This is a genomic window from Arthrobacter sp. Y3221114, assembly GCF_059092625.1.
In genome coordinates this window covers 1-57,671 of record NZ_JBNHHW010000006.1, presented here as the reverse complement: position 1 = coordinate 57,671, position 57,671 = coordinate 1, and the positions used below count along the sequence as shown (strand labels likewise).

The window sequence follows — 57,671 nt, the reverse complement described above, 5'->3', positions numbered from 1 at the left end:
GGCAGCTGCCGGCGGTGGTGTCGGTTCCGGCCGCGGTGGGGTCGGACGCGAGGGCGGGGGCGAAGTCGGCCAGCACGCGGGCGATGGCGGCGTCCTTGTCTTCGACCTGGGAGTTCAGTTCGCCGGTTGCATGGTACGGGTCGTATTCGGCGGCCAGAGCGGACAGCGGCGACTCCTGCTCGCCGAGGGCGGCGAGCACGTGCATGGCGGCGAGCATGCCGGTGTCGGCGTTGTAGAAGTCGCGGAAGTAGTAGTGGGCGGAGTGTTCGCCGCCGAACACGGCCTTCTCCTCGGCCATGTGCGCCTTGATGAATGAGTGCCCCACCCTGGTGCGCACCGGGCGTCCGCCGGCGGCGGTGATGGTTTCGGGCACCGCGCGGGAGGTGATCAGGTTGTGGATCACCGCCGGGATTTCTTCGCCGGCGGCGCGGGCGCGGGCGATTTCCCGCCGGGCGACCAGGGCAGTGATCGCCGATGGGGAGACCACCGCCCCGGTGTCATCGATCACGAAGCACCGGTCGGCGTCGCCGTCGAAGGCCAGGCCGATGTCCGCCCCGTGCTCGAGGACCGCGGCCTGCAGGTCCACCAGGTTTTCCGGTTCCAAGGGGTTGGCCGGATGGTTGGGGAAGGTTCCGTCCAGCTCAAAATACAGCGGCACGATCTTCAGCGGCAGCGCCGGCAGCAGGGTGTCGCCCAGCACGGCGGGGGTGGTCATGCCGGCCATGCCGTTCCCGGCGTCCACCACTACCTTCAGCGGACGGATGCCGGCCAGGTTTACCAGGGAGCGCAGGTAGGAGGCGTAACCGGCCAGCACGTTGGTTTCGCTGATGGTCCCGGGTTCGGTGCCGTCGGGGATGCCGGTCTCGAGGTACTTCTGCGCCAGGTCGCGGATGTCGAACATGCCGGTATCCGAGGAGACCGGAACCGCCCCGGGCTTGGCCATCTTCAGGCCGTTGTACTGCGCGGGATTGTGGCTGGCGGTGAACACCACCCCTGCGGCGTCCAGGGATCCGCAGGCGTAGTAGAGCTCGTCGGTGGAGATCAGCCCCAGCATGCGGATATTGGCCCCGCGGCCGGCCGCACCGTGGGCGAACGCGGCGGCGAACTCCGGCGAGGACGGACGCATGTCGCCACCCACCAGCACGGTCTGCCCGGCCAGGGACAACACGTCCACGAACGCGGCACCGGTTGCCTCGACGGTCACCGCCGTAATGGTTTCGCCCACGATCCCGCGGACGTCGTAGGCCTTGAAGGACAGGCCGAGATCTACTCCGGCAGTATCAGGTGCAGTGACCACTTTGTTCTCCAAGGATCGGGGCTCGTGCGTGAACGCGTCGGAAAACGGCCCTAGCCGGGTCAGCTGCCCTGCCCTGGCACTTTTTTGTGGCAATTTCCAGCGGGCTTTTTACCCGCGGATAGTGCCGAGGTTGTCTCGGTACCAGGCGACGGTGTTATTGATACCGTCTTCCAAACCGATCTGAGCGGTCCAGCCGGCTTCGGCGAGTTTTGACACATCGAGCAGTTTTTGCGGTGTACCGTCCGGTTTCGAAGTGTCCCATTCCATAGCGCCTGTGAACCCGACAGCATCGGCCACCAATTGAGCGAGTTCCTTGATGGTGACATCAGTGCCGGTCCCGACGTTGACCTGATCGGGGCCGTCGTAGTGCTCGAGCAGGTGGAGGCAGGCTGCGGCCATGTCATCCACGTGCAGGAACTCCCGCCGTGGCGATCCTGTACCCCAGTTCGTTACCGTGTCTGCGCCCGTCTTGACGGCGTGGTCGTAGCGGCGGACCAGTGCTGGTAGCACGTGCGAACCGGTCGGGGAGAAATTGTCCCCGGGTCCGTACAGGTTCGTCGGCATCGCCGAAATCCACGGCAACCCATACTGCCGGCGAACCGCCTGAATCTGCATGATCCCCGCGATTTTCGCGATGGCGTAGGCGTCGTTGGTCGGTTCCAGATGCCCGGTCAGCAGCGAGTCCTCACGGATCGGCTGTTCAGCAAACTTCGGGTAGATGCATGATGACCCCAGGAACAGAACACGTTCCGCCCCGTGTTCCCGGGCAGCGTCTAGGACGTTCACCTGAATGCGCAGATTGTCGCTGATGAAGTCGACCGGATAGGTGTTGTTCGCCATGATGCCGCCGACCTTCGCCGCGGCAAGCACCACGTACCGGGGTCGGTTGTCGGCGAAGAACGCGAACACCCGTTCCCGGTCCTTTAAATCGAGTTCTGTAGAAGTGCTGCCGATCAGGTTCGTGAAGCCGTTTGCTTCCAGGTTTCTCCAGATCGCTGAGCCGACTAGCCCGCGGTGTCCTGCTACGTAGAACCCAGCTTCCCGGTCCAGCGGACCCGGCGTGAAAGCAACATTGTCGCCGGCACTGACCGCACTGGGATTGCTCACGGCCACGCTTACTGCCCCCAACTCTCAAGCGCAATCTTGTCGATCCAGTGGCTGCCAGCGCACTTGAGAGCTTCAATGTCGGCGTCGACCATGATTCGGGCGAGCTCCGGTGTCTCAACCGTAGCTTTCCAACCCAGCTTCGCGTGTGCCTTGGAGGCGTCGCCGATCAGCGCGTCGACCTCGGTAGGACGCAAGTACCGCTCGTCAAACTTCACATGGTCTTCCCAATGCAAGCCCGCATGTTCGAAGGACACCTGCAAGAAGTCGCGGACGGTGTAACCGACACCGGTGGCCAGCACGAAGTCTTCGGGCTCGTCAGCTTGCAACATCCGCCACATGCCCTCCACATACTCGGCCGCGTAGCCCCAGTCACGCACTGCATCAAGATTGCCCATGTATAGATGTTCCTGCTGTCCGGCCTTAATGGCGGCAACGGCGCGGGTGATCTTGCGCGTCACGAAAGTCTCACCACGCCGAGGGGACTCATGGTTGAACAGGATCCCGTTGACCGCGTACATCCCATACGCCTCACGGTAATTTTTCGTCACCCAATAGCTGTAGACCTTCGCCGCACCATATGGGGACCGCGGATAAAACGGCGTCTCCTCATCCTGCGGAGGCGGCGTCGCCCCAAACATTTCGGAAGACGAAGCCTGGTAGAACCGTGTGTCGATTCCCGCCATTCGAACAGCTTCCAGCAGGCGGATCGACCCCATACCCGTGGTATTTCCGGTGTTCTCGGGCTCCTCAAAGGAAACACGCACATGCGATTGTGCCGCTAGGTTGTATACCTCATCGGGCCTGATTTCAGCAAGCAACGTCACGAGACGGGCACCATCGGAAAGGTCACCGTAATGGAGAAACAGTTTGGCTGTTGGATCATGAGGATCTGTGTAGAGGTGATTAATGCGGGCGGTATTGAACGTCGAAGCACGACGCATCAGTCCATGCACTTCATAACCCTTAGCTAAGAGTAGCTCAGCGAGATAGGACCCGTCCTGCCCCGTTATCCCAGTGATGAAAGCACGCTTTGTCATTTTTCCCCGATGTTATTGAGGTTGCTAATATTTGCCCTGAAACAGAGGCCAGTGCCCACCATACTATCGTCATTGAGCCTCGTCATGGTGTCGAACCTCTAGAGTCCTCCGAGCGACGCGTTCGAGAAGACGTAGAGTATGAGATAAAATAAGGCCAGTCGTACGCCATGTGTGTAAGAAAAGGCCTTCGAAGTTGGACCAGCTCGTCGCACGCTCAGCAGTCCACCCGGCCAAGTAACGTGAGCCAGTCCCGTAGGAGATACCAGACAAATGACACCTACCAGTGTAATCGGGCCACTCAAGCATACGCACACCGTAGGCGGCCTGTCCTTTATCGCCGCAGATGCGGAGAATGCTGCGAAGGCCATCGTTGGGAGAGCGTTACAGCCCCAGGGCCGTGGAATTCATATCCATCTAGCAAACGCCTACACGATTGCCCTCGGTGAAAAGTCTCCTGAATATCACTCTTTGGTCGAGAGCGGCGTCGTGCTGCCTGATGGTAGACCAATAAGCTGGGCTTCGAAATTGCGGGGTCACATCCCGCGCCTTCGGCAAGTCGCCGGGCCTCAATTATTCGAAGATGTAATGGAATTAGGAAAAGATCTCGGCCTTCGACACTTTCTCTTAGGAGCAACCCCATCAGTTCTCGAAAGATTGGAAAGGGAACTTCTGAGGAAGTTTCCAGGAGTCCACATTGTCGGAACGATCAGTCCGCCGTTTCGCACACTTTCTGAGGAAGAACTTTGTGATCAAGACGACATCATACGCGCGGCGCGTCCCGATATCGTATGGGTCGGATTGGGGACCCCTAAGCAGGACATTGAGGTGAGAAGACTCGCCATGACCATGCCAGTGACGGCTATAGCAGTTGGCGCCGCCTTCGACTTCTCCGCCGGAACTATCCGACGCGCGCCGGAATGGATGTCGACTCTCGGCCTGGAATGGTTGTATCGGCTGATGACCGAACCCAGACGACTTTGGAAGCGCTATTTGCTTGGTAACGCTCGGTTCATATGGTCCGTCTTTATCAAGGGGCGCTAACGGTACGCAGCCTGACTTCCGCGTTCCTGCAGAAAACGCGGTTTAGCCAAAGACTTGACCAAGCTTGATCGAGGATTGAAGGCAAATGGTAATTCAAACGCAAGCTATTCTACGGGCTGATGCCCTCCGCCTCGGAGTAAGGCTTCAAGGAATAGCGCATACTTTGAGACTGGCCGTTACATCGCCATCATTTTGCGCGGTCTTCCTCCATCGCGTAGCTGCGAGTATCCATTGTAGAAATGAGAGGTTGGCGAGGACAGTTGCGGCAGTGAACCTTCGCCTTCACGGGGCAGATATAGATCCGAGAGCGAAAGTGGGTAGTGGCTTCCTGTTGCAGCACCCTGTTGGCGTCGTTATCGGAGGTGGTGTACGGCTTGGCCGTGAATGTACTCTCATGAGTGGCGTTGTACTGGGGAGGCGGGACATCACTAATGGTTCTGATGAGCAACAGTATCCACAAGTAGGTCATCGAGTCCTGATCGGAACATCGGCAACGCTACTAGGTCGCATATCTATTGGTGATGATGCAGTAATAGGTGCTCGCAGTCTTGTGCTGTCAGACGTGGAACAATACTCCGTCGCACTAGGCGCCCCGGCCATGACGCGGTCGCGCAATGTCGATCGCTAGCAGGAGGTACGACGTCAGCACAGTTGACAGGCTTCCAAAAGCCATTGCCCACACAAAGGCATTCAGAGACATTTGCATGGCGACCGCGCAAAGAGCCAAAGTAATGAGGGTACCAGTTACCTGCCCAAGTAAACTTATTCGCCCAAGCCGCAGAACTCGTATTATTGCTCCCCCCGGTTGGCCGAGGACAGCCGCTCCCAGCATTATGCTGATAGGAAGACGTATCTCGTCGATGGTCTCCCTATAACCCTGCGGAACGAGTGTGACTGCGAATAGCTCAATTGCTAAATGCATGACGCTCACCATCAATAAGGCAAGAACAGTAGCGGCGATTATCGACCATATGAAAACGCGCCCTAAACCTCGTTCCTGATTCATTCTCGCCATACGCATAATCAGCGACGGCTGAAAAGCAGTGGAGACAAGGGTTATAGGTGAGAATAGGCTCTGCGTCAGCCGAATTGCCCCTAAAGCTATCGTTCCAAAGGCGCCCATAGCCAAAAACGGTGCAGCCTGACTAAGTCCTGAACCAACGGCGAATTGTACAGAAAGGAGTTTTTCAAAGCTTCCTTTGGTTCGCAGAAAGAGCGCGATTCTGCGGAATCTGGGAAGTCGAGGTTTTAACAATCTAAGAAAAACCCAAATCCCTCCAGAGACACAAATGAGTGTAGCATTCACAAGCGGTGGCCAGCCGAGTGCGACCCCGGCCAATGCAGTTAAGGCGAGAGTTAACCGGATTACGTCGACGGGGAACAACCCACTGCCACGTTTTCCAGGAAGAAACGGTGCCCCCGCTATTACGTAGTACCTGAGCGCATCTGAGCCGACGAAGAGGCAAATGTAAATAACTCCTGGGACAATTTCGTGTTGCCCTAGGCCCAAAGCCGCTAGCACCGACACGAGTAGGCCCAGACCGATCCAAGCGCCAACAAAGTCAATGTAGCCGCGGGAAGTAGCGTGTTCTATCCCTTGAGCAATCAATTGTTCCCCAAAAACTGATCTGTGCCACGACATGAAAAGCATCCATATGAGCCAAAAGCCTGTGAGAACCCCAAAACTGTCTGGTGCTAATAGGTGCGCAAAGACTAAAGTGGCGAGCAGGCTTATTGCGGACTGGGATAGTTGTGAAAAAGGGGCAGCAACTGCTCTTATGAGACTACACAGGCGGCACAAGTGCGATCTATCCTAAAACTATTTCTCTGAACTTTTTAGCAGTCGCGATGGACGTAGAATTCAACGCGTAATCTAGCCCTGGTTTGTGGTCATGATCGCATGATGCTGCCTCTCGAATTTTTTGGGCAAGCTCTTCTTCGTTTGGATACGAAAAAGTCTTTCCCAACGAGTGTTGACGAGTGCGCCAGCCTATTAGACCATGGTCGCTGGCCACTACCGGAGTAGCTGAGGCGGCAGCCCTGACCAGGACCCCTGACGACGATGTGAATGGGGTGTGGTAGGGGAGCAGAACTACATCCAACGCTGAGAAAACCGAAGCCAACATGTCGTCTGATAGATATTCAGAGAAATGAATGAGGCGGTTTGAATACTGCTCGGCTAGCTGTTTAAAGCTGTCTTCCATGTTTTCGTCAACTTTACCAACAATAACCACATGATAGCTGTTTTGCGTGTCAACCTTGACCAATGAGGTAAGCGCTGCGGCCGCGACATCAAAGCCCTTGCGTTCATCTTGTCGCCCGATCATTCCTATGTAGATCGCCGCATCCTCCCAACCGAGGCGCATTCTATTCCTCCTCCTATTTCCGCTCGCGAACGGACCTTGCCAAGGGTCTGGGATCACTGCTATAGACTCGGTCGGTGTGATTCTTTCGTCCAGGACGATGGTCTTAGGTCGCAGAATGAAGGAGATAGCGCGGAAGTACACCCCCTTAACCTTGTCCTTGAATGACACATCCGATTCAGATTGTAAATCTCCTACGCGGTAACGGACTAGCATAAAGCGTGACGAATTGAAGAGCATCCGAACAACCGGAACGAACCACCACAGCTTAGAGATGTAATCGTCAGGTGATGTCAGAACGATCGTAGATTCGGAAAACCTGCTTGACGTTCGCTTCATTTGGAAGAGAAGTCGCAGCAGACTTTCGCTGCCGATTTTGCCATGCAGCACGTGCTCTTGCCGGGTTGGGACTGCTGCGATACGAGTTCTGGTGGATAACTGGCTGAGCAACTTATCAAGATCGGACGCTTTATCGCGCATGGGCATGATAATATGCGCTTCGAGCCCGGCCATCTCAGCCCCGTCCACCAATGGACTCAAGACATCTAGTCGTGAGGCAAACGGGTTCGCTTCTAAAAAAAGGATCCCAGGACGTGGATTCTCTGACGACATCATTTGACTACTTTGCTGACGAAACTCATTCGATATTATCGACAGTACTGATCAACGACTGTTTCCAATGTGCAATATTGTCACTTGGAATCTTAAGGGACAGGGCGCTGCGGTCGTCGACAATTGACCAGTCCTTTTCATCTAGTTGATCGGATATTACAGCCAGCCCTGTCGTCGAGGACAGCTCTTTAGCGCGGTTATCGATCGTCAAGATTGTCGCCTTCACACCCATCTGCAAGGCCCGCACTCCGGCGTGTAGGCGTGTGCCCACATAGTCAAACTCCATGGACTCTAGCGCTTCTGTGAAATCCTGCAAATTGGATCCCAGCAGCTGGACGTCACGGTCCAGCGAAGAAATATATGCGCCATCTTTCATACCTTGAGGCCATGCGATCACATCGTCATATCGATCTTTTAGTCCTCGAATCATCCTCGAGTCGCGGATTGGGTCTCTATTATAGTCGGTAACAGTCATCAACACTCGCGCTGGTCGGTCGGGCCGGTAGGCAATTTCGGCAGGCAGGTCCCACATTGTTGGACAAGCCGTGTCAATCGACGCAATGCCCAGCGATGAAAGTTTTCCTGCAGTGTACTCGTCTCTCACGCTGTGAAGGTTATTTCTGAGCAAATTCTGCCAAACCAACCGACTGATATAGTTCGGCTTGCCCTGATACTGCCACCAACCAACACCCATCAAAGCGATTGAACCAGAATATTTTGCATATGAATGTGGGTCGAGCTTCCATTGTAGATATTGTGGAATGTTGCCATTAAGGAGGTTTGTTCCTCCCACAATAAAGAATTTACACGCGTCCGCTAGGGCACGCTCTTTTTTCGTCAAGAACGTCTGGGTTGGCAGGCGTAGAATCACGTCGTTCGGGAACATATCTTTGAGTGCTTTACTGACAGCATCGGCTATTATTTGATCCCCGGTATTTTTGCTATTTAGGCTTGGATCGAGCCATCCTATGGCCTTTTCGGAACTCACGTTATCCTTTCGTTGCGAGCACAGGCTAGTGCTGGATCCCATGATGTGGCTAAACGGGTTCATGGAGCGTATGCTCAGGTTCATGCTATAGGAAGTGCCCTTGAGGTGCTGAATTGGAGTGAAAGCTCTGGCGCAGAGTTGGCGCAACATTCGGCGTCAAGGGTGCGACAAGCACAGAGTTTTCCAACGCGACCGGAGGGCAAGCTGTGCGTTCGACGACTGCTACTGAGGTAGACTTAGAAGGTCGTCGGATACATGATAAACGGAGCGTATTGCATGAACGGGCGTCTGCTAAGCAACAAGGATTTCCGTGTGGCTCTGGTTCATAGCTTCTATTCTTCAAGGAATCCCAGCGGTGAGAATGGAGTCGTTCAGCAGCAGCTGGAGGCGCTGCGAAGAGCAGGTTGTACAGTTGAACTTTTCGCTCAACATACAGATGAGAGGGAAGCATCCAGGCTGTACAAGCTTGAGGCGGCTTTGGGGGTAGCGACGGGGATCGGACGTGCGCCCAACCTGCGTGATTTCAGACCCGATGTTGTCCACGTACACAACCTCTTTCCGAACTATGGAAAGCAATGGCTAAAAAATGTGTCGGCGCCTGTTGTCGCAACTTTGCACAACTATCGACCACTATGCAGCGCTGGTATATTCTTCCGCAATGGGTCCGTATGTACGGATTGTCTGGACCAACACTCCAGTGTTCCGGCCATTCAACACGGCTGCTATAGGGGGCGAATACAGTCGGTTCCAGTTGCGATCGGCCAGCGGTTTGAGAAAGATGCTGTTCTGAGCGAAGCTTCAATGATCATCTCCCTGACTGACCAAATGCGAGAAATGTATGTGAGAGCTGGTTTGCCACAGGAAAAGCTGGCCGTCCTTCCTAATTTTCTTCCGTCGAGTCTTGATGCGGGTATGGGGAAGGGAGGGGAGTACTGGTTATATGTGGGGAGACTTTCAGCAGAAAAAGGAATCCTCAGTCTCGTTTCTGACTGGCCCCAAGATCAAAGATTGTTGGTGGTCGGTTCGGGCGACGATGAGGAGGAGATACGTCGCATCGCACCTAGGAGCGTAGAGCTCTTGGGGCAGACGAGCCGCGAGGTGCTGATGAAGTTAATGCGGGGGGCATTGGGGCTGGTTTTTCCGTCTAAGTGGTTCGAAGGTCTTCCGATGGTGTATGTAGAAGCGCTCGCCTCCGGCACTCCAATTCTGGCCTGGGAACCATCTGTAGTGTCCTCGTTGGTTAGGTCAGAAGGAACAGGGATGGTGTGCGGAACGGGTAAGTTATCGCATAGCTTGGCAGCAGCACAGCAAATCTTTCCGTCGATGCGGCAACAATGCCGCGAAGTCTACGAATCTATGTATGCAGAGAAGGGCTGGATTCGGCAACTAGAGGATTTGTATTCTTCGGTAATCGATTAAGTGCGCTTCGTGTCGTTTTTGAATCGCCATGTAACGTGTTCGGTCAGCGGTGCACGAAGGTTCTTTTTCGTGTTGCCACGCTGTCCGACTATTTTTAATAGTAGGTGACGAATCGACGTCCTGCCCGTCGAGCCAGATTGCGTTTTACGCGTTTCGAATGGTTCTTGGACGCCGACAGGTAGCACTGCCAGCCGAGTTGCTTGCCTGATCACTTCCCCGCACGATTCGAAGACCCATCAATTTGTTGGCTGCCGGCAACGGTGCCGCACAGGAGCAGCGTGTAAAAGGGTAAGGCAGTCGAAAGGCTCTCAAGGAGAGGGTTCATGAGCATGGCGAGGACAGCAGCTACAACTGGAGGTGCCCAGATGGCCGCCCACGTTTTCGCGTTACCTTCGGCGCTAAGCGCCCGGTAGAGCAGTAACAGGATCCCGGCAGCAAAGAGCCCGACGGCAATTAGCCCCCCGAAAACAGCCAATGCCAGTAGCGAATTGTGAAACGGTACGGGCTGTATGATGCCACGAATGTTTGCCAATCCGGTTATCGGCGCGCTTCCGAAAGATCCGAAGGGGATATTATCCGTCCATGTCGCGAGGGCTTGTTCCCATAGGGTCTTTCGCGTTCCAGAATTATCGACGCGCCCAAAACGGAGATAAAATTTCTCGAGAAGTACATCCATTCGAGGAAGTAAAAATATGGACGATATAAGAATCACGATTGTGGCCGTAAGTCCAGCGGCACGACGCCGCAGGCGGAGGCAGGCGTACACTGCAATACTCGCAATTAAAATAACAACTGTGGTGGCTGAAGCATAGTGAAGATTGGAAAGCACCAAAACCCCAGAAATCAAAATCTTCGACACTTTGGAAAGTGGGTGCCGGGGAAAACACAGAACAAGAACTGCTATAAAGGTCGTTTCATGATTGAAGAATCGAGGTGGCTCGCCCGTAGGCGCAGCCGACACGTCCAAAAGACCCAAGACTCCAAAAACAAGCGACATGATGTAGGGCACATGCTGAGCCCTGTTTCTGGAAGAGGATGCTTTCGGGCCAAAGGCTGCATAAGCCATCGGCCCCAAAAGAATGGGGGCGGTAGACGCAGCCAATACGACTGCGCCAGCGTCCATTCTTCCAGTACTAGACGCAGCGAGAGAAATAAGCATCGTGTAGGTGCTGAAAGCCATCAAGACGAACAGCGGTGCATAGCTATTGATGCGAGGTCTTGGAGCTTTCCAGCCATCAAGTGCAACACATGATAGTACGAGTAGTGAAGCCACTAAGTAGCGTGTTGGATGACCTGCACTAACGACTCCCCAATAATCCAAAGAAGCAATCCCGATTAGGGAACTAAGAGTAAGAGGGAGTGGCAGTGGCCGACCGCTGTTTCGTTCTTCCAGTTGTCGACGGATTAGGACGCTTCTGCCGTCCGCCTGGTTAGTGGGGTCCAAATGCATTCTCCTGGATGTCTCATTGCGGATTTGAAGATCTAAACGCCCCACTTTTCATGCAAAGCACTTACAAAAGTTTCAGTTCGAATGCATCGTTCTAGGGTTTGGTTCTTGCGATGGCACTCAAAGGTTGCGACATCAGCCCACACATTGTAGTTTTCCTTCGCTACCATAGCTAAGGAATCCGAACGTAATACGCATCATAAACACCCGGGTTATGTGCCTCTCTTCTTTGCTTCTCGCTTCTTGCCGGGGAACGAGAGCGTTCGGGGGTCAAAATCTGAGGCCTCCGGCATGCTTCCGCTTGCCACGGGGGCAGTGCCTACACATGTGGGTCCGGTCGAAGGCCAGTAGACTACCAAAGCAGTTGGCGGGAATTGAATTATCCGGCCAAACCACGCAGCCCGATGACAGCGGTCGCGGTACCGAGAATCATCGACGTGGTCAATTGCATGAACTGAAGGGTGAAGGAGCGGGTGAGGTTGCCGGCGTCGTCCTTGGACTTCGGGTCGCGCCAAGCGCGGACAAGGAGCGATCCGCCAAGGACAAGGCTCCAGACACCGGCCACAACCAGAATCCAGGCGAGGGCCGCGGGGATGACCATGATGCGACTACTTGGCCCGGCCGGAAATCCAGCCCTCCGCCTCGGAAGCCTGCAGCTTCAGCGCCTTGCCAAGCATCGGCTCGGCAGCAGCGGCGATCTTGCCGCCAAGGAACGGAATGCTGGAGGTCACGTCGCCGGCCAGGTCCACGCGGGTGGAGCCGTCATCCGCCACCAACTTCTGCACGGCTTTCACGTCCACTGGGGCGCCCGCCACCTTCACAGCTACGTCGGCCGTTCGGGAACCGTCCGCGTCCGGAGCTTGCCACTGCTCAGTCTGCGTGACGGTGAGGGTCTCGCCCAGCATTTTCTTGGCGATCTCCGGCAGCCGGGTGGTGGGGATCTTGCGCACCACGGTCAGCGTGAACGCGCCGTCCACGGAGCCTTTCACCGTCGCTGACTCCAAGCTGCCGCCAACCAGTTGACTGGTGTGGCGCAGGAACGCCTCCTCGGTAAAGGTCTCCGTAACTAGGGCGACGGAGTAGGGCAGGGTGGTGGAAGCGCTGAGCGCCATGTAATCTCCCGGTGGTATAGAGAACAATCGTCCGGCACCCATCATACTTGTGTGCCTGCTGCAGATTACAGCCGTGTAACGTTCGTTGCGGTCTGTTCGCGCAGCGTCTATCGCTAGTACGTTGGCTGCAGGGAAAACAGTGCCAGGGGAACGCGGCGCCGGCACCACGACAGGCTGGGGAACTGCCTGATGTTACGGGATCTTCGTCGCAAGTGGAATCGGCTCACGCCTGCCCTGCAGCGCCGGGTCGCGAACATTGTGGTTGCGGTACTGGCTGGCTGTATTGGTTTACGCCGCACTGCGCTAGGGCCCGCATCGCGGTAAAGTTGAACGGTCGCCCCGGGGTTCTGCCGAACTTCGGGTATTCGTGTTGCACGCTGACCGGGAGAATTAACCACCATGAGCTTGAACGGACTGCTGGCCGCCCTCGCCGAGGACTCATCGTTCGCCAAGGTGCGGCTGCATTCGGCCCGGCCCGTGGAAGAGCGCAGGGAGGACTTGCAGATCGGTGCGCCGCCCGGATTGCGTGCGGCGTTGCTGGCAGAGATGGTGCAGGGGCTGGAGACGGATCTCCACGCGGCCGCGGACGGCCTTGGTCGATCACCGGATGGAGGGTCTCCACGCGGCGCTGGCGCGCCTTCGTCGACCACCGGTGCAGTCGTGCTAGCGGTGACCGCAACCGGGCGGGAGACGGAAGATCTGGCCGCGGCGCTGCGGAGCTACCTGCCGGATGATTCCCTCGAGGAATTTCCCAGTTGGGAGACTTTGCCGCACGAGCGGCTGTCGCCGCGATCGGATACCGTAGGGCGCCGGCTTTCAGTTCTGCGCCGCTTGAAGCACGACGACGGCGCTGCGCCGCTGCGCGTGGTCGTCGCGCCGGTGCGGGCGGTACTTCAGCCGCTGGTCCAAGGGCTGGGAGAGTTGCAGCCGGTTGCGTTGGCGGTCGGCGACGAGGTGGCCTTCACCGATGTGGTTCGCCGGTTGTCCGAAGCCGCCTACGCCCGGGTGGACATGGTCAGCCGGCGCGGCGAGTTCGCCGTGCGCGGCGGGATTCTGGATATCTTTTCGCCTACCGATGACCATCCGGTGCGCATCGAATTCTTCGGCGACGAGGTCGAATCGATGCGCTGGTTTGCCGTGGCGGACCAGCGGTCCTTGGCCGGCGAGCACGTCAAGCACCCCACCTGCCTGTACGCCCCGCCGTGCCGGGAGCTGCTGATCACCCCGTCGGTGATGAGCCGTGCGGCAAAGCTCAAGGACCAGATGCCCGCCGCGGCGGACATGCTGGAGAAGATCGCCGGAGGCATCGCGGTCGAAGGGATGGAATCGCTGTCGCCGGTGCTGGTGGACGCCATGGTGCCGTTCGTTGGCGAGCTGCCGCCCGGATCTATCGCCGTCGTTATTGAGCCGGAAAAGGTGCGCACCCGCGCCCACGACCTGGAGACCACGAACGACGAGTTCCTGGCCGCCGCTTGGGCCACGGCGTCCGAGGGCGGGGACGCACCGCTGGACCTGGCGCTGCAGGGGGATCTGGAGCAAGCCGGCTTCCGCTCCCTGGCAGACACGCGCGCGGCGGCCGGAGAGCATCAGGTGTCCTGGTGGTCCATCACCTCATTCAATCCGGACGATGAAACCGTGCTGGACATCGACACCTTAACCATCGCGGCCCGGGAACCAAGGGGCTACCAGGGCGACGTGGCCGAGATGATGGAGTTCATTGGTTCCCGCGTGCGCGACCAATGGCGCGTGGTGGTGGCCACCGAAGGTCCCGGCCCCGCCTCGCGCATGGCCGAACTCTTCCACGACGCACAGATCCCGGCCACGCGGGTGGAATCGCTGGAGAACGAGCCGCAGCCCGGGATCATCGAAATCACCACGGCCAGCACCGGCAAGGGGTTCGTCTTCGACGGGCTGAAGCTCGGCTTGCTGACCGAAGCCGACCTGCTGGGCCGGGTCTCCGCCCGCTCCACCCGGGACATGCGGAAGATGCCGTCTCGCCGGCGCAACACCGTGGATCCGCTGCAACTGACCGAGGGCGACTACGTGGTGCACGAGCAGCACGGCGTGGGCAGGTTCATTGAACTGGTGCAGCGCTCCACCGGCACCGGACCCACCAAGGCCATGCGTGAGTACCTGGTGCTGGAATACGCAGCCTCCAAGCGCGGCGCACCCGGGGACCGGCTGTTCGTGCCCACGGACCAGCTGGACCAGGTCACCCGGTACGTGGGTGGCGAAACCCCGGTCCTATCCAAGATGGGCGGCTCCGATTGGGCGAAGACCAAGAGCCAGGCCCGCAAGGCGGTCAAGGAGATTGCCGGCGAGCTGATCCGGCTGTATTCGGCCCGTATGGCGTCCCGCGGGCACGCCTTCGGACCGGACACCCCATGGCAGCGCGAGCTGGAAGAAGCCTTCCCCTACATCGAAACGCCGGACCAGCTGACCACCATCAACGAGGTCAAGGCGGACATGGAGCGTGAAGTGCCGATGGACCGCCTGGTCTCCGGCGACGTCGGCTACGGCAAGACCGAGATTGCGGTGCGCGCCGCCTTCAAGGCGGTCCAGGACGGCAAGCAGGCGGCGGTCCTGGTGCCGACCACGCTGTTGTCCCAGCAGCACTTCGAGACCTTCAGCGAACGCTTCTCCGGGTTCCCGGTCAGGGTGAAGGCGTTGTCCCGCTTCCAAACGTCCAAGGAAGCCAAGGACACCATGGAAGGCATCAAGAACGGCAGCATCGACGTGGTCATAGGGACGCACCGGCTGCTCTCCAAAGAGGTCCAGTTCAAGGACCTGGGCCTGGTCATTGTGGACGAGGAACAGCGGTTCGGCGTCGAACACAAAGAGTCGCTGAAGAAGATGCGTACCAACGTGGACGTGCTGGCCATGTCTGCGACGCCGATCCCGCGGACCCTGGAGATGTCGCTGACCGGCATCCGCGAGACGTCCACACTGGCGACGCCGCCGGAGGAGCGGCACCCGGTGCTGACGTACGTTGGCCCGTACACGGACCAGCAGACGACGGCGGCGATCCGGCGCGAGCTGATGCGCGAGGGACAGGTCTTCTTCGTGCACAACCGCGTCTCGTCCATCGAGCGGCAGGCTGCGCGGATACGGGAACTGGTTCCCGAGGCGCGGGTGGAGGTGGCACACGGGCAGATGAGCGAGTCGCGGCTAGAACAGATCATCGTCGATTTTTGGGAGAAGCGGTTCGACGTCCTGGTCTGCACCACCATCATCGAAACCGGACTGGACATTTCCAACGCCAACACGCTGATTGTTGACCGCGCGGACCGGTACGGGCTATCCCAGCTGCACCAGCTGCGCGGCCGGGTGGGCCGCGGCCGGGAGCGGGCGTACGCCTACTTCTTGTTCGACGCCGAGAAACCCCTGGGCGAAGTGGCGCTGGAGCGGCTTAAGGCGGTGGCGGCGCACAACGAACTGGGCGCCGGCATGCAGCTGGCGCTGAAGGACCTGGAAATTCGCGGCGCAGGCAATCTGCTCGGCGGGGAACAGTCCGGGCACATTGCCGGCGTGGGTTTTGATTTGTACATCCGGCTGGTCGGCGAGGCCGTGGCGGACTTCCGCGGCGAAACCGAGCAGAAGGTCGCCGAGATGAAGATCGAACTGCCCGTCAACGCGCACCTGCCGCACGACTATGTTCCGGGGGAACGCCTGCGCCTGGAGGCCTACCGGAAGCTCGCCCAGGCAACCACAATCGAAGCCATCGACGAAGTAGTGGCCGAGCTCACCGACCGCTACGGCGAGCTGCCTGAGCCCGTCCGGAATCTCGTGGCGGTGGCGCGCTTCCGGGTCGAGGCCCGCGCCGCCGGGCTGACCGATGTGGCGGTGCAAGGCAACTTCATCAAGTTCGCGCCCGCGGCGCTGCCGGAGTCCAAGGTGATGCGGCTGAACCGGATGTACCCCGGATCTCAGGTGAAACCGGCGCTGGACTTCATCCTCGTCCCCAAGCCCAAGACCGCCCGCATCGGTGGCAAGGACCTGGCCGACCTGGCCATCCTTGAATGGGCTCAGGGCGTCATCGACGCGGTGTTTAGGGACTAAACGATTTGAGGTAGCCAGGTTTGGGCTGGTAACTCCTTTTTGTGGTCCGGGACCGGTTGGCAGGATGGTTACAGGCTGCCCGGCTCCGAAGATGTGACTCATACAATCATTGACATTGATTGTCTTGCTGCGTCACACGGCCGGGTTGGTAACGAGGCGGCTTTCGCTTCTCTGGCAGGCGTAAACGCTTCCCAGCCTCTTCTGGGAACACCGTCAGGCATCGGCTGAACCGGGTGGCGACAGGGCGCTGAACAGCGCACTGCACATGGTGGCGGTGAGGCGGATGATTCGCGATGCAAAAACCCATTAGAACGTGGAAAAACGACGCGCCGAAGGCCGTCCCGACAAAGAAATCCGCCGCTACATCAAACGCCACGTGGCCCGCCGCATCTACCGAACGCTTACCTCGTCCGACGGGATGAATGCGGCTTGACAGACATAGAAAAGTCCACCGCGGACACACCTCGCTCAAAGGTCAGCCACCGGCCAGCCGCGTACCTAACCTCTCAGGACAGTACAACGAGGCAGGCACTCGCTCCTGTCCTCTGCCGACCGTGAACTCAGTTGTCTACAGGCAGTGTTTGCCAGTATTCTCGATAGCGCGGCTGCCCATATCCGCTGTAATCTTCTTACTGGCTGCTCGTGATTGTTTTTCTTGCCCATATGGAAGGGCGGACTAGACAATCCTATGATTCCGCACTGGTGTCAAAGAGTTCTCGACCGTCTGTTTCACTCTTGAGTTTCTGTGGCTCGTAGCGGCGCCCCGGTCGTAGAGCACGGTCGCGATACATTTTTAGATACAGTCAGCAACGTAGTAGTCTTCAAACTCTGCTGAGCACCATGGTCGCACTCTCCGGTCGGCAATAACCCTGCGGCATTGGATGCACATGTTTTTGAACTTGCGCCAACTCAATTTGAGTCCTCCTCCGCGACAGACTTGAGACCGCTACTGCTCCTACCCTTGCGCTTTCGCGGTAGCGAAGAGATAAGTCGCGGCCACCTGCCAGCCCAAGAGTTTTTGAGAATGTCCAGTAGGACAATTCACAAGTCGAGTAACCGGCACCGGAGGGCGGACGACGCGACCGGCCCTGAAGGACCTGGAACTCCGCGGCGCGGGCGATCTGCTGGGTGGTGAACAGTCCGGGCACCCTGCCAGCGTCGGCTTAGATCTGTACATGCGGCTGGTCGGCGAGGCGGTGGCGGATTTCCGCGGCGAACGAGCAGAAGGTCGCAGAGATGACAATCGAACTGCCCGTCAACGCCCACCCGCCGCACGTCGGATGAAACCGGCGCTGAACTTTACCCTCATCCACAAACCCAAAACAGCCCGGGTTCGTGGTAAGGACCTTGCCATCCTTGAAATGGGCGCACAACGTTATTTACGCGTTCTTCGGGAGTAGCGGCGCCTCCACCGTAATCATGCCGGGATTTGATCCTTTCTTAAGGGTGAGGGGGAGCTTTTGCCGTGATGAAAGGATAAACTTCGGAATATGGTTCAGATTCTCGCTGTGTGTACCGGAAACGTGTGCCGGTCGCCGATGGCGGAACGACTGCTCCAAACCGGGTTGGATGCCGTCCGGCCCGGCGTGTTTTACGTTCATAGCGCGGGCATCCAGGCCATGGCCGGCCGGCCGATGGATGCCAGGGCGGCCGGTTTGCTGCATGTCTTCGGCGGAAATTCAGTCGGGTTCGTGGCCAGCCAGCTAACAGATGCGCACCTTCGTGCTCCATCCCTCGTATTGGCGATGTCCATCGAGCACCGAGACCGCATCCTGAACCTCGCGCCCAGGTTGCTGAAGCGGACCTTCACGGTCCGTGAAATGGAACGCATGCTGCGGGCAGTCCGCGAAGATCCTGCGCTAGAAATTCCGGGCGGAACCAGCCCGGAAGACGTCGAGCTTCGATGGAAACGTTTGCCGCACCTTCTCGCTTTAAAGCGATACGAAACCCGGGCGGATCATCCCCTCGATGACGATGTCGTTGACCCTTACCGGCGTGACGATGCGGTATACCAGCAGATGGGTCGGGAGCTGCTGCCGGCCATCAACGCGATCGTGGAGTTCGAAGAGACGTTTAGTCCATAAGGTGTGGTAACGGCGAAAGTCTATGCGGGTTTCCGCTGAGCAGCGGAAATGGGAATGGAGGAAACCGGGGGATGACAGTAAAGGAGGATCTGCTTTGGGGCAACGCTCGTATGCCATCGCAGGGCGGCGTGCAGGAGACGTTGACTGTCCCAGCAGCCGAAACCGCTGACGCACAGCCGCAAGCCCGCCGACGGTCCTGGGGTAAGCGACTTCGCTTGTACCTGGTCGCGACGGATTTCGTGGTTGTGGTGGTGTCTCTCCTGATCGCGCAGACGCTTCGGTTTGGCGTGAGCGAAGAGAGTCTCCTCCTTCTCGGAATCCCCGGCGCGTACTGGGTTGTCTCGTCGGTATTGGCTGTCCTCTGGCTGACCGCTCTCGCCATGACGCGGAGCCGCGCTCTCCCGGCCCTCGGGACCGGAACGGACGAATACCGTCGGGTGATTAACGCGACCATTGGAACCTTCGGTGTATTCGCCATCGGAATGGTGTTGGCGAACGTCCCTGTCGCCCGCGGCTATCTTGCTCTCGCTCTGCCGGTTGGCTTGATTTTTCTGCTCCTGACACGTCACCTGTGGCGATTGTGGCTACTGCGCAAGCGGAGGCAAGGGCAGTTCATGGACCGTGCGCTCATAGTCGGGGATATTTCCGCCGTCACATATGTGGCACGAAAAGTGGCCAGTTCCCCGCACCCCGGATACCTATTGACCGGGGCTGGCGTACGATCGGCTGTCGATCGGGAAATTGCCGTAGCAGAGGGTGTTACTGTTCCAATCGTAGGTTCCTATGAGGACGTACCGCGACTGGTTGCCGAACACGATTTCGACGTGGTGATCGTCGCCGGTTCTCCGGCTGGTGCGCACCTGTATGTGAAGGAACTTGGCTGGCAGTTGGAGGGCACAGAGACGGCTTTGGTAGTGGCGAGCAAGCTCGTGGACGTGGCCGGACCGCGCATCCACTGGCGGCCGGTAGAAGGGCTGCCCCTCATGAGCGTGGAGTTGCCCCAGTACTCGGGTTCCAAGTTTGCGTGGAAGCGGCTAATGGACGTCATCACGGCGGTGCTGGCCCTCCTGATACTGTCGCCTTTTTTCGCTCTTATTGCATTGGCGGTGAAACTGGACAGCCCTGGACCGGTCCTCTTCCGGCAGGAGCGCGTAGGCACCCAAGGCAAGCGGTTCCGCATGATCAAGTTCCGGTCGATGATTCCTGATGCCGAGCAGAGGCTGGCCGAACTCGCTGCCCGCAACGAGGGCAACGGCACCTTGTTCAAATTAAGGAACGATCCTCGAGTCACACGAATCGGGGCGTTCCTACGCCGGTATTCGCTGGATGAGCTGCCGCAATTGTGGAACGTTCTCGTGGGGGACATGTCTCTTGTTGGACCCCGCCCACCGTTGCCCAGCGAAGTGGATGGTTATGAAGAGCACACGCATCGAAGGCTGTTGGTACGGCCCGGCTTGACCGGCTTATGGCAGGTCAGCGGGCGTTCCGACCTGTCCTGGGAAGAGAGTGTCCGCCTAGACCTGTACTACGTGGAAAACTGGTCAATAGCCGGTGACCTGGCGATCCTTCTGAAGACGGCCAAAGCAGTCGTCGGCAAAGACGGAGCTTACTAACCGCCCTGAACTGACTTGGGCCCGTATAGAGCGCTCGGGCCGAGGTAGCGTTTTGGGCAGCCGAATTGAGGGGACCATGCGCACTTAGTGCCAGGGGAATTCAATGGTGGGCTGCACTGGTGCCGACCTAGTGACGGAAAAAATATCGGCCTTGCTGCCCACGGGATTGCGGGCAGCAAGGCCGGAAAAGGTCGCTGAGCGAACCTTACGCTCGTCGCCTTGGCTGAACGTCTCCGGCAAGCACGGATGCAAACTCGTCCTCGGCGGGCGACATGCGGACCCGCCGTGCTGGCACCGCTCTAGATTTTCCTGGGCGCTTCCACCGGGGGCCGCTCGGGAGGGCCTCATCCTCTTGGTAGTACTGGCCGTAATAACCGTACTGCGCGGCATCCGCACCTTCTGTTGGAACACGGTTCAGGATGACTCCCAAGATATGGGCGTTCACTCGTCGAAGGTTGCCCAGCGCCTTCCCCAGCTCATCATCGGTAGTCTTGCCGGCCCTAACCACTACCAAGGTACCGTCCGCAATCTTGGACAAGACGGCCGCGTCGGTAACCGGGAGGAGCGGCGGCGCATCGATGAGGACAACTGCATGGTCAGCCAGCGCTTGGAGCATGTCAATCATGGCTTGAGAGCCCAGCAGCTCTGTGGGGTTGGGCGGAACCCGCCCGGCGCCCAGGACGGCAAGATTCGGTGCCGGACCCCACAATTGAAGGACGTCCTCAAGGGCGGCGCTGCCGTTCAAAACGTCTGTGACGCCCGCACCTGGAACCAAACCATACATGCCCGTGACGACGGGACGACGTAAATCGCCATCTACCACCACAACACGCTGGCCATTGGCAGCGATCGTGACGGCGAGATTCGCGGTCACGCTCGACTTTCCTTCAGCCGGTACCGAACTCGTTACGACCATGACCCGGGGCGGATTGTCTACATCAACAAAGGTGAGGTTCGTCCGTAATTCCCGAAGGGCCTCAGACAGCCCGTGCGCTGCCCGGTCGGCAGCGATGGAGCCAGTTTCCACTACCATCCTGCTGTCTGCCAACCTTTTGTCTTCGGGCAGGGTGCCGATGACCGCCACACCGAAGTCGCGCTCCAGCCTCTCGGCGGAGCGGATGCGGCGGTCTAAATGGTTACGTATGAGGGCGTACGCAATGCCTGCCATCAGTCCCATCACCAGGCCTATAGCCAGAATCAGCTTCACGTTGGGAGAAGCGGGAGCGTCCGGCAAACCAGCCTCGGCAAGCGGCACAATGCGCAATCCGGTGCCGGCTTCCCTGCCTTCAGCCCCGCCTTCAAGTTTGTCTACTTGCTGGGCGATGGCTCCCACCCAGGCGTCGGCGAGAGCGCGTGCTTCCACGGGGGTGCCTGCAGAAGCAGTAATTCTCAGTTCTGCTGTATCCAGCGGTGTTTCCACATCGACGCTGTCCATGAGGGTTTCCGGGTCCGAGGCCAAGCCCAGTTGGTCAATAACCTTTTCTGCGACGGGCCTGGAGACGGCCACGCTGGCGTAGCTTGTCGCTTTGGATTTGGCCAGATTGTCGGCGCTCAGGGCATTGATGTTCTCGTCGGCCGGCACCACCACCATTCCCGTTGACTGGGCTTCATACACAGGCACCTGGACCATGGCCCAGCCGAACGACAGGAGAGTGACCGCCAGCGTAATTGCAGTAATGCCCCGCCAATAGGTGTGCAAGACGCGGAGATAGTCGCGGAGTTCCAGCCCCTGCGGTTGTTCTTCGATGTGATTGCTATCCACGAGACTGGTGCAGTCCTTCCCCTGACGAAACGTGCCTCAAAACCCTGCAAGTCTAGCCGAGATTCAATGTATTTCTGCTCCGCCCTGAGCCGCGACGAAGCATGACTGTTTGCTCTTACATAAATGTGTTGGGCCGGAACCAATTGGTTCCGGCCCAACACATTTATGTCTTCAGGCTATTTTAGGCATTCTGCTTGCGGCGGGAAACGACCAGCGCCGTGGCGCCTGCTCCCAACGCGAGTACGCCTGCACCGCCGACCAGCAACAACGCATTGTTGTCCAGTCCGGTGTCAGCCAGACCGCCATCGGCGGCTGCGTCTTCGCCCACCGCACCGGCACCCGCACCCGCATCGGCCGGAGCCGCGGCGACGGTTACCGTGCTTACAAGCTGGTGACCGGACTCCAGTCCGGTGGCAGTGATGGTGTAAGTGCCGGTTTCGTTGAGCGTGACGTCGTAGGAGAACTCGCCGTTGTCATTTGCCCGAATCGTCTGAGCGATGGTCTCGGCAGGAATCATCACGATGCCCGTCGAAACGCCGCCCGGGCCTGCGCCACCGCCCAGCAGCGCCTGCGGCTCATCGTTGGTGATCTCAAGCTGGATTTCTTCGCCCGGAGTGAAGCCGCTTCCGGCAATAGTGATTGTATCTCCGGGCTGTACTGCCCCGTCCGTGGCTATTTGCAGCTGAACTTCTTCGGCCGGGTAGTCCATGGTGTTTGCTTGTGCCGCGCTGGCGCCAAAGAAGGCCAGCGATCCGGCTAGAGTCAAAGCGGCGAGCGGTTTTTTCACGTGATGTCTCCCTGATCGTGGTGCGAGTTCTTCTTGCCCGTTGGCCAGGCTTCTGATCGAACGTTTTATCTTATTCAAACATAACAGCAGTGTCTGGTATCCCACAATCCGCCGGGCACTCTGCGTGCCATAGTTAACCGGATGTTGCACAACTGTTGTCAATCGTCGTCGGCTTTAATACTTCGTCAAGGGGCTGGACCGTCGGAGTGATAGTCAGATTGAACTTATCTCGCGGTCCTACGTTGAGGAATTCAATGGCAACAGTGGTGGATTCCCCCGGGGCCAGTTCGACGGTGACGGTACCGACCGGGCGCTTGGAATGTAAATGGGATCCAACTGGAGCGCTGGCGCCGTCAATTGTTGCCGTGCCGAGCACCGCACCGCTGGGACCGTATGCCAAGACGTTGGTTTTTACGTTTCCTGCCGTAACACCGAAAGCTTCGCTACCGGTTACATAGGCCGGGAGGGCTTCAGCGGCGTTCTCAGGAGCGGCGTTCGTTAGCGTTACTTCCACCGCATCGCTCGTGCCCCCGCCGGCATCGCAGTGTTGCACAAGACGTGCTGTACGCCGGACGTGATAGTCCATCTTGGCGCCCGTTCCGTCATTGAAATAGAGCCCGAAACCAGCAGCTGCGCCCGCAGGCCCTTCCACCGCACCGGCCAAGGTCGTCTGCTCGAGGGTGCTTTGTTCCTGTTCATGGCCCGACCAAATACGCAAGCGGTTTTCGTCGACGCTCTCCTTCAGCGCCTGAATCAGCGGTTCGGTATCGGCGCCGCCCTCTGTCAAGGCCGCAAACACCTGACCGGCAACTGCAGCGAAATACTCGTCTTGCAGGTCCGGTTCTTCGATTGCCGCATAGACGTCTGAGAGGAGAGTCTTCACCACATTGTCGCTAGTCAAAGTCACCGGAAGCGATACATCGCCGGTAACCGCTGAACCGGCATGGGGGAGATCCACCGGACCGGTTGCTTTCAGGAGGTTAGCTAGTACGACCGGATCCAAGGCAATCACACCGTCGATGCCGGCTTTGTCATTGCGTTTTTCCCACATACTTTTGGCGGTGGTTGCAGCAGTGGGGAAGTCGGGAGTGAGATTGACGCTCTGCATAAAGGTGCCCATCCGCGCCGTGTATATTCGCTCCTGCTCCGGGTCCACATCGATGGCAGGAGAGAAACGGCCCAACTCTGATGCGCTTGCCTGTTCTTCCATTTTCAGTTTGCCGTCGGTTGCTGTGATGACAGCCAAAGCCCCGGGAATTCCGCCAGTGGCGCGCACCTCGGCATTATTTTGGACCAGCAGCAGGTAGCTGCGGTCTCCTTCCGCACCCAGCATGGGGGGAAGGATGGCTGTGGCTTTTGCGGCAGCGTCTAATACGTCTTGTAGTTGTTTGAACTGATCGGTGGCCGCTGCCACCGGACCGGACACTTGCGGTAGCAGGTGAGACCGGTCGATTTGCGCCACTTGCTCGTGGGAGAGCCGGGCAGTGGTTGCAGCTCGTTCCAAGCTTGGGGAGATGTTCTTGAGCGCATCGATGTCGACGCGGCCGTCCTTGGGTGCAAGCATCTCCGGATCAAAGTTCCCAAGTAAAGGCGCCGCGCTCTGAACAATGCTGTCCACCGCGACGGCTATCCCAGATACAGCAGAAAAGTTCGTGCCGACGAACGGAATTACTTCCCCTGCCCGCCACAAAGGAGTCGTGCTTTCTGCGCGGGCTGCACCGCTATGCTGCTTCAACTCCTCCAGCGTGTTGCTTGCCGCTTCTGTCTCACCCTCTGTAAGTTGCCCCTTCAACTTCGTAACCGCCTCGAGGCTGGCTTCCAAATGGCCTTTGACCTGGAGTGCCGAGTAAGTGAGCCAACCTGCTCCGGCCGCGAGCAAACCTAGCATTCCGAGGGTCAGTCCAGCCCCGATAAGAATTCGGCGGCGATTTCGCCGGGAGCCGCGCCGGCGTCGCTTTTTGGGCATGCTGCGTTCATGTAAAGCTGATGAGTGGCTGTGCAACAGATAGTCCTCGGGGTCTAAGATCAACAGCGGGCAGACCTGCTAATGCTACCGAAGTTGTGTTGGGCGTCCGCCCGGGGGTCTAGGCCTTGCTTTTGTTGTTACTTAGGCAGCCAAGGCTGCGTAGCGTCCGTCAGCGTCGAGCAGCGTTTCGTGGGTGCCGAGCTCCACGATGCGCCCGGCCTCGAGGACGGCGATCTGGTCCGCGTTGCGGACGGTAGAAAGCCGGTGCGCGATGGTGATGGTGGTGCGTCCGGCGGCCAGCCGGTCGAACGCCTGCTGCACCGCGTGCTCGGTCTGGGTGTCCAAGGCGCTCGTGGCCTCGTCTAGAACCAAAACCGGGGGGTTGCGCAGCAGGGTGCGGGCAATGGCAATGCGTTGCTTCTCGCCGCCGGAGAACCGGTGTCCGCGGGAGCCGACGACGGTGTCGTAACCGTCGGGCAGTGCCGCGATATGGTCGTGGATCTGGGCATCCCGGGCGGCCTGCTCGATCTCGGCATCGCTGGCCTCCGGCTTGGCGTAGCGCAGGTTTTCTCGCACGGTAGTGTGCAGCAGGTAGGTGTCCTGGCTGACGACTCCCACGATGGCGGCCAGATCGGCCAGCCGCAGGGAGCGGATGTCCACGCCGTCGATCGTGACGCGCCCCGCCGTGGGATCCTGCAAGCGGGCCACCAAAGACGCCAGCGTGCTTTTTCCGGATCCGGTGGGCCCTATCAAGGCCAGGGTAGAGCCGGCAGGGACCGACAGGTCCACGCGCTCCACGGCCGGCTTTTGGCCGTCCGGATACCGGAAGGAAACGTCCTCGAAGCGCACATGCCCCGCGATCCTGGCAGGATCCACCTCGACGGGTGAGGCGGGTTCGGCGATTTCCACCGGCAGGTCCAGGTACTCGAAAATCCGGCCGAAGAGCGCCAGCGAACTGGTCACGGTAATGGTTACGTTCATCAGTCCGAGCAGCGGGCGGAAGAGCCCGCCCTGCAGGGCGGTGAAGGCGACCACCGTGCCGATGCTGATGTTTCCCGCGGCACCGGGCAGGCCGGCGGCGAAGTAGATGACGGCAGGCACGGCGGCGAAGATGATGCTCATGGTGGCCATCCGCCAGCGGCCGGCCAGTTCCGAACGCAGTTCGAGGTCGGTCAGCCGCTCGGAAGAGGCCGAGAACCGGCCGGCAAGGTCGTCTCCGGTTCCCAGGGTTTTGCTCAGCTGGATGCCGCTGACCGAGAGCGACTCCTCAACGGTGACGTTCATGTCGGCCAGCTCCCGCTGGCGGCGGGCGGTCAGCTCCCGCCGCACCTTGGCCACCTTGCGGGTCAGCACAACTGCCGGCGGCATCACCAGCAGCGAGATCAGCGATAGCTGCCAGGACAACGCCGCCATGGCTGCCGCGGTAGCCACCACGGTGGTCAGGTTGGTGGCAATGCCGGTGGCGGTGGACGTGACGACCGACTGCATGCCGCCGATGTCGTTCGTGATGCGGGATTGGATTTCACCACTTCGGGTGCGGGTGAAAAAGCCAACGGACTGCCGCTGCAAATGGGCGAAGACTTCGGTGCGCAGTCTGTGCATCACTTGCTGGCCCACCCGGGTGGCAATCCACGTCTGCAGGACGCCGAAGAGCGCCGTGACGGCGGCCACTGCCAGCATGCCAGCCGTCAGCCACGCCAGCAGCGGCAGCTGTTGCCGGGGCAGGGCCGTGTCGATGACGGCCCGCAGCAGGAACGGCGAGGCCATGGCTGCGGCGGAGGACGCGATGATAATGCCGGTAACGAGGGCCAGCTGCCGCCGATACGGACGGAACAAGGCGGCGATCCGCTTGAGCGGCACCTGCCTGGCTTGTTCTTTTTCCGCTGCCGTCGGTTCCTTGACGGGACCGCGGCCTGGGTTTAGTCCGAATGTTTCCGTCGGAACCACCTCGATTCATGATGGTGGAAGCAGCCTACACCGCGCCGCACGTATTACTGAGGTAACCTCACTATGAGGCTACAGCAGGAAAACTTGATAGCCTATTCGGGTGGCCGATGAAAACCTGCTGGATGCATTCTGGGCCGTGTCGCGCCAAATGCGGCACGCCACGCGGGAGGGGATGGCCCCGTTGGGCGTGGCGCCGTCGCAGGCCCGGGCGCTGCGCATGCTGAGCCACCATGGGCAACTGCGCCTGGGTGAACTCTCCGAGCGGCTACGCATAGCGCCACGGTCGGCCACGGACATTGTGGATGGGCTTCAAGAGCGCGGCTGGTGCCGGCGCGAGCCTGATCCGGTGGACCGCAGGGCCACGGTGGTGGTGCTGACCGATGGAGGGCGGGACATCGGCCGCTCCATCCGGAAAATCCAAGTGCAGCATGCGGAAAAGTACTTCGCCGTACTGTCAGCGGCGGAACGCTCCCAGCTCGCCGCGCTCCTGGCCAAGCTCACCTCGGCCGGAGAATGAATGGCGGTTAGCGGACGACCAGAAACCAAAACGCCGAGGCGGCCGCGGCCAGTACCACGATGGTGCTCACAGCCCAGGCGGTTCCGCGGCCCTTGCGCGGTGTGGCCTGCGGGCCGGTCCTGTCTTCCGTGCGCACATACATTGAGCCGCCCGGCTGGCCCGCGGCCGGCGGAACCACCTGGATAAGACCGGTTCGGAGTTCACGCCGGGCCGGCAAAGGCGTTCCGGACGGGGCGGAGACCAGCGGGACCACCGGGATCATTCCGGTGGCAGGTGCGGGGTCTGCGGCGCCGGTTCGGACGTCGCGGCGGCGCGGGAAGGGCGTGCCGTCGGGGGTGGGGCTCATTAACTCGACTTTCAACCGGTATCCGTCAGTGGATGGACATTTCTGGCACGGGAACACAGGGGTGCCGTCAACTCATCCTATGTCCACTCGGCCGCGGACCCGGGGGCGCGGCACGCAGGGGGAACATCTCAATGCCGCATCATTTGCGGCTGCTGATGCGGTTTTGCCAGAGGGGAGTGATCGTGATGCTTCCGCCCTGTATGTTGCCCGGGGGCACGCGTATCCTGACCCTAAGGAACGAAATCGAGGAAAAAGCCATCGTTCCGTCGTGATCGAAGGGGTGCTTTCATCATGGTAGATATGGGCTTGGCATGGCTGTTCGGGCTGCTGTTGTTGGCGATTGTGGCGTTGCTGGCGGTCCTGGTGATACGTGCGTTCATGGGGTTAAGACCGCGCGAAGTCGAAGATGCTTTGGCAGCAGCAGCCGGACAAATACAGCAGTCGCACCGGCGGAGCACGGCCAGACAGATCCTTGACCAGAGGTTCGCGCGCGGCGAGCTGACGGCAGATGCCTACCGCGAAGGCCTGCGGGTCCTCGGCGAAGACCGCTAACCGCCCGCCCGCAGAGTCCGGACGTATTGCTCCAGGGAATCTGTCTGCAGGGCCGCGGCGATGGCGGAGATTGCCGTGTCGTCGCGCAGCACAATCGACTGCCCGTCGTCGGTCGTGCCGATCCCAGCGGTGGGCAGGGTGAACGTGCTGATGCCACCGGGCCGAAGGTTGCGCAGTTCCAGTGCGAGCCCGGCGATGCCCGCTGCATTCAGTCCCTCGTCGACGGCTACATAGGGCGCGGTCCGGGACACAACGTCGCTGATCCGTGCCGGGTTGGCCAGTGTTCCCACCGTCATGAACTTGGCCAGCACAGAGTGGATGAATTCCTGCTGGTTGCGCACCCGCTGGTAGTCGCCGTCCGCAAAGGCGTAGCGTTCGCGCACGAAAGCCAGCGCCTCTTTACCGTTCATCAGCTGCCGGCCCGCGTCGAAATGCCGGCCCGGCAGATGGCGGGGGTTGAAGGGCTGCGCCACGGTGATTTCGACGCCGCCGAGGGCCTCGGTCAGCGAGCCGAACCCCTCAAAATCCACGATTGCAACATGGTCGATCCGCACGCCGAACATGTCTTCGAACACGCGGACGGTCAACGGCGTCCCGCCGCTGGCGTAGGCCGCACTGATTTTCGCTTCTCCCAAGCCCGGGATGTCCGTCCACAAATCGCGCATCACGGACATGAGGAACACTCGCTGCCGATCGGCAGGAAGGTGTACCAGCATCAAGGTGTCCGTCCGTCTGCTTTTCGGACCGGCGGCACGTGGAGCGCCGCTGTCTGCGCCCTTGTCGGTTCCCAGCAGCAGGATGTTGACCGGAGCCGGCTGGCCGGGGTCGGCGGGCACAGGTTCGGGGCGCAGCGATGGTTCGGGGAAGGCGTTCGGTATGGTCATCATGCGCGAATCAAGCGTCTGACCAAGGTTGGCAAGATAGGCCACCGATGCCATTCCTCCGGCCGCGACCACCAGCACCGCCGCCAGCAGCAGGGCAGCTGCCCGTCTTCGAAACATGCGTCCCCCTCGCTGTTTCTCAGAGTGTTCCCGGTTTGCCTTTCGTCGCGACGTAGGCCTCGAAGATGCCTGAGATGTCCTTGCCGGATACGTGTTCGGTGAGTTTCCGGAAATCGCCGGGATCGCCTGAGCCGTCGCGGACCCATTGCTTGAGAACTGTGAAGAACGCCTTGTCGCCCACTTCTTGCCGGATGGCATGCAACGCCATCGAACCGCGGATTTGAAGGCTGCTGGAGAACAGATGCTCGGGGCCCGGGTCGGACAGCCGGACCTGCCAAAAATCTTCGTCGGCGTCGATGCCGGCGTAGAACTCGAAGCTGTCCTGCGCGCCGCCGCGGTCCTGGTCTTCGTTCCACAACCATTGGGCGTAGGTCGCCAGGCCCTGGTTGAGCCAGCTGTCCTGCCAGCGCGCCAGTGGCAGCCGGCTGGCGAGCCACTGGTGGGCCATGTTCCGGGCTATCAGCGCTTCACCGCTGGCCTCGTCGTAAAAGTTCTCCGTCGGATAGATCGGGCGGCCCTGGGCCTCGAGGGCGAAACCGATATTCTCCACGTTGTCCACGATGCCGCCGGCGCTCTTGAGCGGGTACTTGCCGAACACGGTGGACAGGAATTTCATGACGTGGGGCTGCTTGTCCAGCGACTGCTGGATCTTGTAGGCCTGCGAAGGAGGAGCGGCGGACCCGGCCGTCCAGCCGTTCGCGTTCTCCGGACTGCCGTCCGGTGCACGCCGCGCTTCCCAGCCGTCCCAGCGGTCGCCGTCGCTGTCAAAGGACGTGGACCCTTCCCCGCCCGGCACCTGGATATCCTCGACGAAGACGCCGTCGTTCTGCCCCGTGATGTCGCTGGCGTAGGTAATGGACAGCTCCACGTCTTCGCCGGCGTAGTCTGCCAGGTCGAACTCCCAGTGCTCCCAGCCGTCACTGGCACCGGTGGCCGCCCACCATTGACCGGTGGTGCCTCCTGCACTGCAGGAACCACCGCCGTCGTCCGTCTGGTAGTGCTTCAGGAAGGGGTGCACGTGATGCCACGCCGGGCAGGAATTGCCCGTTTCGTCGTCCGCGAGTCCGGTGTCGTCCTTCAGCGTGGTCCAATCGTTGCCGCCCGGCGTGCGCGCCTCCACGAAGGCATAGTCCCAACCGGGCTCCGTGTCCCGCAGCATCCAAAACGAGAGCTCACCGCCGGAGGGGGGGACACTGACCGTGCGCGTGAGCCGCTTGTAGCTGGCATTGTCGTTCTGCGACCAGGCAAGCCCGTCACCATTGCGCGGGACCACCGCCTCCTTCAGCGCCGGATCCATCGCGTCCACGTAGCTGATGCCGTCCTCGGTGTGCTCCGCCAGGTCAAAGTGCCCGACGGCGATGGTCGCCAAATGCGGCGACAGCGGCTCGTCGGCCTTCCAGGTGTAGACGGTGCGGCCGGACTCGGCTGCCCTGCCGTCCGGAAAGCCGTTGGCCACCGCCTGCCAGCCGTCGGGCACCGAGATGTTGAAGGTGTAGCCGGCACGGTCGCCGGGATGGTTGTTCACCGGAAACCAGGTTGGCGCACTCTCCGGATGGCCGGTGACCAGAGCGCCGTCGTCGGTATGGATGAACCCGGCGGGGCCGGGCAGGGAGAGGGTTTGGGGGATACCGGAGTACGCCACGACCACGGTGAAGCGGCTGCCGGCCGGTACACCGCGGGTGGGGGTGACGGCTAGCTTGGTTCCGGTCCTGGCAAAGCGGGCGTCCCGCCCGTCGACGCTGACGGAATCGACGTCCAGACCATCCAGGTCCAAGCTGAATTCCGAAAGGTTTTGCTTGGCCTGCGCCGTGATCGTAGCGGTGCCGTCCAGCCGGTCGGTGGGCGGGCCATACAGCAAGTCCAGTCGATAGTGGGCCACCTGGTAGCCGCCGTTGCCGGCGTCAGGGAAATACTCGTCATGCAGGGTGGCGGACCCGGGCTCGAAGACGTGCCGGCCGGGATCGGGGGCTGCGGCCGCCGGAGCGACAGGCAGCGCCAGGCCGGACACGCTCATGAGCGCGGCCGCAGCCAAGGCAAGACCCCTCCGAGCCATCATGCAACGTCCCCCCATCGGCCAACGCTGCACGGACCCGTGGATTAGCGGGATCGGCGGCTTCAAGCGTTGGCCATCTACATAACATGCTCCTGTTTGGGACCACTGTCAACGGATACGACCATGGGCCCGCACAGCTTGGCTGTACGGGCCCATTCTGGAAGGCCAAACTTGGGAAAAGCTAGGGGCGGCCGATGCCCTTGAAGGTCCAGCCCGCCTGGCGCCACGCTGCCGGGTCCAGCACATTGCGTCCGTCCAATATGTTTTTTTCGTCCACCAGGTTTCCGACGACGACCGGATCCAACTCGCGGTATTCATTCCACTCGGTCACCAGCACCAGCGCATGGGCGCGGGCGATAGCCGTCTTGGCATCCGGTTCATAGCTGAGTTCCGGGAAACGCTGCTTGGCGTTGGCCAGGGCCTCCGGATCGGTGACGGTGACCGTGGCACCCTGCAGCTGCAGTTGGGCGGCAACGGACAACGCGGGAGAATCACGGACGTCGTCGGACTGCGGTTTGAACGCGGCACCGAGCACGGTAATGCGCTTACCGATCAGTGACCCGCCGCAGAGCTCTCGGGTCAGTTCCACCACGCGCGTGCGGCGGCGCATGTTGATGGCATCCACCTCACGCAGGAAGGTCAGGGCCTGGTCCGCCCCGAGTTCGCCCGCCCGGGCCATGAAGGCGCGGATGTCCTTTGGCAGGCAGCCGCCGCCGAAGCCGACGCCGGCGTTGAGGAACTTGCGCCCGATCCGTTCGTCCATGCCGATGGCGTCAGCCAGGGCGGTGACATCGGCCCCGGCGGCTTCGCAAACTTCCGCCATGGCGTTGATGAAGGAGATCTTCGTGGCCAGGAACGAGTTCGCCGCGGCTTTGACCAGTTCGGCGGTGGCATAGTCGACCACTAGCCGCGGTGTGCCGGCGGCCAGCGGCGTCGCGTAGGCCTGATCCAGGGCGGCCGTGGCGGCTTCACCGGGAGCACCCGAAGGTACGCCGTAGACAAACCGGTCCGGGGTCAGCGTGTCCTTGACGGCGTGGCCTTCGCGCAGGAATTCCGGGTTCCACGCCAGGATGGCCGCCGGGGCGACATCCCGGATTTCCTCTGCGAGCCGTGACGCCGTTCCCACCGGCACGGTGGACTTGCCGACCACCACGTCACCGGGGCGCAGGTGCACGGCCAGGGACGTGAAGGCAGCATCGACATAGCGCAGGTCGGCGGCGTTCTCGCCCTTGCGCTGCGGGGTACCCACGCACACGAAGTGCACGGCGGCTCCGGCCGCGTCGGCCATCTCGGTGCTGAACGTCAGCCGGCCGGTCTGCTGGACCTCGGCTAGCAGTTCCGGCAGGCCGGGTTCGAAGAACGGGGCACGGCCGGCCTGCAGCTCGGCGACCTTGCGTTCGTCCACGTCGATACCGACCACGTCATGCCCAAGCTTGGCCATGGCCGCTGCATGGACGGCCCCCAAATAGCCGCAGCCGATGACGGAAATTCGCATAGTGGTCCTTTACACGTGCCTTGAGTAGAGACTACTTCGACTTTAGCGCGTTACCGGTGCCGGTTTTGCCGGTTTTCCAGCCACGCATAGGCCAATACCGTGCCGAGGGCCGCGCCCAGGGTGTTTGTCCAGACGTCCTGGAGCGAGGCATAGCGGTCGGGCAGGAACGCCTGCTGCGCCCACTCGATGGCGCCGGAGAGCAAGAGGGCTCCGGCCGGTGTCAACCAGCGCAGACCGGCTGGCATGAGGAGCGCGGCCAGCAGGCCCAGCGGCACGAACATCAAAACGTTGGCCCCGGATTCGACCAGGTTGTAGTCGATCCAGCGTGGCGCGCCGGCTTCATGCAGAGCCGCGAGAACTGCCTGGATGGTGCTGTTCGCGCCGGCATCCACAGGAGTGGGCCACAGCACGGCGACGGCGACCAGGAGGGCGTAGCCGGCCAACAGACAAAAATGCAGCAGGCGGGCCCGCTCCCGGGACGTGCGAAGCGGCATTGATCTTCCTCTCGAGTGTGGCGGCCGCGCGCCGATGCGAAGACGACCGAATGCCATGGTACCGGTGCGCCACCAAGCTCGGGCGCCCAGCGGCGCCAGCCGGGCGGTGTGGGGCTTGCAGCGATCCGGAGACCGGTTTGCAAGGCTGAAATGGTTCTTTCAGGTGTTTGTGAGGGGTATCACGGCCTGGCTATGTCGCTTTCCGGTGCCATGGGGTAGCTTCCGGGCAGGATCCTGCTGCGGGGACAGCGGGATCCTTTCATCCACACCTCATGGAGGAACCAGCATGAAGACCCACAGTTTCAGGCGGGGTGCGGCCATCGCTGCCGCCACCGCATTGGCGTTCGGAACCGGGTTGCCCGCTCAAGCCGCTAAGGGGACAGACACCAGCACCCTGCGGGAAGCGGTCACGGCCGAGAACATCGTTAGCCACTTGCAGGCCCTGCAGGACGCTGCCAATGCCAACGGCGGCAACCGCGCGGCGGGTACGTCCGGCTACGAGGCATCGGCCCAATACATCGAGGCCCAGTTGTCGGCCGCCGGCTACACGCCCGTTCGGCAGGTGTTCTCCTACGAACGGTTCGTGCTCCACGGCCAAGAGTTCGAGCAGGTCGCCCCGAAGCCGACGGTCTACACGGCAGGGGAGGAGTTCCTGGCCATGGATTACTCCGCCTCCGGCGACGTCATGGCACCGGTAACCGCGGTGGATATCAACCTTGCAGGCGACAGGGCATCCACCAGCGGCTGCGAGGCGAGCGACTTCGCAAGCTTCCCCGCCGGAAACATCGCCTTGATTCAGCGCGGTACGTGCGATTTCGCCACGAAGGTTTCGAATGCCGCGGCAGCAGGCGCCGTCGGCGTGGTCATCTTCAATCAGGGCAACGGAGGCACGCCGGACCGGCTTGACCTGTTCGGCGGCACGCTGGGAACGCCGCAGGCCATCCCGGCCGTCAGCACCAGCTTCGACCTGGGGGAGGAGCTGGCCGGGACCACCGGGGTGGAACTGCGGATCGCGGTGGACGCCGAGATCGTCGTGACGGAGACGTTCAACATCCTCGCCGACACGGCCGGGCGCGCGGACCGCACCGTCGTGGTCGGCGCCCACCTGGATTCGGTATCCGAGGGCCCGGGCATCAACGACAATGGGTCCGGCAGCGCGGCGATCCTGGAAACGGCGCTCCAGATGGCCGCATCCGGTGACGCACCGGAAAACCGGGTGCGGTTCGCTTTCTGGGGCGGTGAAGAGGACGGGCTGCTCGGCTCTGACTACTACGTGTCCCAGTTGAGCAAGCGTGAGATCAAGCAGCATGCGCTCAACCTGAATTTCGATATGGTCGGTTCGCCCAATGCCGTGCGCTTCGTGTATGACGGCGACGGCGACGCGTTTGGGCTGACCGGGCCGAAGGGGTCGGATACCATCGAGCGCGTCTTCGAGGACTACTTCGCTTCGCAGGGACTCGCCACGGAACCGACGGCGTTCGACGGGCGCTCGGACTACTTCGGCTTCATCAACAACGGCATTCCCGCCGGCGGCCTGTTCACCGGTGCCGAGGAGATCAAGACCGCAGAGCAGGCAGCAATCTACGGGGGCACCGCGGGCGTGGCCTACGATCCCTGCTACCACGAGGCATGCGACACGCTTGCCAACGTGGACCTAGTGGTACTCGATCAGATGGCTGATGCGATTGCGCATGCCACGCTGACCTTCGCCGAAACGACCTCAGCGGTCAACGGCACGGCCAAGGGCAAGGGAACGGGCAGCACCAAGATGCTGTTCAAGGGGCCGCAGGCCGTTCGCTAACCCCGTCGGTCCGGCGCTGTCCTTAAGGGAGCAGCTGGCCCAGGGAGGCCGTCCCCGGACGGCCTTCCTGTTCGCTGCGCCGCGGAACCGAGACGCTGAATGTCGTGCCCGCTCCCAGGGCGCTCGTGAAGGTCAGTGTGCCGCCGTGCGCTTCCACGATCGACTTGCTGATGGCCAGCCCCAACCCCAGCCCGGGGATGGCCGCCTGCCGGACGGAACTGGTCCGGAAGAACTTGGTGAAGACTTCGGCCTGATCGGCTTCCGACATGCCCATGCCGGTGTCGCTGACCTCCAGTAGGACGGCGCCGTCGGCCGCCAGAGTCCGCACCGTGACCCGGCCGCCGTCGGGCGAATACTTGATGGCATTGGATAGCAAGTTGTCCAGCACCTGGCCCATCCGGTTGGGATCGATCTCCGCTTCCAGCCCGTCGGCGGCGTCGATAACCAGGTCCACGCCCGCGTGTTCTGCCCTCGGCATGGCCGACGCAACGCTGGTGGCGACGACGTCGGCCAACACGGTGCGGCGCGGCTCGACGCTCAGCGTTCCGGAGGCGGTGAAGAGCAGGTCTTCCACCAGTTGCAGGAGGCGTTCTGAATTGCGCATGGCGATGCCGAGGGAAGCGGCGACGTGTTCCGGCAGTTGGTCGGTGTCTTCGAGCGCGAGGTCCAGGTAGCCCATGATGGACGTCAGGGGGGTGCGGAGCTCGTGCGAGACGCTGGCGACGAACTCTTCCTTCACCGTCAGCGCATTGACCAGGTCGGTGACGTCGCTGAAGGCCATCACGGTGCCGTCGAACTGGCCGAGGTCATTCTGCATGGGGCGTGCCGTGCACAACATGGCGCGTTGCCTTTCTCCGTCGCCGATCCACACCAGTCGGTCTGAAAAGGACTCACCCTGGACGGCCCGGCGAATGGGGCGCTCTTCGGGGACTACCGGGGTGACCCGGTCCGCTTCGAAGACCAGCAAATCGGCCTCGTCCGGATTGTCGATGCCTTGGGGCATGGCCACCAAGCGGTCCCGATCCTGTTGCACGTTGCTCAGGATGTCACGGCCCTCGGCGTCGGTGACAAGCACCCCTACCGCGACGGCGTTCAGGACGGTGTCCAGCCGGCGCACATGGACTTTGCTTTCCTCCAGCAAGGTCCGCAGCTCGCGGTCTTTGCGGGTCAGGGCTTGCTGCTGTGCCGTCATGCTCAACGAGAAAACGGATGCGGTGATGGAGACTGCAAGGGTCACGATGGGGACCAGGATCGGGCCAAACAGGGTTTTCGGCGTTACCGGCTCCGGGCCGGTGAACACCGGAATCCAGACGATGAGCAGCGGTGCGGCGAAGCTGACGATGCGCGCGGCGGCGGGGGCAATCTCCGACCAGGCCATCCAGAACACCGGGAAGACCGCCAACAGGCCGACGCCGGAGAGTACTGTCCCGCCGCCGTGGTGAAGGGCCCCGATGGCGACGAAGTCCAGCAGCGGGATAACCCAGTACGACGGATAAGGCAGCCGGTCCCAGGGGATGGCGGCGCCGAGGATCCACAACACGGCAATGCCGATGAGTCCGCCGGTGAATTGCGCGTTGGCCAGCAGTTCCGGGAAGAATACCGCGGCTATCACCGCGGTCAGCGTCACGGAAACGCAGAGCGGCAGATGGCTCAGGAACACGCGTGCGCGCAGGGGCAGCTCATGGAACTGCCGGCGTCCGGTCAGCCACGACAACAGCGGGCTTGGTGCGGCAGACATGATCGAAGGTCCCCCTACTCCGGGCAGCCCTCGTTGTCGGTTGCGTTGCCGGAGCCGGGCTGGCCATGACTGGTTCAGTATGGCACGCGTGTTGCCCAGCACCGTGGAACGATGCGGTCTGTGACGCGAGTCGCAGGAAGGGAGTGTTAGGGTGCTGCGGCCGGTTGGCGGGTCAGTCCGCTGCGTGCCGGTCCTGCTGGTACACGTCGGGAATGCCGTCTTGGTCGGCATCCGCGGTTTCCAGCTCTTCGACTGAGCGGTAATGCCGGTTGCGGGCGCGCAGGATGACGGCCGCCAGCAGCGCCGAGGCCAGTGAACCGGCCAGGACGGCTACTTTCGCATGGTCGTGGTGGTCGGATCCGAGCGGGAAGCTCAGATCGTTGACCAGCAGTGAAACGGTGAAACCCACGCCGGCCAGTACGGCCACGCCAAACACGTCGATCCACTTCAGCGACGGGTCCAGGCTGGCCTTGGTGGACTTGGTCAGCAGCCAGGTGGTGAGCATGATGCCCAGCGGCTTGCCGATCACCAAGGCGGCGACAATGCCAATCGCTACCGTGTCGGTAAAGGTCCGGCTGATGCCCTCCCAGCCCCCGAGGGCGACGCCGGCGGCGAAGAACGCGAAGACCGGGACCGCAAACCCCGTGGAGAGCGGACGGAAACGGTGCTCCAACTGCTCGGCCAGTCCGGGGCCGGCGTCGGGGCCGCCGTCCTTCTTGCTGCGCAGCACGGGGACCAGGAAGCCCAGCAGCACGCCGGCCACAGTTGCGTGTACGCCGGAGGAATGCATCAGCCCCCACGCGATGATGCCCAGCGGGAGCAGAATGACCCAGGCCGCCAGGTGATGCCGGGCGAAGAACCTGGCGAATGTGTGCGTCAGGAATGCGAAAACAGCCAGCGGCAGCAGCATCCACAGAAGGTATGGCACTTGCACGTCGGAGGAGTAGAAGAACGCAATGATGGCGATGGCGATCAAGTCGTCCATCACGGCCAGGGTCAGGATAAAAATGCGCAGTGCGCCAGGCAAGTGCGAACTGATCACGGCCAAGACGGCCACCGCGAAGGCAATGTCCGTGGCCGTCGGGATGGCCCAGCCGCGCAGCGCTTCCGGTCCTGCACCCAGGTTGATGAAAACAAAGATCAGGGCGGGTACCGCGACGCCGCCGAAGGCGGCGGCGATCGGGACGATGGCCCGGGCCGGGGAGCGCAGGTCGCCTGCCACGAACTCGCGCTTGAGCTCCAGACCGGTCAGGAAGAAGAAGATGGCCAGCAGGCCGTCAGATGCCCAGTGGCCGATGCTGAGGTTGAGATTGAGTGACTCGAAGCCGACCGTGAAGTCGCGGATGGCGAAGTAGGTGTCGGCGGCGGGCGAGTTGGCCCAGGCCAGTGCTGCGACGGTGGCGATCAGCAGCAAGATGCCGCCGACGGTCTCTTTGCGCATCAATTCGCTGATGCGGACGAATTCCGGATAGCTGCCCCGGCCGAGGATGGTGTTTTTGTCCCGGGGAGAGGGGGCGGCCATGCAGACTCCTGACGGTTGCTAAGCCCTGTGGGCTCGATGAATCAATCGACGACCAGGCTTCCCGTCACACCGTGTGCCAGTGTACACGCCCGTGCGGTGCCGCCCGGAAAGGGGCCGTCCCGGGGACGAGGGGGCCTAGGGCGGGCCGTCGGCCCTCAAAAACGCCGGGCACCCAGCAAAGGGAAACAGGACCTGCCTGCCCCCTGGCTGAGCGCCCGGGAAAGCCCGCGAAAACGTCAGGCGTTGTGGTGGGTGTCGGAACGGCCCAGGAACTGCTTGGGAATGAAGAACGCCAGCGTGAAGAGGCCGAGCCCGATGGCGAAGGCCGGGATGGCGCCGATGACCGGCTCCAGGCTGAAGGCGTACAGGGAACCGAAGAACATCAGCATGATGACCGCGAAGGTGATCAAATTGCCGACCAGGTGTCCCTCGCCCGAATGGGTGCGCTGCTTGGGGTGGGCCATGGGGTGTTTCTCCTCAATAGTGCGATGCGGCGTCAGTAGCCGCCGGCGGCTTGCTCACCTTTAACAATAGCCACTGATGAGCTGGCGCCAATTCGTGTTGCGCCGGCCCGGAGCATGGCGCGCGCGTCGTCGACGGAGCGCACGCCGCCGGAGGCCTTTACTCCCAGGCGCGTCCCGACGGCCTCCCGCATCAGCGCGATGTCCTCGACGGTGGCTCCGCCCCCGCTGAACCCGGTGGAAGTCTTGACGAAGTCTGCTCCGGCCTCGGCGGCGGCTTCGCAGACCATCCGCTTTTGCTCGTCTGTCAGGAAATGGGTCTCCAGGATGACTTTAAGGATGGCACCGCCGGCGTGGACGGCCTCGGCCACCGCCGCGATGTCCTCGGTGATCGTGGCGCGGTCGTTGGCCCGGGCCGCGGCGATGTTGATCACCATGTCGATCTCGTCGGCGCCGTCCAGCGTGGCGCCGCGGGCCTCGTGCACCTTCACGTCGGTGGGAGTGGCACCGAACGGGAAGCCGACGACCGCGCAGGTCTTGACCCCGGACCCCTTGAGCGTGCTGTGCACCAAGGCCGTCCAGACAGGATTCGCGCAAACGGCGGCAAAGCGGTACTCGACCGCCTCCCGGCAGACCGTGAGGATGTCTTCGCGGGAAGCTTCCGGCTTCAGCAGCGTGTGGTCGATGACCGAAGCGATCGACGTCGGATCGTGATAGGTCGCGCTCGGAGCGGATCCGGATGTGATGTCTTCAGACATGGCCATCCCTTTCATCTGCTGGGTTCAAAGGAACCTCCATCGTCGCATACTGAATGTGCCCGAGGAGTGCCTAATCGCCGGGAGTGGCGTTGCCCAGCGTTGAATCTTCGCCGGGTATGACGGACTCGCTGATCCAAGGGAAGACGACTTCCATCAGGATCATGACAGCCGCCGCAATCAGCAGCACCGCCAGCACAATGCGCATCCACAACGGGCCGGGCAGGCTGCGGAAAATCCAGGCATACATTCGTCAGTTAACCCTTCGATCTCTGTTCGACCAGATCAGCAATTTCGGCCGGGGGCCCGGCGCCGGCCGGTTGCCATGACTCCATCACCGAGTAGACGATAAACCTTTCCTGGTCACCGTACCGCGGATGGCAGGTGGTCATGGTTAACAGTCGTTCGGTCGGCTCTGCCCCGGGCTCTTTGGGAACGGGCAGCAGGACATCGCTCCGGTCAGGGGTGAGGATTTCGAAGTCGCGGAAGACATAGGTGTAGTAGCCCTCCGCGGTCCGGATGTAGATTTTGTCCCCGCGTTTCAAGGTGTGGACCAGGTCCAGGACCTTGCCGTGGGTCTGGCGGTGTCCCGCGACAGAGAAGTTTCCGACCTCTCCCGGCATGGCACTGTCTGGATACATGCCCAGACCCAGGGAGTCCAGAACGAGGTCGCTGATGCCCGCAGACAACGGCACGGAGTAGTCTTCACCGAAGCGGGGGATGTAAACAATCCCGAAGGATTCTCCGTCGGCTGGGCGGTCGCCAACAGGTGGTTCGTCATTGTCCGAGCTCGGTACCGGCCTTTCCGCCGGCTTGCCGAAATCCTGCGACAGGCTCTCCACGACAGCAGTCTGGGCTCCGCGGGCCTCCAGGTTCGTCCACCACAGCTGCCACACGACGAACAGCAGCAAGATCACCGCTGCCGTCATCAGGAGTTCGCCGGCCACCTGGAGAACTGTCCGAAAGGAGACGCTGCGGCGCCGGCGGAACCGCCTGCCGCCGGAGGCGCTCTTCTCCGCGGTCACGGTCAAATCTTGGGCCATATGAGTAGACAGTATCAGTGCTCAAAGCCCCTTCACGTCACCGGGTGCCGCCGGTCGCGTGGCCTTCTTCCTCGGCCGCACGGCGGTGCTCCTCGAGCTTCTCCTCGGCTTCCTGCCGGCGGCGCGCGATGGCCCGGGCGTCGTCGGCGGGAATGTGCTCTTCCGAGGCCTTGTGCGCCGGTTCCTCCTCAGGGCTTTGATGCCTCGTCCCTGCGGATCGGGGCAGCTGTTCTTCGATGCCCATGGCTGCATCGTCCCACATGGTGCCCGTGCCGAAAAGGCGCCCTATCCGGTCATCCCGAGTGTCCGGCGGATGTCGGTTTTGATGGCTTCCAGCAGCCGGGCCGCTTCCGCGCGTTCCTCTGCCAGCCGGTCCGCGGCGGCGACCGGCCGGATGACCTCCAGATAGCATTTGAGCTTCGGCTCCGTGCCGCTTGGCCGCACTATGACGCGGGTATCGTCCTGGCCTAGAAACAGCAGGCCGTCGGTCGGCGGCAATGCTTCACTGCCGATGGACAGGTCCGTGCTGGTCACCACCGGGGAACCAGCCAGCGACGACGGCGGCCGCTCCCGGAGCCGGTACATCATCGTTTCCATCGAGCCAAGGTTGTCCACCCTGATGCTGAGCTGGTCCGTTGCGTGGAGCCCGTACTTCATCGCGAGTTCATCGAGGACGTCGAAGAGTGTCCGGCCCGCGGCTTTGACGTCGGCGACGAGCTCGGCGAGCAGCAGGGCGGCGGACATCCCGTCCTTGTCCCGGACCAGATGGGGTGCCACGCAATAACCCAGGGCCTCTTCATACCCGTAGGTCAGGCCGGGGACGCGGGAAATCCACTTGAAGCCGGTCAGCGTCTCCACGTGGGCTATGCCTGCATCGGCCGCGATCTTGCCCAGCAGGCGGGAAGACACGATCGAGTTGGCGAAGACCCGGGACCCAGCCGCGCTCTCGTCCGCCCGTGCATTGATCGGATCGGTGGAGGCGTCGCGGTCCGTGCGCAGCCGGTCCTGGCCTTCGAAACGTGCCGCCATGTGCGCTCCGAGCAGGGCGCCGGCCTCGTCGCCGCGAAGCATCCTCCACGCGCCGGTTGCCGGATCCTTGGCAGCCAGCGCCGCACGGTCCGCATCGGGGTCGTTGGCGATCACCAGGTCCGCGTCGATTTCCGCTGCCGTTGCCAAGGCCAGGTCGATCGCTCCGGCTTCCTCCGGGTTGGGGAAGGCCACGGTGGGGAAATCGGGATCCGGCTCCGCCTGGGCGGCAACCAGCGTCACGTCGTTGAAACCGGCCTGCTCAAAGACCGCCCTCATGGTGGCTCCGCCGACGCCGTGCATCGGTGTGAGCACGATCCTCAGGTCCCGCTGCGGGAACAGCCGCGGGTCGGCCAGCGCGGTGACCGCCGCGGTGTAGTCGTTGGCGATACCGTCCGGCAGGACGTTCCAGCCTTCCTCGGCCAGCCGGATGGATTCCAGCGGCGGGGTGTAATCGATCCGGGCGGCGATCTCGGCGTCGTAGGGTGCCACTATCTGCGCTCCGCGGCCGCCTTCGTCCACGGCACGTCCGCCCAGATACACCTTGTACCCGTTGTCGTGCGCGGGATTATGGCTGGCGGTGACCATCACGCCCGCTTCGCAGCCCAGCGCCCGGACGGCGTACGCCAGCACCGGTGTTGGCAGGGCGGAAGGCATCAGGAACGTTTCGATGCCGGCCGCGGTGAAGATGGCAGCGGATTCGGCGGCGAAGACATCCGAGTTCCGGCGTGCATCGAAACCGACCACCGCACGCGGCGTATAGGCGCCGTCGGCGGTGTCCAGCAGGAAGCGGGCCAGCCCGGCTGCGGTCCGGCGCACCACCACCCGGTTCATCCGGAAGGGGCCCGCGCCGAGCGCGGCCCGGAGTCCGGCGGTACCGAAGGCCAGGGGTCCGGAGAACCTGTCCGCCAGCTCGGCCCGCACCGCGGCGGCATCCGGGGCGCTGCCGCCCGCCGCTGCCAACAGGCCTTGCAGTTCCCGGCGGGTCTGCGCGTCCGGATCGGCCTGCAGCCAGGCTTCGGCGGCGGCCTTCAACTCGTCGGGCATGGCGGTCATGTCGATCCCGTTCACAGTTTGGCGACAATTCCGGCCAGCAGCCGCGAGATCCGCGGCCCTGCGGCCCGGCCCGCCTCGATGACCTCGGTGTGGCTGAGCGGAGTGTCGCTGATGCCGGCCGCCAGGTTGGTCACCAGGGAGATACCGAAAACCTCCATGCCGGCGTGGCGGGCGGCGATGGCCTCCAACGCCGTGGACATGCCGACCAGGTCGGCGCCGATCCGCTTGGCGTACTGCACCTCGGCCGGGGTCTCGTAGTGGGGGCCGGGGAACTGTGCGTACACGCCTTCGTCCAGACTGGGATCCACCTCCCGCGCCAAGGTGCGCAGCCGTCCCGAATAGAGGTCGGTCAGGTCAACGAAGGTTGCGCCTTCCAGCGGGGAAGCAGCGGTGAGGTTGAGGTGGTCGCTGATCAGCACCGGCGTCCCCGGCGCCCAGGCCGGGTTCAGTCCGCCGCAGCCGTTGGTCAGCACCAGCGTCTTGCACCCTGCCGCCGCGGCCGTCCGGACCCCGTGGACGACCGCGCGCACGCCCTTGCCCTCGTAGTAGTGGGTGCGGGCGCCGAGCACCAGCACGCGCTTGCCGTCGGGCGTCCGGACGGAGCGGATGGTGCCCACATGGCCCTCGACGGCGGGGGCTGAGAACCCGGGAATGTCCGTGGCCGGAATCGAGTGGGTGGTTTCACCGACGAGGTCGGCGGCTTCGCCCCAGCCGGAGCCGAGCACCAGCGCAACATCATGGGCGGCAACACCGGTCTGCCGGGCGAGGAAAGCGGCTGCCTCGGCGGCCAGTTCAAAGGGATCTGTAGTCACAGCCCCTAACCTACCCGCTGGCGAACTGCTGCTGAAAGCGTCAGGCGGGCATCGCCGCCGTCGTTCCTTGCATTGGGGATGTCCCCGACCGGTGCGGGGCGTGCGTCCGCCTGCCGCACGCCCGCGCCGGCAGGTTGAGGCGTTGCGGGGCATGCGACAGAATGAAGTCCGTGACTAGCCAAATAGATTTCAGTGCCCCGCGTCTGGTGATCCTGGGCGGGGGCCCCGGCGGGTATGAGGCGGCCATGGTGGCCAACTCGCTCGGCGCCAAGGTGACCATCATCGAACGGAAGGGTCTGGGCGGTTCGGCCGTGCTGACCGATGTGGTGCCGTCCAAGACCCTGATCGCGACCGCCGATGCCATGCGCCGGGTCGCGAGTGCCCATGACCTCGGGGTGCGCTTCGACGAGGACTCCAAGGCTGCCTACGCCGACCTGCGCACGGTCAACGACCGCCTGCTGAAGCTGGCCGAGAGCCAGTCGGCGGACATCCACCACGGGTTGGAACGTGCCGGGGTGCGCGTCATCCTGGGCGAAGGCAAGCTCTCCGGCCCGAACACCATCGCCGTGTCGACCGATGCCGGGACCGAGACGGTCGCAGCGGATGCCATCCTGGTGGCCACCGGCGCCACGCCCCGCGAACTGTCCACGGCCAAGCCGGACGGTGAACGCATCTTCAACTGGACCCAGGTTTACAACCTGACCGAGATCCCGGAACACCTGATCGTGGTCGGTTCGGGCGTGACCGGAGCGGAGTTCGCCTCCGCCTACCGGATGCTTGGCACCAAAGTCACCCTGGTCTCCTCGCGGGACCGGGTGCTTCCGGGCGAAGACGCCGACGCCGCAGAGGTGCTCGAGGACGTTTTCGCCCGCAGCGGCATGACCGTGCTGTCCAAGTCCCGCGCCGCCAGCGTGGAACGAACGGACGACGGCGTGCTGGTCACCTTGGCCGACGGCCGGGTGGTCGAGGGGTCGCACTGCCTGCTCGCCGTGGGCGGCGTCCCCAACACCGCCGGCATTGGCCTCGAAGAAGCGGGGGTTGCCCTGACCGAGAGCGGCCACATCAAGGTGGACGGCGTCTCGCGCACCACCGCATCGAACATCTATGCTGCCGGCGACTGCACCGGCGTCCTCGCTTTGGCCTCGGTGGCCGCGATGCAGGGCCGCATCGCCGTGGCCCACCTGCTGGGCGACTACGTCAAGCCGCTGAAGCTTAAGCAGGTGGCGTCAAATATCTTCACCAGCCCCGAGATCGCCACCGTCGGGGTAACCGAAGAGGAAATTGCCGCCGGAAAGTATCAGGGCGACATCATCAAACTTTCGCTCAACACCAATGCGCGGGCCAAGATGATGAACGTCTCCGACGGCTTTGTGAAAATCATTGCCCGGCGCGGGTCCGGCACGGTTATCGGGGGAGTGGTGGTGGCCCCGCGGGCTTCCGAGCTGATCTTCCCCATCGCGCTGGCGGTCAGCCAAAAACTCCACGTGGACGATATCGCCAACACGTTCACGGTGTACCCGTCGCTGACCGGTTCCATTTCCGAGGCGGCGAGGCGGCTGCACGTGCATCTCTAGGGGGCGGATTCCGCCGTCATTCCCGACTACTATTTCGCCACATTGTTTGTTTCTGGGTCTATGATCATCAATAGCTATGCAATGAAACGATGAATCGAAGTTAGGTCAGTTGGGGGATAAAGGATGAGCGAGCAGCGTACTGCCGTCATTGTGGAGGATGACCTGGACATCCGGGAGCTGATCTCGACGGTCCTGTCCAGTTCCGGATTTACGGTGTACACCGCCTCCTCCGGGATGGAAGGCGTTGCCGCCATCAAGCGCCACAATCCCGATGTCGTCACCCTCGACCTCGGCCTGCCGGACATCGATGGCTTCGAGGTGGCCCGCCAGGTGCGCCGCTTCAGCGACACCTACATCATCATGCTCACCGCGCGTGCCGAAGAACTGGACACTTTGCTGGGCCTGGAAACCGGCGCAGACGATTACCTCACCAAGCCGTTCCGCCCCCGGGAACTGCGCGCCAGGATCACCGCGATGCTGCGCCGCCCGCGTACGGTCAAGGGCAGCGACGGCGGTTTGCCGGCGGACGGCGGTGCCCGCGGGGGTGCGCCGGCAGGGGCGGCCGGGGCCGGCACAGCGGCCAGCGCTCCGGCGCCGCAACCCGTCCTGCAGGGAGCAGGGGTGGGCGCCGGGGGGCATCCGGGCCTGTCGCTGTCGACGTCCGGGGCCGTTTCGGCAGCTGGGCTCGCAGGAGGCGGCGGCGCGCCGGCTTTCGCGGCCGAGACCGCCGCCGGGCCAGCGAGTGCCGCAGCCGAGGCGGCGAGCCCGGCCGGCGAGGGAGTGCTGGAGCACAACGGCATCGTGGTCGACCACCGTGCCCGCACGGTGATGCGGTCCGGGCGCGAGCTAGAACTGACCCGCAGCGAATTCGACCTGCTGTACGCCCTGATGGAAAGCGGCCGGGTGGTGCGGACCAAGGCGGATCTTGTCCGCCGGCTTCGCAACGAGCCCTATAACACCGGCGGCTACATTTCGGACTCCGACGAACGCACGATCGAAGTGCACATGGCCAACCTCCGCCGCAAGCTCGGCGACGACACCAAGTCCCCGCGCTGGATTAAGACAGTCCGCGGCGTGGGCTACAGCCTGGCGCCGAAGCAGTGACGCCACACCGGCGCGAAAGTCCCGCCTGACGGGCGCGCTACTGCAGATGCAGGTTGCGCAGCTGCGACGTCGTCGTCATCCCGCAGGTGCGCAGCTCGTCCAAGAAAGTGGCCGCGGCGTCAAAGAGCCGGCCGTTGACCAGGCCTTCGAGGTGCTCTGCCATCTGGCCGAGGCGTCCGGCCCCCACCATGCTGCTGGAGATCTTCAAACTGAGGATTGCGTCTATGGCGTCTTCGGCGTCCCGGGCGAGAATGGCGTTGGAAACCCTGCCATAGCGGTGTTCCCAAAGCCCCACATAATTGCCGATGAAGCGGCGGCGCATGCTGCCGTCGTGGTCGTCGAGGTCGGTTGCCAGTTTTTCCAGCACCGCGGGTGAAACCAGAGGCGTTTCCGGCGAAATGGCGGTCATGAGAACGCCTGATGGCCGGATGCGGAGGACTGCCCGGAAGAGAGCATCGGGCGGCGCTCCTTTCAAACTTGTTGCGACGTCGAAGTACTTACATCGTAAGCGACTGGCGGGGCCATCCGAGGTGTGCTGCCACAACCTTGGGTAACTCTTGAGCACCAATTCCTCCTGCCCGTGCTCCCGGGCGGGCGGGCCGACGGGCCGGGTCCGCCGCGTCGCCGGTCTCGGGCGCGCGCTGTGCCGGACCAAGCCGCCACTTAAAACAAAGCTGTGCAAATCTTGAGCGGATCCCTCCGCAGCCTTAAGCGACGTCAGTCACAGTGGTGACTGTGGTTTCAGACCCCGTAACCGGGGCCGGAGGCACAGTCTCCGTTAGTCCACCATCCGTAAGGAACAGCCCCAGAACCTTACCCTCGTCTCGTCCGGAGGGAGTGCTCCGGACGTGAGGGTGGTGCTGGGGCTGTTCCTTTGCTAGCTGCCCAAGCCTGCCCGCCGGAGCGCCTCGGCCATCGCGGTGTCGGCGGAGGCGCCGGGGCCGGACGCGCGGCCGGTGCTTCCACCGGGCTTCCGGCCGTCGCGGCGCCCCGTCTTGCCCCCGGCGGGACCGGGACGTGCCCCGCCCTTCCCGGTGCGGGTTTCCCCGGCGCGGCCTGTGTGGCCGGAACCGGGCTGGCGCCGGTCGCCGGCGGGTGCGTCGTCGTCGAGCCGCAGCGTCAGGGAGATGCGCTTGCGCTCAGGATCTGCTTCGAGAACCTTGACCTTCACGACCTGGCCGGACTTGACCACGTCATGGGGATCCGAGACGAACTTGTTCGACATGGCGGAGATGTGGACCAGCCCGTCCTGATGGACGCCGACGTCGACGAAGGCTCCGAATGCAGCGACGTTGGTTACGGTGCCTTCCAGCACCATTCCCGGGATCAAGTCGGAAATCTTCTCCACGCCCTCGGTGAAAGAGGCGGCGGTGAAGGTCGGGCGAGGGTCGCGGCCCGGCTTCTCCAGCTCGGTGATGATGTCCACTACCGTCGGAAGGCCAAAGTGCTCGTCGACGAACTGCTGCGGGTCCAGTACGGCCAGGGACTGGGCGCCCCGTCCCGCCGCCGTCGCGGTTGTGCCTGCGGCGGCAAGGATTTTCCGGGCGACGCCGTACGCCTCCGGGTGCACGCTCGACGCATCAAGCGGCTCCGCCCCGCCGGTAATGCGAAGGAACCCGGCGCACTGTTCGAACGCCTTCTCACCCAGCCGCGGGACCTTCTTCAGCTCGGAGCGCTTGGCGAACGGGCCGTTGGCATTGCGGTAGGCCACGATATTTTCGCTCAATTGCGTACCCAGGCCGGCCACGCGGGAGAGCAGCGACGGGGAGGCGGTGTTCAAATCCACTCCGACCGCGTTGACGCAGTCTTCGACCACCGCGTCCAGGGACCGCTCCAGCTTGCTGGCCGTGACGTCGTGCTGGTATTGCCCCACGCCGATGGACTTCGGGTCGATCTTGACCAGTTCCGCCAGCGGGTCCTGCAGCCGTCGGGCGATCGAGACGGCACCGCGCAGCGAGACATCCAGTTCGGGCAGTTCCGCCGAGGCCAAGGCCGAGGCCGAGTAGACCGACGCACCCGCCTCCGAAACCACCAGCTTCTGCAGTTTGCGGGTGGGCTCCATGAGTTTGATCAGCTCGGTGGCCAGCTTGTCGGTTTCCCGCGAAGCGGTCCCGTTGCCGATGGCTACGAGTTCGACGGCGTGCCGATCGGCGAGCCTGGCCAGGGTGGCGAGCGAGTCGTCCCATTTCCTGGCCGGAGCATGCGGATAGATGGTGTCGGTGGCCACCACCTTGCCGGTGCCGTCCACGACCGCGACCTTCACGCCCGTGCGCAGTCCGGGGTCCAGCCCTAAGGTGGCGCGGTTGCCGGCCGGTGCGGCCAGCAGCACGTCCCGCAAATTGGCGGCGAAGACCCGTACGGCTTCGTCTTCTGCCGCCGTGAACAGCCGCACGCGGAGATCGATGGCCAGCTTGACCAGGATCCGCCGCCAGCCCAGCTGCGCGGTTTGCTGGAGCCAGCGGTCGGCCGGCCGCCCGCGGTCAACCACGCCCATCCGTGACGCCACGGCGTTTTCAAACCGGCCGCGCGCCTCGGCGAAGTCTTCCGGATGAGCCGGATTGCCCTCGCTGATGTCCAGGTTCAGCACGCCTTCCTTCTCGCCCCGCAGCAGCGCCAGCACCCGGTGCGATGGAAGGCCGGCGGGGTCTTGGGCGAAGTCGAAGTAGTCGGCGAACTTCTGGCCGGTTTCCGCCTGACCCTCGCGGACCTCCGCCCGCACCAGGCCCTGCTGCCACAGCCGTTCGCGCAGCTCGGAGACCAGATCGGCGTCCTGGCTGACCCGCTCCACCAGAATCGCCCGGGCGCCGGCCAAGGCATCGGCCGGCTCATTGATGGCGTGCCCGGCATTGAGGAAACCTCCTGCCGCCGACAGCGGATCCTGGGACGGGTCGGCCAGGAGGCCATCGGCGAGCGGCTCCAGGCCTGCTTCGCGGGCGATCTGCGCCTTCGTCCGCCGCTTGGACTTGTAGGGAAGGTAGATGTCCTCCAGCCGCGCCTTCGTCTCGGCTCCGTTGACGGACCTTTCCAGCTCGGCGGTCAGTTTGCCCTGTGCGGCAATGGCCTCCAGCACGGCACGACGGCGGTCTTCCAATTCCCGCAGGTAGCGCAGCCGCTCCTCGAGATCACGCAGCTGCGCGTCATCAAGGGTGCCGGTGGCCTCTTTGCGGTACCGGGCGATAAACGGGACGGTGGCGCCGCCGTCGAGCATTTCCACCGCGGCCTTGACCTGCCAGGCATGGACGCCGAGCTCCTGGGCGAGCTGGGCGTGGATCCGGGCATGGAGCGCGGCCGGATCGACAGGAGGCAGGGTTGCTGCGGGGGCGGGCGGGGCAGGCGCGGATGATTCGGTCACCGATCCATTGTGCCGTATTCGAGGCTTGCCCTAGGTGCCGGGATAGTAGAAGGCGTAGTCATCATAGGGGTCGCGCCAGCTGGACTCGTCGCGGTGGATCCGCCGGACCGCGCTGCCGGGAACCCAGGCGGTACGGGCGGAGCCGTGCGTATCCATCCACTTCACCTGCACGCTGGTCAGGTCCCAGGAAATGGCCTTGGCATCGAAGGTCTTCCCCTCATGGCGCACCCGGACATACGGTTCCCGGCAGTAGGGCTCGCGCGTGGCCCCGGCATGATGGTCTTCGGCGCGGGGGCGCGGTTCGCCGCGGTTCCGTGCATACCGGCTGGCGGTCATGACGTCTACTTTGTTCATGTGGCCACCTTGCCATCCAGCGCGGACGGTACGGACGGAACGGACGGTACAACCTTAAGCCGGGGGTGGCGGCTTCAGTAGCCGTATCCGCCCGTTTCCTTGGCGTTTTCGGCGGCGGCTTCCCCCTGCACATCCTTGGAATCGGGACCGGAGGTTTCCGTTGGATTCCCGGATTCCGTGCTCTTTTCGTCGCCAGGCGCAGGATCTGGGGGAGCTGCTGCTTCCTCTTCCCCGGAGCCGGAATATTCCTTGCCGCTGCTCATGATGGACTTCCTCCCGCCAGGGGCGGCGGACCCGGTGTGGCGCAGTCCGCATAGTGCCCGATGCCAATCAGAGTAGGCTGATGCTCAGCATGCTGTCTATGGTGGTGCCGCAGCCCGAATGCCTGCCGGCAGGACAGCGGACGGCGATGACGGACGCGAGCGTATGCAGAAGGCGGTGCAGCGTCATGGGGGAAGGAGCCGGCGGCCATGCTGGATCACATTGGCACAGTGGCGGGGCGTGGCCTGGCCTTTGTCTTCGCGGCGCTCAAGATGCTGCGGCCCGCCCGGCCCATCCATCCGATCGGACTTCACCTTGAAGGGCGGCTGGAGAGATCGGGAAATTCCTTCGCCAGCGGCATACCGTGGCTGGATCAAGCGGGGAACAACGACGTCGAGGCGCGGCTGTCAAGGTCAGCCGGGCTGCCGCCGCGGTTTCCCGACATCATCGGGCTCGCGCTGCGGGTCACCGCAGAGGGCGGGCAGGCCGACATCCTGCTGGCTTCCAGCGGCGCCTCCCGGGTCGGAAGGTACTTTCTGCAGCCCCGGCGGGATGTTCGTGCGGCAGCGCTGACCACGGTGATGCCCTACCGAGGGGCACGCGGCCCGGTCCAGCTCGCCGCCCGCACGCTCCGGCCTAACGGGCGGCTTCCGGCGGATCCCGTCGGATTCCGACGGGCGCTGGGCGGCGAGGACTGGGTGCTGGCGCTGTTCCATGCACAGCCGTGGGGCCGGTGGCGCCGGTTTGCTACCCTCACGCTGCGGCCCGCGCAGGGTGGGGGAGACACCGCGCTTCGTTATGATCCGATCGTGCACCGGCTTCCGGACGCGGCAACCTACCGGTGGATCGAGAAGCTGCGCGCTCCGTCCTACGCCGTGTCACGCCGGGCACGGCCGCGGGGATAGTCCCGGACGCACCAACGGGACAGCCGGCCGGGCCCGCGGGGATAGCAGGCCGGCTCGCCGGTGCCTTCAAGTGGAACCTCAAGCCCCCGCTAAGTCTGCAATCCAGCTCCTCACCATCCGCGCAGCTGATTCTCCGGCCTCTGCGGGCCACCAGTGGCCGGCATCGACTTCAACGACCTTCAGCTGCGGCACCCAATCCTCCAGCCCATCCACGAGGTGGGGCGAGAGGAACGGGTCCCGCCGTGGGACTATCACCTGCACGGGAATCCGGCAGCGGGCCGACAGGGTCTGGCGGCGGTACCAGTTCGCCCGGTAGAGGGCGAGGCCGCGGGCACCGTTATCGCCGATCATTCGGCCGGCGAAGCGCTCGTACGGACGGGTCAGGAGCGTCCGCCAGGCAAGTTCCGGCAGTACCGGCAACTGGAACCCCGCGATGTACGAGCTGCGCAATGCCTGTGCTGCCGCCTGGGGCCAGAGGGCGGGCCTGCGTAGCCTGCGGCCGAACCAGCGATGAAGGTGGCCCAGGTCTGGGCCGGAAATGCTGGTGAGGCTCAGAATCCGACCCTCGGCACGGATATCCTGGGCTGCCGCCCATCCTTGGATCGATCCCCAGTCGTGTCCTACGAGGTGCACGCCCCTTGCCCCGGAGGCGTCGATCACCGCAAAGAGATCGTCCACCAGGACGGGCAGGCGATAGGCGCCGCGATGGGCGACGGTGGTTCGGGACGCCCCGGCATTGCGGGTGTCATAGGAGATGACGTGGCTATCGGCGCTCAGCGCGGTGGCGACGGAGGCGAAGACCGAGTGGTCATCGGGGTAGCCGTGGACCAGCATGACGGCTGGAATCCCGGGACTGTGCGGCGGGCCGCAGGAGTAGACGGAGAGGGCCGCATCGGGGCGCGCCAGCATCCTGTGCCGTTCATCGGCCTGCATTGAGCTCTCCCTTGCCGCGCATTCCTCCTGCCGGTCCGCACCCAGCCTACGGCGGCCCGCCGGCCGCGGCGAGCCCTGCCGGCGGCACGGAGACGCTGCGGCGTGATGAGGACGGCTAGCACAGCTGTCCATATATTGAAACGATTGTCCGGATCCCGGACCCGTCTGGCTAAGATTCATAAGTTATTCATTCGAGCGAAAGCCGACACATCAATGTCCAAACCAGCATCAGTTACCGCGGGGGCGCCTGCCGCGCCGGTGAACTCCCGCGGCCGCGTCATCGTTGCCAGCCTCGTTGGCACGTCCATCGAGTTCTATGACTTCTATGTCTATGCCACGGCCGCCGTGCTCGTGTTCCCGGCGCTGTTCTTCCCGAATGCCAGCGGAGCCGTCGCACTGCTGAGTTCGTTCGCGGTATTCGGCGTAGCCTTCATCGCCCGTCCGTTGGGGTCCATCATTTTCGGCCACTTCGGCGACAAGTTCGGCCGCAAGGGAACACTGGTGGCTTCGTTGCTCACCATGGGCATCGCTACCTTCCTGATCGGCTGCCTGCCCACCGCCCAAGTGGACGGCTGGTCCTTCTGGGCGCCCGCCCTGCTGGTGGTCATGCGCTTCGCCCAAGGCTTGGCCCTTGGCGGCGAATGGAGCGGCGCGGCCCTCCTGGCTACTGAGAATGCGCCGGCCAACAAGCGGGCCATCTACGGCACCTTCCCGCAGTTGGGCGCCCCGATCGGCTTCATCATCGCCAACTCGCTGTTCCTGGTGCTGAGCATCAACCTTGCCAATGACGAGTTCATGGCCTGGGGCTGGCGCATTCCGTTCCTGGCCAGCGCCGTGATGGTCATCATCGGCCTGTGGGTGCGCCTGAAACTGGTGGAAACCCCTGCTTTCCAGAAGGTCGTGGACAAGGGCGAGGTGACCAAGCTGCCGCTGGGCCGGGTGTTCAAGACCAGCTGGCGCCAGCTGATCCTGGGTACGTTCATCATGCTGGCGACCTACGTGCTGTTCTACCTGATGACCACCTTCACGCTCTCCTACGGCACGGCAGCGACCAACGCCGAGGACGCCGCCGCCGCGGCCGAGGCGGCCGGAAAGCCGTTCGATCCGGACACCTTCGCCGCCGGGCTGGGCTACGCCCGCAACGACTTCCTGCTGATGCTGATCATCGGCGTGGTGTTCTTTGGCATCTTCACCCTGGTGTCGGGACCCCTGGCCGAAAAGTATGGCCGCAAGAAGACGCTGATCGCGGTGTCCCTGGGCATCATGGCATTCGGCTTCCTCTGGGTGCCGCTTTTCGACGGCGGCTTTGCCGGCACCATGGCGCACCTGATCATCGGCTTCACGCTGATGGGCCTGACCTTCGGACCGATGGGCGCAATCCTGCCCGAACTGTTCCCGACCAACGTGCGCTACACCGGGTCGGCCGTGGCCTACAACTTCTCCTCGATCCTGGGCGCTTCCGTGGCCCCGTTCATCGCCGTCGCCCTGTGGCAGGCGGCCGGGGGCAGCACGGTCCTGGTGGGCCTCTACCTCAGTGGCGCTGCCGTCCTGACCCTGGTTGCCCTGCTGCTGACCAAGGAAACCAAGGACATGGACTACGAGAACCAGTCGAGCTGACCTGTTCGTAGGACTAAAGAAAGACCCGCGGCCGGGGGCCGCGGGTCTTTCTTTTGCCGTGGTTCAGGTGCCGCCGCAGTTGTGGGCATGGCAAAGGCCCGCCGTCCCCGGTGGGACGGCGGGCCTTTGTGCCGCTGAAGGAGCAGTTCAATCGGCCAAGGTTAAGCGGTTGTGCTCCTCCTCTTGGTGATGAAGCCCCAGATCACCAGCACGATCAGGGCGCCAATAATGGCCCAGATCCACGATTCGAGGCTGAAGAATTCGTTCATGTCGGCGCCCATCACAGCACCGCCGATCCATCCGCCCAGGAGGGCACCGATGACACCGAGGACGAGCGTGGCAATCCAGCCGCCGCCCTGCCGTCCGGGAAGGATCAGCTTGGCGATGGCTCCGGCAATAAGTCCGAGTAAGAGGAATGCTAGGAAGTTCATGTGGTGCATCTCCTTTGTTAGGTGCTGCGTCAATTCTCCCGGTCAGGCCGGGTTCTGCTCCTTAGTAAGCATCACGCTACCGCATGGACAGCGTGCTTAGTAAGTTCCCGCGCCCACTTGGTACTAAAACGTGACAAGACTACAAGCGGTGATACAGTACGACCGGAAAACGGCGCCTTAATCCGCGATGGTGGCCAGCACGGCACCGGCTGAAACGGTGTCCCCGGGCTTGGCGGCCAGCCCCAGAATGGTCCCTGACTTGTGCGCGGTGAGCGGCTGCTCCATCTTCATCGCCTCCAGGACGACGACGAGATCGCCTTCCGCAACCGTGTCGCCTTCGGTGACCGCTACCTTCACGATCGTGCCCTGCATCGGCGAGGCCAATCCGTCGCCAGCGGTCACGGCACCGGCTGCGGAGCCGGAACGGCCCCGGCCGGCGCGCTTGGGCTTGCCATTGGACTTCGCCGGCGCGCCGGAACCGCTGCCGAGACCCGCTGGGAGCACGACCTCCAGCCGCTTCCCCCCGACCTCGACGGTCACACGCTGGCGTTCGCCGTCGTCGTCGGGTCCGGCAGTCGGGACCGACTGGAACGCCGGGATGTCGTTGACGAACTCGGTTTCGATCCAGCGGGTGTGGATGCTGAAAGGCCCATCCGCGGGGGCGAAGGCAGGGTCGGCCACCACGGCGCGATGGAACGGCAGCACGGTGGGCATGCCGCCGATTTCCATCTCGTCCAGCGCGCGGCGGGCGCGCTCCAGCGCCTGGGCGCGGGTGCTGCCGGTGACGATGAGCTTGGCCAGCATGGAGTCGAAGTTGCCGCCGATGACTTCGCCCGCTTCGATGCCCGAATCCACGCGGACGCCGGGGCCGGTGGGCAGGCGCAGGGTTTCGACGGTCCCGGGGGCCGGCATGAAGTTGCGGCCGGCATCCTCGCCGTTGATGCGGAACTCGAACGAGTGGCCGCGCACGTCCGGGTCGTCATAGCCAAGCTCTTCGCCGCGGGCCAGGCGGAACTGTTCGCGGACCAGGTCGATGCCGGTGACTTCCTCGGACACGGGATGCTCCACCTGCAGGCGGGTGTTGACCTCGAGGAAGGAAATCGTGCCGTCCTGGCCGACGAGGAATTCGCAGGTGCCGGCGCCCTGGTACTTGGCCTCGCGCATGATCGCCTTGGACGCTGCGTAGAGGCGCTCGTTCTGCTCGGGGGACAGGAACGGGGCCGGGGCCTCCTCCACGAGTTTTTGGTTGCGGCGCTGCAGCGAACAGTCGCGGGTCGAGATGACCACCACGTTGCCGTGCGCGTCGGCAAGGCACTGGGTTTCCACGTGCCGCGGAGAGTCCAGGAAACGCTCCACGAAGCATTCGCCGCGTCCGAATGCCGCCGTGGCCTCGCGCACCGCGGACTCGTAGGACTCGGCGATGGCCTCTCGGTCGCGAACCACCTTGATGCCGCGGCCGCCGCCGCCGTAGGCCGCCTTGATGGCCAGCGGCAGGCCGTGCGTGTCGGCGAAGTCCAGAACTTCCTGCACGCTGCCCACCGGATCGGGCGTTCCGGGCACCAAGGGGGCGCCGACCCGTTCGGCGATGTGCCGGGCCTGGACCTTGTCGCCCAGTTGGGAAATGGCGTCGGGACCCGGGCCGATCCAGGTCAGGCCGGCGTCGATGACCCGCTGGGCGAACTCTGCGTTTTCGGACAGGAAGCCGTAGCCGGGGTGGACAGCATCGGCACCGGCGGCCTCGGCCACCTGCAGGAGCTTGTCCATCACCAGATACGATTCGGCCGCGGTGCTCCCGCCGAGTGCATAGGCCTCGTCTGCCAGGCGGACGTGCAGGGCATCACGGTCCGGATCGGCGTAGACGGCGACCGAGGCAATGCCTTCGTCCCGTGCTGCACGAACTACGCGGACGGCAATTTCACCACGGTTGGCGATCAGTACCTTGGTGATGCGCTGGGTCATTCAAAGCTCCTTCTATCCTTGAGGAGCCTAGCTTGCTTTTGCGGGATTCGCTCATGAACCATCCCTTTTCTGCGTGTGAAGGGGCGGTTCTTTGTAGGGGTCCTACAAAGGGAACAGCGGGCGCCCGATCTTCCACCTGGCCGGTGGAGATCGGAACGCCCGCTGCCATTTTGGTGTACGGGGACCGCAGGGCTACTTCACGGTGACCGTCTTGGTGGTTGTGCTTCCGGCAACCTGCGATGTTCCGCCGTAGGTAACCGTGTACTTGTGCTTGCCCTTCTTCTGGTTCTTCAGCGTGAGGCTGACCTGGCCGTTCTTGACCTTGGCATTCTTTGCCACGGTCTTGCTGCCGTCCTTGATGGTGACGGTGCCGGTCAGGTTCTTGAAGCCACTGGCCGTGACCTTGATGGTCAAGACGGCCGTCTTCGCCTTCGTCGACGACGCCGCAACGCTCACCTTGGAAGCCACCTTGGCCACAGTCGCCGTCGAAGAGGTAGACGCCTGGTTTACGTAGCCCGTTGTGGACCGGGTCACCTTGACGCTGATCTTCTTGCCGGCATCAGCTGCGGTCAGCTTGTACTTTGACGACGTTGCCTTGCTGATGGCTCTGCCGTCGCGCAGCCACTGGTAAGCCACCTTCGTCGCCACCGGCTTGCTGGCCGAGGTATTCGCCGTCAACGTAGAGCCAACCTTCTTGGTTCCTGAAATGGTGGGCTTCGGAGCCGAGGTAAAGGCGTACTCAGTAGCGACGGAAGACGACGTCTTGACTGTAGTTGCGTAGCCATCGGCTGCCCTGGTGACCTGGACACTGATCTTGCCAGCGTCCAGGGCGGTCAGCTTGTACGTTGACGAGGTTGCCTTGTTGATGGCCTTCCCGTCCCGCAGCCACTGGTAGGTGGTAGAGGACGCGGCGGGCTTGCTGGCACCGACCGTGGCGGTCAACACGGCCCCAAGCGTCTTGGAACCGCTGATCGTCGGTGTCGGTGCACTCTCGAAGGCGAAGGCAGTTGCGACGGCGGCCGAGGTTTTCGACGTCGTCGTGTAGCCGGTCAAGGCATGGGTTGCCGTGACACTGATCTTCGTGCCGGCGTCAACCTGGACCAGCTTGTAGGTAGCGCCCGTTGCACCGGCAATCGCCTTGCCGTCGCGCAGCCACTGGTAGGTGACCTTCGACGCCGTCGGTGATGCACTTCCAACGGCGGTCAGCGTAGCGCCAAGGGTCTTGGAGCCGCTGATCGTCGGAGCAGGCACACTGTCGAACGGTTTGTTGATGGTCCGCTCGGCCGAGGTCCTGGCGATGTCGGTATAACCGGTGGCCTGGTAGGTGGCGGTGACGGAGATCTTCTTTCCGGCGTCGTCGCCGACCAGGGTGTAGGTCGCCTTGGTCGCCCCGTCGATGGCCTTGCCGTCGCGCAGCCACTGCCAGGTGACGGTGGCTGCCGGTGTGGTTGCGCCGGGCACCGCGGTCAGGGTCGCGCCGACATCATTGCCGCCGGTGAGCGTCGGTACCGGTGCGTCAGTGAACGGTTTGTTGATGGTCCGCTCGGCCGAGGTCCTGGCGATGTCGGTATAACCGGTGGCCTGGTAGGTGGCGGTGACGGAGATCTTCTTTCCGGCATCGTCGCCGACCAGGGTGTAGGTCGCCTTGGTCGCCCCGCCGATGGCCTTGCCGTCGCGCTGCCACTGCCAGGTGACGGTGGTGGCTGCCGGTGTGGTTGCGCCGGGCACGGCGGTCAGGGTCGCGCCGACATCGTTGCCGCCGGTGAGCGTTGGTACCGGTGCGTCAGTGAACGGTTTGTTGATGGTCCGCTCGGCCGAGGTCCTGGCGATGTCGGTATAACCGGTGGCCTGGTAGGTGGCGGTGACGG

46 protein-coding genes and 2 pseudogenes (1 of these 48 running past the window's edge) are annotated in these 57,671 nt (G+C 62.8%); 14 read left to right on the top strand and 34 right to left on the bottom strand.

Features of this window, described 5'->3' with window-relative positions; all coding sequences use genetic code 11:
• The 3 genes from AC5RV3_RS13680 to gmd all read right to left on the bottom strand — a co-directional run.
• Positions 1-1,297 carry the 5' portion of a phosphohexomutase domain-containing protein gene (locus AC5RV3_RS13680; protein WP_494122612.1) on the bottom strand. The gene continues 200 nt to the left of window position 1, outside the view, so the window shows 1,297 of its 1,497 coding nt (coding positions 1-1,297); the start codon lies at positions 1,295-1,297; its stop codon lies off the left edge, out of view.
• A gap of 108 nt (positions 1,298-1,405) precedes the next feature.
• On the bottom strand, positions 1,406-2,404 hold the full coding sequence (locus tag AC5RV3_RS13675; protein WP_494122611.1) for a GDP-L-fucose synthase family protein: 999 nt from the start codon (positions 2,402-2,404) through the stop codon (positions 1,406-1,408).
• An 8-nt stretch (positions 2,405-2,412) separates the two neighbouring features.
• Entirely contained in the window at positions 2,413-3,441 is a 1,029-nt protein-coding gene (gene gmd, locus AC5RV3_RS13670; RefSeq protein ID WP_494122610.1) for a GDP-mannose 4,6-dehydratase, read from the bottom strand.
• A gap of 270 nt (positions 3,442-3,711) precedes the next feature.
• Here gmd and AC5RV3_RS13665 point away from each other — a divergent pair, with 270 nt between their 5' ends.
• Positions 3,712-4,482 (top strand): WecB/TagA/CpsF family glycosyltransferase, encoded by a 771-nt coding sequence (locus AC5RV3_RS13665; protein WP_494122609.1) that lies wholly within the window; start codon positions 3,712-3,714, stop codon positions 4,480-4,482.
• A gap of 1,808 nt (positions 4,483-6,290) precedes the next feature.
• Here AC5RV3_RS13665 and AC5RV3_RS13660 read toward each other — a convergent pair.
• Both AC5RV3_RS13660 and AC5RV3_RS13655 read right to left on the bottom strand, forming a co-directional pair.
• A complete protein-coding gene (locus AC5RV3_RS13660; protein WP_494122608.1) occupies positions 6,291-7,460 on the bottom strand; it encodes a glycosyltransferase family 4 protein in 1,170 nt (389 codons plus the stop codon).
• Positions 7,461-7,482: 22 nt separating this feature from the next.
• Entirely contained in the window at positions 7,483-8,445 is a 963-nt protein-coding gene (locus tag AC5RV3_RS13655) for a polysaccharide pyruvyl transferase family protein (RefSeq protein ID WP_494122607.1), read from the bottom strand.
• A 312-nt stretch (positions 8,446-8,757) separates the two neighbouring features.
• Here AC5RV3_RS13655 and AC5RV3_RS13650 point away from each other — a divergent pair, with 312 nt between their 5' ends.
• Entirely contained in the window at positions 8,758-9,864 is a 1,107-nt protein-coding gene (locus tag AC5RV3_RS13650) for a glycosyltransferase family 4 protein (RefSeq protein ID WP_494122606.1), read from the top strand.
• A gap of 208 nt (positions 9,865-10,072) precedes the next feature.
• Here AC5RV3_RS13650 and AC5RV3_RS13645 read toward each other — a convergent pair whose 3' ends face one another.
• From AC5RV3_RS13645 to AC5RV3_RS13635, 3 genes are all read right to left on the bottom strand, one after another.
• Entirely contained in the window at positions 10,073-11,137 is a 1,065-nt protein-coding gene (locus tag AC5RV3_RS13645) for an O-antigen ligase family protein (protein ID WP_494122605.1), read from the bottom strand.
• A 553-nt stretch (positions 11,138-11,690) separates the two neighbouring features.
• Complete coding sequence (locus tag AC5RV3_RS13640) at positions 11,691-11,912, bottom strand: SCO4848 family membrane protein (RefSeq protein ID WP_494122604.1); 222 nt, start codon at positions 11,910-11,912, stop codon at positions 11,691-11,693.
• Between the two features lie 7 nt (positions 11,913-11,919).
• On the bottom strand, positions 11,920-12,423 hold the full coding sequence (locus AC5RV3_RS13635; RefSeq protein ID WP_494122603.1) for a DUF2505 domain-containing protein: 504 nt from the start codon (positions 12,421-12,423) through the stop codon (positions 11,920-11,922).
• A gap of 399 nt (positions 12,424-12,822) precedes the next feature.
• Here AC5RV3_RS13635 and mfd point away from each other — a divergent pair, with 399 nt between their 5' ends.
• From mfd to AC5RV3_RS13610, 5 genes and pseudogenes are all read left to right on the top strand, one after another.
• On the top strand, positions 12,823-16,482 hold the full coding sequence (gene mfd, locus AC5RV3_RS13630; protein ID WP_494122602.1) for a transcription-repair coupling factor: 3,660 nt from the start codon (positions 12,823-12,825) through the stop codon (positions 16,480-16,482).
• A gap of 120 nt (positions 16,483-16,602) precedes the next feature.
• A pseudogene (locus AC5RV3_RS13625) lies at positions 16,603-16,915 on the top strand (transposase); the annotation flags it as partial.
• A gap of 652 nt (positions 16,916-17,567) precedes the next feature.
• A pseudogene (locus AC5RV3_RS13620) lies at positions 17,568-17,757 on the top strand (hypothetical protein); the annotation flags it as partial.
• 215 nt (positions 17,758-17,972) lie between these two features.
• The gene (locus tag AC5RV3_RS13615; RefSeq protein WP_494122601.1) at positions 17,973-18,566 is read left to right on the top strand and encodes an arsenate reductase/protein-tyrosine-phosphatase family protein; all 594 of its coding nucleotides are present in this window, start codon (positions 17,973-17,975) and stop codon (positions 18,564-18,566) included.
• Positions 18,567-18,637: 71 nt separating this feature from the next.
• The gene (locus AC5RV3_RS13610; protein WP_494122600.1) at positions 18,638-20,179 is read left to right on the top strand and encodes a sugar transferase; all 1,542 of its coding nucleotides are present in this window, start codon (positions 18,638-18,640) and stop codon (positions 20,177-20,179) included.
• A gap of 205 nt (positions 20,180-20,384) precedes the next feature.
• On the opposite strand, the gene AC5RV3_RS13605 is transcribed toward AC5RV3_RS13610, so the two are convergent.
• The 4 genes from AC5RV3_RS13605 to AC5RV3_RS13590 all read right to left on the bottom strand — a co-directional run bounded on the left by AC5RV3_RS13605 (position 20,385) and on the right by AC5RV3_RS13590 (position 26,554).
• Positions 20,385-21,941, bottom strand: coding sequence for a tyrosine-protein kinase domain-containing protein (locus tag AC5RV3_RS13605; protein ID WP_494122599.1), 1,557 nt, complete (start codon positions 21,939-21,941; stop codon positions 20,385-20,387).
• Positions 21,942-22,122: 181 nt separating this feature from the next.
• The gene (locus AC5RV3_RS13600; RefSeq protein ID WP_494122598.1) at positions 22,123-22,833 is read right to left on the bottom strand and encodes an LPXTG cell wall anchor domain-containing protein; all 711 of its coding nucleotides are present in this window, start codon (positions 22,831-22,833) and stop codon (positions 22,123-22,125) included.
• A 28-nt stretch (positions 22,834-22,861) separates the two neighbouring features.
• Complete coding sequence (locus AC5RV3_RS13595) at positions 22,862-24,694, bottom strand: DUF4012 domain-containing protein (protein ID WP_494122597.1); 1,833 nt, start codon at positions 24,692-24,694, stop codon at positions 22,862-22,864.
• A 141-nt stretch (positions 24,695-24,835) separates the two neighbouring features.
• Complete coding sequence (locus AC5RV3_RS13590; RefSeq protein WP_494122596.1) at positions 24,836-26,554, bottom strand: ABC transporter ATP-binding protein; 1,719 nt, start codon at positions 26,552-26,554, stop codon at positions 24,836-24,838.
• A 187-nt stretch (positions 26,555-26,741) separates the two neighbouring features.
• On the opposite strand from AC5RV3_RS13590, the gene AC5RV3_RS13585 reads away from it, so the two are divergent.
• Positions 26,742-27,158: a MarR family winged helix-turn-helix transcriptional regulator gene (locus AC5RV3_RS13585; RefSeq protein ID WP_494122595.1), complete on the top strand. Its 417-nt coding sequence runs from the start codon at positions 26,742-26,744 to the stop codon at positions 27,156-27,158.
• Between the two features lie 7 nt (positions 27,159-27,165).
• Here the strand turns inward: AC5RV3_RS13585 and AC5RV3_RS13580 are convergent, their stop codons facing one another.
• Positions 27,166-27,504: a hypothetical protein gene (locus AC5RV3_RS13580; protein WP_494122594.1), complete on the bottom strand. Its 339-nt coding sequence runs from the start codon at positions 27,502-27,504 to the stop codon at positions 27,166-27,168.
• 291 nt (positions 27,505-27,795) lie between these two features.
• Between AC5RV3_RS13580 and AC5RV3_RS13575 the strand changes: the two genes are divergently transcribed.
• On the top strand, positions 27,796-28,056 hold the full coding sequence (locus AC5RV3_RS13575; RefSeq protein ID WP_493977596.1) for an SHOCT domain-containing protein: 261 nt from the start codon (positions 27,796-27,798) through the stop codon (positions 28,054-28,056).
• Here the strand turns inward: AC5RV3_RS13575 and AC5RV3_RS13570 are convergent.
• The 4 genes from AC5RV3_RS13570 to AC5RV3_RS13555 form a co-directional block, all read right to left on the bottom strand.
• Positions 28,053-29,057: an LCP family protein gene (locus AC5RV3_RS13570; protein WP_494122593.1), complete on the bottom strand. Its 1,005-nt coding sequence runs from the start codon at positions 29,055-29,057 to the stop codon at positions 28,053-28,055. The genes AC5RV3_RS13575 and AC5RV3_RS13570 overlap by 4 nt on opposite strands.
• A gap of 19 nt (positions 29,058-29,076) precedes the next feature.
• Positions 29,077-31,113: a M1 family aminopeptidase gene (locus AC5RV3_RS13565; protein WP_494122592.1), complete on the bottom strand. Its 2,037-nt coding sequence runs from the start codon at positions 31,111-31,113 to the stop codon at positions 29,077-29,079.
• A 178-nt stretch (positions 31,114-31,291) separates the two neighbouring features.
• The gene (locus AC5RV3_RS13560) at positions 31,292-32,605 is read right to left on the bottom strand and encodes a UDP-glucose dehydrogenase family protein (protein WP_494122591.1); all 1,314 of its coding nucleotides are present in this window, start codon (positions 32,603-32,605) and stop codon (positions 31,292-31,294) included.
• Positions 32,606-32,655: 50 nt separating this feature from the next.
• Positions 32,656-33,099, bottom strand: coding sequence for a VanZ family protein (locus tag AC5RV3_RS13555; RefSeq protein ID WP_494122590.1), 444 nt, complete (start codon positions 33,097-33,099; stop codon positions 32,656-32,658).
• Positions 33,100-33,385: 286 nt separating this feature from the next.
• On the opposite strand from AC5RV3_RS13555, the gene AC5RV3_RS13550 reads away from it, so the two are divergent.
• The gene (locus tag AC5RV3_RS13550) at positions 33,386-34,900 is read left to right on the top strand and encodes a M20/M25/M40 family metallo-hydrolase (RefSeq protein WP_494122589.1); all 1,515 of its coding nucleotides are present in this window, start codon (positions 33,386-33,388) and stop codon (positions 34,898-34,900) included.
• A gap of 22 nt (positions 34,901-34,922) precedes the next feature.
• Here the strand turns inward: AC5RV3_RS13550 and AC5RV3_RS13545 are convergent, their stop codons facing one another.
• The 9 genes from AC5RV3_RS13545 to AC5RV3_RS13505 form a co-directional block, all read right to left on the bottom strand.
• Positions 34,923-36,638: a sensor histidine kinase gene (locus AC5RV3_RS13545; protein ID WP_494122588.1), complete on the bottom strand. Its 1,716-nt coding sequence runs from the start codon at positions 36,636-36,638 to the stop codon at positions 34,923-34,925.
• A 172-nt stretch (positions 36,639-36,810) separates the two neighbouring features.
• Entirely contained in the window at positions 36,811-38,160 is a 1,350-nt protein-coding gene (nhaA, locus tag AC5RV3_RS13540) for a Na+/H+ antiporter NhaA (RefSeq protein WP_494122587.1), read from the bottom strand.
• Between the two features lie 236 nt (positions 38,161-38,396).
• On the bottom strand, positions 38,397-38,624 hold the full coding sequence (locus tag AC5RV3_RS13535) for a hypothetical protein (RefSeq protein ID WP_494068119.1): 228 nt from the start codon (positions 38,622-38,624) through the stop codon (positions 38,397-38,399).
• Positions 38,625-38,656: 32 nt separating this feature from the next.
• Positions 38,657-39,379, bottom strand: coding sequence for a deoxyribose-phosphate aldolase (gene deoC, locus AC5RV3_RS13530; RefSeq protein WP_494122586.1), 723 nt, complete (start codon positions 39,377-39,379; stop codon positions 38,657-38,659).
• A 70-nt stretch (positions 39,380-39,449) separates the two neighbouring features.
• On the bottom strand, positions 39,450-39,626 hold the full coding sequence (locus AC5RV3_RS13525) for a hypothetical protein (RefSeq protein ID WP_494122585.1): 177 nt from the start codon (positions 39,624-39,626) through the stop codon (positions 39,450-39,452).
• A 7-nt stretch (positions 39,627-39,633) separates the two neighbouring features.
• Positions 39,634-40,419 (bottom strand): class E sortase, encoded by a 786-nt coding sequence (locus tag AC5RV3_RS13520; protein WP_494122584.1) that lies wholly within the window; start codon positions 40,417-40,419, stop codon positions 39,634-39,636.
• A 37-nt stretch (positions 40,420-40,456) separates the two neighbouring features.
• Complete coding sequence (locus AC5RV3_RS13515; protein WP_494122583.1) at positions 40,457-40,663, bottom strand: hypothetical protein; 207 nt, start codon at positions 40,661-40,663, stop codon at positions 40,457-40,459.
• A gap of 41 nt (positions 40,664-40,704) precedes the next feature.
• Complete coding sequence (locus AC5RV3_RS13510) at positions 40,705-42,501, bottom strand: phospho-sugar mutase (protein ID WP_494122582.1); 1,797 nt, start codon at positions 42,499-42,501, stop codon at positions 40,705-40,707.
• A gap of 11 nt (positions 42,502-42,512) precedes the next feature.
• Positions 42,513-43,313 carry a purine-nucleoside phosphorylase gene (locus AC5RV3_RS13505; protein ID WP_494111478.1) on the bottom strand — a complete coding sequence of 267 codons (801 nt, stop codon included), beginning with the start codon at positions 43,311-43,313 and terminating at the stop codon, positions 42,513-42,515.
• A gap of 170 nt (positions 43,314-43,483) precedes the next feature.
• Between AC5RV3_RS13505 and AC5RV3_RS13500 the strand changes: the two genes are divergently transcribed.
• Together AC5RV3_RS13500 and AC5RV3_RS13495 are read left to right on the top strand one after the other, a co-directional pair.
• A complete protein-coding gene (locus tag AC5RV3_RS13500) occupies positions 43,484-44,887 on the top strand; it encodes an NAD(P)H-quinone dehydrogenase (protein ID WP_494122581.1) in 1,404 nt (467 codons plus the stop codon).
• A gap of 123 nt (positions 44,888-45,010) precedes the next feature.
• On the top strand, positions 45,011-45,991 hold the full coding sequence (locus tag AC5RV3_RS13495) for a response regulator transcription factor (RefSeq protein WP_494122580.1): 981 nt from the start codon (positions 45,011-45,013) through the stop codon (positions 45,989-45,991).
• A gap of 37 nt (positions 45,992-46,028) precedes the next feature.
• Here the strand turns inward: AC5RV3_RS13495 and AC5RV3_RS13490 are convergent, their stop codons facing one another.
• From AC5RV3_RS13490 to AC5RV3_RS13475, 4 genes are all read right to left on the bottom strand, one after another.
• Complete coding sequence (locus tag AC5RV3_RS13490; RefSeq protein WP_494122579.1) at positions 46,029-46,400, bottom strand: hypothetical protein; 372 nt, start codon at positions 46,398-46,400, stop codon at positions 46,029-46,031.
• Between the two features lie 468 nt (positions 46,401-46,868).
• The gene (locus AC5RV3_RS13485; protein WP_494122578.1) at positions 46,869-49,343 is read right to left on the bottom strand and encodes a Tex family protein; all 2,475 of its coding nucleotides are present in this window, start codon (positions 49,341-49,343) and stop codon (positions 46,869-46,871) included.
• Positions 49,344-49,373: 30 nt separating this feature from the next.
• Entirely contained in the window at positions 49,374-49,697 is a 324-nt protein-coding gene (locus AC5RV3_RS13480) for a hypothetical protein (protein ID WP_494122577.1), read from the bottom strand.
• A 74-nt stretch (positions 49,698-49,771) separates the two neighbouring features.
• Positions 49,772-49,960 carry a hypothetical protein gene (locus AC5RV3_RS13475; RefSeq protein ID WP_494122576.1) on the bottom strand — a complete coding sequence of 63 codons (189 nt, stop codon included), beginning with the start codon at positions 49,958-49,960 and terminating at the stop codon, positions 49,772-49,774.
• A gap of 207 nt (positions 49,961-50,167) precedes the next feature.
• On the opposite strand from AC5RV3_RS13475, the gene AC5RV3_RS13470 reads away from it, so the two are divergent.
• Positions 50,168-50,863, top strand: coding sequence for a hypothetical protein (locus AC5RV3_RS13470; protein ID WP_494122575.1), 696 nt, complete (start codon positions 50,168-50,170; stop codon positions 50,861-50,863).
• Between the two features lie 78 nt (positions 50,864-50,941).
• On the opposite strand, the gene AC5RV3_RS13465 is transcribed toward AC5RV3_RS13470, so the two are convergent.
• Positions 50,942-51,796, bottom strand: coding sequence for an alpha/beta fold hydrolase (locus AC5RV3_RS13465; protein ID WP_494122574.1), 855 nt, complete (start codon positions 51,794-51,796; stop codon positions 50,942-50,944).
• A 213-nt stretch (positions 51,797-52,009) separates the two neighbouring features.
• Between AC5RV3_RS13465 and AC5RV3_RS13460 the strand changes: the two genes are divergently transcribed.
• Positions 52,010-53,413 carry an MFS transporter gene (locus tag AC5RV3_RS13460; RefSeq protein ID WP_494122573.1) on the top strand — a complete coding sequence of 468 codons (1,404 nt, stop codon included), beginning with the start codon at positions 52,010-52,012 and terminating at the stop codon, positions 53,411-53,413.
• Between the two features lie 161 nt (positions 53,414-53,574).
• On the opposite strand, the gene AC5RV3_RS13455 is transcribed toward AC5RV3_RS13460, so the two are convergent.
• The 3 genes from AC5RV3_RS13455 to AC5RV3_RS13445 form a co-directional block, all read right to left on the bottom strand.
• A complete protein-coding gene (locus AC5RV3_RS13455) occupies positions 53,575-53,844 on the bottom strand; it encodes a GlsB/YeaQ/YmgE family stress response membrane protein (RefSeq protein ID WP_493977616.1) in 270 nt (89 codons plus the stop codon).
• 177 nt (positions 53,845-54,021) lie between these two features.
• Complete coding sequence (locus AC5RV3_RS13450) at positions 54,022-55,803, bottom strand: acetyl/propionyl/methylcrotonyl-CoA carboxylase subunit alpha (protein ID WP_494122572.1); 1,782 nt, start codon at positions 55,801-55,803, stop codon at positions 54,022-54,024.
• Between the two features lie 192 nt (positions 55,804-55,995).
• A partial coding sequence (locus AC5RV3_RS13445) for an Ig-like domain repeat protein (protein ID WP_494122571.1) occupies positions 55,996-57,671 on the bottom strand: 1,676 nt, incomplete at its 5' end.

Excerpts from the sequence above, each read along its gene's own strand:
- gmd (WP_494122610.1), bottom strand. The coding sequence starts at position 3,441 with ATGACAAAGCGTGCTTTCATCACTGGGATAACGGGGCAGGACGGGTCC.
- AC5RV3_RS13665 (WP_494122609.1), top strand. The coding sequence starts at position 3,712 with ATGACACCTACCAGTGTAATCGGGCCACTCAAGCATACGCACACCGTA.
- AC5RV3_RS13660 (WP_494122608.1), bottom strand. The coding sequence starts at position 7,460 with ATGATGTCGTCAGAGAATCCACGTCCTGGGATCCTTTTTTTAGAAGCG.
- AC5RV3_RS13640 (WP_494122604.1), bottom strand. The coding sequence starts at position 11,912 with ATGGTCATCCCCGCGGCCCTCGCCTGGATTCTGGTTGTGGCCGGTGTC.
- AC5RV3_RS13635 (WP_494122603.1), bottom strand. The coding sequence starts at position 12,423 with ATGGCGCTCAGCGCTTCCACCACCCTGCCCTACTCCGTCGCCCTAGTT.
- mfd (WP_494122602.1), top strand. The coding sequence starts at position 12,823 with ATGAGCTTGAACGGACTGCTGGCCGCCCTCGCCGAGGACTCATCGTTC.
- AC5RV3_RS13615 (WP_494122601.1), top strand. The coding sequence starts at position 17,973 with ATGGTTCAGATTCTCGCTGTGTGTACCGGAAACGTGTGCCGGTCGCCG.
- AC5RV3_RS13610 (WP_494122600.1), top strand. The coding sequence starts at position 18,638 with ATGACAGTAAAGGAGGATCTGCTTTGGGGCAACGCTCGTATGCCATCG.
- AC5RV3_RS13595 (WP_494122597.1), bottom strand. The coding sequence starts at position 24,694 with ATGCCCAAAAAGCGACGCCGGCGCGGCTCCCGGCGAAATCGCCGCCGA.
- AC5RV3_RS13580 (WP_494122594.1), bottom strand. The coding sequence starts at position 27,504 with ATGAGCCCCACCCCCGACGGCACGCCCTTCCCGCGCCGCCGCGACGTC.
- AC5RV3_RS13575 (WP_493977596.1), top strand. The coding sequence starts at position 27,796 with ATGGTAGATATGGGCTTGGCATGGCTGTTCGGGCTGCTGTTGTTGGCG.
- AC5RV3_RS13570 (WP_494122593.1), bottom strand. The coding sequence starts at position 29,057 with ATGTTTCGAAGACGGGCAGCTGCCCTGCTGCTGGCGGCGGTGCTGGTG.
- AC5RV3_RS13565 (WP_494122592.1), bottom strand. The coding sequence starts at position 31,113 with ATGATGGCTCGGAGGGGTCTTGCCTTGGCTGCGGCCGCGCTCATGAGC.
- AC5RV3_RS13560 (WP_494122591.1), bottom strand. The coding sequence starts at position 32,605 with ATGCGAATTTCCGTCATCGGCTGCGGCTATTTGGGGGCCGTCCATGCA.
- AC5RV3_RS13555 (WP_494122590.1), bottom strand. The coding sequence starts at position 33,099 with ATGCCGCTTCGCACGTCCCGGGAGCGGGCCCGCCTGCTGCATTTTTGT.
- AC5RV3_RS13550 (WP_494122589.1), top strand. The coding sequence starts at position 33,386 with ATGAAGACCCACAGTTTCAGGCGGGGTGCGGCCATCGCTGCCGCCACC.
- AC5RV3_RS13545 (WP_494122588.1), bottom strand. The coding sequence starts at position 36,638 with ATGTCTGCCGCACCAAGCCCGCTGTTGTCGTGGCTGACCGGACGCCGG.
- nhaA (WP_494122587.1), bottom strand. The coding sequence starts at position 38,160 with ATGGCCGCCCCCTCTCCCCGGGACAAAAACACCATCCTCGGCCGGGGC.
- AC5RV3_RS13535 (WP_494068119.1), bottom strand. The coding sequence starts at position 38,624 with ATGGCCCACCCCAAGCAGCGCACCCATTCGGGCGAGGGACACCTGGTC.
- deoC (WP_494122586.1), bottom strand. The coding sequence starts at position 39,379 with ATGTCTGAAGACATCACATCCGGATCCGCTCCGAGCGCGACCTATCAC.
- AC5RV3_RS13525 (WP_494122585.1), bottom strand. The coding sequence starts at position 39,626 with ATGTATGCCTGGATTTTCCGCAGCCTGCCCGGCCCGTTGTGGATGCGC.
- AC5RV3_RS13520 (WP_494122584.1), bottom strand. The coding sequence starts at position 40,419 with ATGGCCCAAGATTTGACCGTGACCGCGGAGAAGAGCGCCTCCGGCGGC.
- AC5RV3_RS13515 (WP_494122583.1), bottom strand. The coding sequence starts at position 40,663 with ATGGGCATCGAAGAACAGCTGCCCCGATCCGCAGGGACGAGGCATCAA.
- AC5RV3_RS13510 (WP_494122582.1), bottom strand. The coding sequence starts at position 42,501 with ATGACCGCCATGCCCGACGAGTTGAAGGCCGCCGCCGAAGCCTGGCTG.
- AC5RV3_RS13495 (WP_494122580.1), top strand. The coding sequence starts at position 45,011 with ATGAGCGAGCAGCGTACTGCCGTCATTGTGGAGGATGACCTGGACATC.
- AC5RV3_RS13490 (WP_494122579.1), bottom strand. The coding sequence starts at position 46,400 with ATGACCGCCATTTCGCCGGAAACGCCTCTGGTTTCACCCGCGGTGCTG.
- AC5RV3_RS13480 (WP_494122577.1), bottom strand. The coding sequence starts at position 49,697 with ATGAACAAAGTAGACGTCATGACCGCCAGCCGGTATGCACGGAACCGC.
- AC5RV3_RS13475 (WP_494122576.1), bottom strand. The coding sequence starts at position 49,960 with ATGAGCAGCGGCAAGGAATATTCCGGCTCCGGGGAAGAGGAAGCAGCA.
- AC5RV3_RS13470 (WP_494122575.1), top strand. The coding sequence starts at position 50,168 with ATGCTGGATCACATTGGCACAGTGGCGGGGCGTGGCCTGGCCTTTGTC.
- AC5RV3_RS13465 (WP_494122574.1), bottom strand. The coding sequence starts at position 51,796 with ATGCAGGCCGATGAACGGCACAGGATGCTGGCGCGCCCCGATGCGGCC.
- AC5RV3_RS13460 (WP_494122573.1), top strand. The coding sequence starts at position 52,010 with ATGTCCAAACCAGCATCAGTTACCGCGGGGGCGCCTGCCGCGCCGGTG.
- AC5RV3_RS13455 (WP_493977616.1), bottom strand. The coding sequence starts at position 53,844 with ATGAACTTCCTAGCATTCCTCTTACTCGGACTTATTGCCGGAGCCATC.
- AC5RV3_RS13450 (WP_494122572.1), bottom strand. The coding sequence starts at position 55,803 with ATGACCCAGCGCATCACCAAGGTACTGATCGCCAACCGTGGTGAAATT.